Below are 57,671 nucleotides of genomic sequence, written 5' to 3'. Positions count from 1 at the left end.
CCTGACCGAATACAGCCGCTTCAGCCGCTATTTCAACCCGCAGTCGGAAGCAGCGTGCAGCCGTTATGTGGCCCTGGCCCGCGAACACGGCCTGGACCCGGCGCAGATGGCGTTGGCGTTCGTCACGCAGCAGCCGTTCGTGACCAGCAACATCATTGGTGCGACGAGCCTGGAGCAACTGGACAGCAACCTTGCCAGCGCTGACCTGAAACTGTCGAAAGAGGTGCTGGAGGGGATTGAGGCGATTCAGAAGGATCATCCTAATCCAGCACCTTGATTGATCTCTAGACCGCTATCGGGGGCAAGCCCCCTCCCACACTTAGCCGTGTGAACCCAGTAAAACGTGGGAGGGGGCTTGCCCCCGATGAGGCCCTCAGCCACACCATCGAAATCAAAGCGCCCGCGCAATAATCTCCTTCATGATCTCATTGGTCCCCGCATAAATCCGCTGCACCCGCGCATCCGCCCAGGCGCGGGCGATCGGGTATTCCCACATGAAGCCGTAGCCGCCGTGCAATTGCACACACTCGTCGAGCACCTTGCATTGCAGGTCCGTGGCCCAGTACTTGGCCATCGCGGCGGTGGGCACGTCGAGCTTGCCCTCCAGGTGCAACGCCAGGCATTTATCGACGAACACGCGGCCGATCTGGATCTCGGTGGCCATCTCCGCCAGTTTGAAGCGGGTGTTCTGGAAGTCGGCAATCGCCTTGCCGAAGGCCTTGCGCTCACGGGTGTAATCGAGGGTCCATTGCAGCGCCGCTTCGGCTGACGCCAGCGCGCCAATCGCCACGGTCAAGCGCTCCTGCGGCAGCTCCTGCATCAAGTAGGCGAAGCCCATGCCCGCCTGGCCCAGCAGGTTTTCCTTGGGCACACGGACATCCTGGAAGAACAGCTCCGAGGTGTCCTGAGCCTTCATGCCGACCTTTTCCAGGCGCTTGCCCTTGTCGAAGCCCGGCGTAGCGGCCTCCACCAGGAACAGGCTGGTGCCCTTGGCGCCGGCCTTGGGGTCGGTCTTGGCGACCACGATCACCAGATCGGCGAGAAAGCCGTTGGTGATGAAGGTCTTGGAGCCGTTGATCACATACTCATCGCCGTCCAGCACCGCCGTGGTCTTGACCCCTTGCAGGTCGGACCCGGCGCCCGGCTCGGTCATGGCGATGGCCGTGACCTTCTCGCCGGAGATCAATTGGGGCAGGTATTGGTGCTTCAGCGCTTCACTGCCGTAATGCAGGATGTACGGCGCGACAATGTCCGAATGCAGGGAGAAGCCGATGCCGGTCAGGCCCAGGCGGCTGATCTCTTCGATCACCACCGCGCTGTAGAGAAAGTCCGCGCCCAGGCCGCCGTACTCCTCCGGCAGATGGGAACACAACATCCCCGCCTCGCCGGCCTTGTTCCACAGCGCACGGTCGATATAGCCCTGCTTCTCCCATTGCGCATGGAACGGCGCAGCGTCTTTTTCAAGGAAGGTACGCACGCTCTGGCGGAAGAGTTCGTGTTCCGGGCTGAACAACGTTCTGGGGATCATGAGGTCACCTGCGTGGATTGTCGGACAAAGACGAACCACAGAGCCTATGCCGCGAAGGCGTCACAGGACACTGGACACATGCGACAAAAAATAAGACGATCCAGCCGTCTGGTGACCACTTTCCCCTATAAGAATAAATGAAATTATGTCTAACCAAATCTCCACGCCCTTGCGGCGCGTCAGCATTTTGGCCATTGATCGGGTGTTCGCTTCCACCCTCATGCAAGCCAAGGATTTCTTCCACCTCGCCAGCCTGCGTTACGGCAAACAACAAGGCCTGGGCCTGACTCCCGCGTTCGAAACGCGCCTGGTCAGCCCCGACGGGCAATCGGTGCGCAGCTTCAGTGATGTAATCATGCCGGTGGACGGCGGCCTGGAAGACGCCGACATCATCGTGTTGCCGGCCTTCTGGGATGACTTCGATACCCTGAGTACACGCTACCCGCAAGTGCTGCCGTGGCTGCGCGAACAGCACGCCCGCGGCGCAGTGCTCTGCGGCGAAGCGACCGGGGTGTTCTGGCTGGCCGAAGCCGGGCTGCTCGATGGCAAGGAGGCGACCACCTACTGGCGTTTCTTCACTGCCTTCAGCGAGCGCTTCCCCAAGGTCCAGCTCAACCAGGACAAGCACCTGACCGACGCCGACAACCTGTACTGCGCCGGCGGCACCACCTCGGCCTGCGACCTCTATATCTATCTGATCGAACGCTTCTGCGGCGCCAACATCGCCCAGGCCGTGGCCCGCGATATTCTTTACGAAGTGCAGCGCAACTATTCGCCGGGACGGATCGGTTTCGGCGGGCAGAAGCTGCACCAGGATGTGATCATCCTGCAGATCCAGCACTGGCTCGAAGAGCATTTCGCCGACAAGTTCCGCTTCGAGGACGTGGCCCGGGAGCACGGCATGAGCATCCGCAACTTCATGCGCCGCTTCCAGACCGCCACCGGCGACAAGCCGCTGCATTACCTGCAACGCTTGCGCATCGAGACGGCGAAAGGGCTGCTCTCGGGCAGCCGCAAGAGCATCAAGACCATCAGTTATGAGGTGGGCTACGACGATGCGAGCTTCTTTGCGCGGCTGTTCAGGCAGCACACCGAGCTGTCACCGAACCAGTACCGCCAGCAGTTCCAGCAAGCCGCATAAACAGGGCTGTACAGAGACAAAATGTGGGAGGGAGCTTGCTCCCGATAGCGGTGTATCAGTCAGTACATCTGGCACTGATACACCGCTATCGGGGGCAAGCCCCCTCCCACACTTTTTACTGTGTCGTGCTTAGGGTTTGTGCGCCCGCGACAGGAACTCGTGGGATTGCATCTCCAGCAGGCGGCTCAGGGTGCGCTGGAATTCGAAGTTCAAGCGACCGCCGGTGTAGAGATCCTTGAGCTCGACTTCCGCCGAGATGATCAACTTGACGTTGCGGTCGTAGAACTCGTCGACCATGTTGATAAAGCGGCGCGCGATGTCGTCGGTGCTGACGCTCATCTGCTCCACGCCACTGAGGATCACGGCGTGGAAGATCTTGCCCAGTTCGATGTAGTCGTTCTGGCTGCGCGGGCCGTCGCACAGTTCGCGGAAGTCGAACCAGGCCACGTCATCGCAGGTACGCAGCGCGATGATTTGGCGGTTTTCGATGATCAACTTGTCGTTTTCCACCGCATGGGTGCATTCCGGCGTGAGGGCGCGGAAGCTTTTGCGCAGGCTATCTTGCGCCGCGTCGTTGAGCGGAAAGTGGAACAACTCCGCTTGCTCCAGGTGCCGCAGGCGGTAATCGACGCCGCTGTCGACGTTGACGATCTCGGTGTTCTGCTTGATCAGCGCAATGGCCGGCAGGAAGCGCGCGCGTTGCAGGCCGTCCTTGTACAGGCCATCGGGCACGATGTTCGAGGTGGCGACCAGGGTCACGCCGTTCTTGAACAGCTCTTCCATCAGGGTGCCAAGGATCATGGCGTCGGTGATGTCGGAGACGAAGAACTCATCGAAGCAGATCACCCGCGCCTCTGCGGAGAACCGCTTGGCGATGATGGTCAACGGGTTTTTCTCGCCCGGCAGGGTTTTCATCTCTTCATGGACGCGCTTCATGAAGCGGTGGAAGTGCGTGCGGACCTTTTCCTTGAACGGCAGCGCTTCGAAGAAGGTGTCCACCAGGTAGGTCTTGCCGCGACCCACGCCGCCCCAGAAGTACAGGCCCTTGACCGGCGTGCGATCTTTCTTGCCAAACAGCTTGCCGAGCATCCCTGGCTTACTCTGCGAGGCCGCGACCAGGTCTTCGTACAGACGCTGCAAATGACGCACCGCCGTTTCCTGGGCCGCGTCATGGAAGAATTCAGGGCGTTTCAGATCAGCTTGATATCGTTCTAGGGGCGTCATAATTTCGTTAGCAAGGCAACAAAAACGGGCCGTCACTGTAACGACGGCCCCGGATAATGGCAATCAACCCTTGGTCGGGTTAATCCTCGAGGGGGGTCAGCGCGACGCGCAGGGCGGCGATGGCGGCATCGCGCGACGCGGTGTCGGCGAATGGCGCGCTGTCGGCAACCGCAGCGTCGTCCAGCCATACGCTGAAGCTCAGGGCTTCAGGGCGCACGTCCAGCGCGGCGCCGCTTTGCAATTGCTTGGTCACCGCACCAGCTGTTTTACCGTCGGCAAAGTTGCGCGACAACAGCAGTTGCTCGCCATCGGCCGCCAACAGGCGGAAGCGGAAGCTGCCGTCGTCTTCGCGGAAACTCACGAAGCGCGCGGCTTTCGCGGCCTTTTTCTTGGTGCTGACCGGCGCCGCGGCCTGGTTGACGAACGAACGCAGGCCAACGGCCTCACGCAGCTCGGCGAGGAACGGCGCGGCCACGGCGCGGGCTTTTTTGGCGCCGATCAGCAGCAGGTCTTCCATGTCCGCCGGGCGCGACATCAATTGGTGGTAACGCTCACGGGCTTCACCCAGTTGCCCGTCCAGCAGTTGGAACAGACGGTTCTTCGCCTCGCCCCAGCCCAGGCCTTGCAGCAACTCGGCGCGGAATTCCTGTTCCTGGGCCTTGCTGGCAAACGCCTGGTACAGGGTGAACAGGTGCGAATTGTCCGGGTCCTTGGCTTCGCCGGGCGCGCGGGAGTCGGTGACGATCCGCGAGATCGCGTCTTTCATGTCCTTGGCGCTGGTGAACAACGGGATGGTGTTGTCGTAGCTCTTCGACATCTTGCGACCGTCCAGGCCCGGCAAGGTGGCGACGCTTTCTTCGATCACCGCCTCGGGCAGGGTGAAGAACTCTTTACCGTTGCCGAACAGGTGGTTGAAGCGCTGGCCGATGTCGCGGGCCATTTCCACGTGCTGGATCTGGTCGCGCCCCACCGGCACCTTGTGCGCGTTGAACATCAAAATGTCCGCCGCCATCAGCACCGGGTAGCTGTACAGGCCCATGGTGATGCCCGCATCCGGGTCTTCGCCGTTTTCCACGTTCTTGTCCACCGACGCCTTGTAGGCGTGGGCGCGGTTGAGCAGGCCCTTGGCGGCGACGCAGGTCAGCAGCCAGGTCAGCTCGGGGATCTCGGGAATGTCAGACTGGCGATAGAACGTCACTCGGTTCACATCCAGGCCACCGGCCAGCCAGGTCGCGGCGATTTCCATACGCGAGCGCTGGATGCGCTGCGGGTCATCGCATTTGATCAGGGCGTGGTAGTCGGCCAGGAAGTAGAAGGAGTCGGCATTGGCGTCCTGACTGGCAAGGATCGCCGGGCGGATCGCACCGGCGTAGTTGCCCAGGTGCGGCGTGCCGGTGGTGGTGATGCCGGTGAGGATACGGGTACGAGTCGTCATGGGTAATCGCTTATCAGACTGCTATCAATTCGAGAGGCGCGGCAGCACCAGATCCTTGAGATCGGTGAGCTTGCCATGAAAAAAGTGTCCGCATTCTGCCACTTTCAGCAGCTCATGGGGGCGTTTCAGGGCGGCAGACCAGTCGTAGACGCATTGCGGGTCGACCACTTCGTCGGTTTCCGGCTGGATCAGGGTCAGCGGGCAGTTCTGCGGCAGCAGGTCGGCATCGCCCAGGCGCATCACCGCGGCGGCGACCATGAACAGGTGCGCGAGCTTTTCGCCCTTGGCTTCCAGACGACCGCCGAGGCTGGCGGCGACATAGCCACCAAACGAAAAACCGAGCAAGGTGATCGGCAGGTCGGGGTGTTTCTTGCGCAACCAGGTGGCGGCCGCTTCGGCATCGTCCACTTCGCCGCTGGCCATGTCATGGGTGCCGGCGCTGGCACCGACGCCACGGTAATTGAATCGCAAGGTGATCAAACCGGCATCGCGGGCGGTGCGTTGCAGGGTCGAAACAACTTTATTGAGCATGGTCCCACCCTGCACCGGGTTAGGGTGGCAGATCAGCGCCAGGCCACGTGGCGCGGGCTGATCCAGGTACAGGGCTTCCAATTGGCCTACCGGGCCATCGATCAAAACAGGGGTTTCACGCATGAGCAAGGAATGAACTCCGTGACCTCTCAAAGGGTCGACTCGTCTAGCTAAAAGTCTGTGCATGGCATCATTGCGAGCTTAATCGCGGTATACAGCGCAGGTCCGAGCCGTTAACGTAAAGCAAAGCCGTTTATAGAGGAAGGACTCGTGGAACACTCGCTCTTAGTTTGGTTGTTGCCGACTCTTGCCCTGGTTGCCGGTGTCGCCATTGGATTCCTGGTTGCTCGCTTGCTGCCGAATGCCGCGCCTAACCGCACGCAGCGTCAGTTGGATGACATTCAGGAACGTTTTGACAGTTATCAGAACGAGGTTGGTACCCACTTCAACAGCACCGCGACCCTGGTCAAGAAGCTCACCCAGAGCTACCAGGAAGTACAGGATCACCTCGCCGACGGCGCCAACCGCCTGGCGCTCGACGACATCACCCGTCAGCGCCTGCTGGCCGCGCTGCATTCCGATGCACCGCAAACCCCACGGGAACGCCTGACCCCGCCACGGGAAAACCAGGAGCCGCCACGGGACTATGCGCCAAAAACGCCGAACGCCCCTGGCATGCTGGATGAGCATTACGGCTTGAAGAAGTAAGTCTTTTCAGGCGCTGTAAAAAAGCCCGGCTGATCGATGATCAGCCGGGCTTTTTGTTGGGCCTCAATCTCCAGACCAGCGGGGATGCCATTGTGGGAGGGAGCTTGCTCCCGATAGCGGCGGATCAGTTGATATGTGGGCTGACTGACACACTGCTATCGGGAGCAAGCGCCCTCCCACACTGACCGAGTCCGGCCCTCAGGACACGGGTTGTTCTTGCAGGTGGCCGCTTTCGATCCGCACATGCCGCCCATGGAAGCGCTTGAGGCTGCTGCGATGGCCGACGCTGACGATGCTCAGCCCCGGCAGCTCATCGATCAACGCCTGGTACAACGTCGCCTCATCCTCTTCATCCATGGCCGATGTCGCTTCGTCCATGTACAGCCACTGCGGTGCGAACAACAACGCACGGGCAAAGGCCAGGCGCTGCTGCTCGCCGGGCGAGAGCATGCGCTGCCAGTGGTTGGCTTCGTCCAGCCGCGCGACCAGATGCGGCAAGCGGCAGGTTTCCAGGACCTGTGCATAACGTTCGTCCATGTACACGCCGTCGTCCTGTGGATAACTCAACGCGGCCTTCAACGTGCCAATCGGCAGATACGGCTTCTGCGGCAGGAACAGGTAACGCGCCGCTGGCAGGCGGATGCTGCCATGGCCCGCCGGCCACAGCTGGCCCATGGCACGCAGCAACGTACTTTTACCGCTGCCGGAACGCCCGCTGAGCATCAGGCGCTGGCCCGGCTCGACGACCATGTCGGCGCCGGCGAGCAAGTGGCGGCCATCGGCCAGGTCCATGCCAAGCTTCTCTACCACCAGGCGCTCGCCTTCCGGGCGCACGTCGATGGCGGCAGGGCGCTGCTCGTTATCGCTCATGGCCTGCTGGAAACTCAGCAGACGATCACTGGTGGCGCGCCAACTGGCCAGCTCCGTGTACGCGCCGATAAACCAGCTGAAGTTCTCCTGGACGTTGCCGAACGCCGAGTTGATTTGCATCAGCTCGCCCAGCTCGATCTTGCCGGTGAAGTAGCGCGGCGCGGCGACGATGAACGGGAAGATGATTGCGATCTGGCTGTAGCCGGCAGTGAAGAAAGTCAGGCGCTTGGACACTTTCATGATGTCCCAGAAGTTATGCCAGACCCGGCCGAAGCGTTGGCTCAAACGGCGATTTTCGTTGGGCTCGCCGTTGTACAAGGCAATGCTCTCGGCATTCTCGCGCACCCGGACCATCGAGAAGCGCAAATCCGCCTCGAAGCGTTGTTGTTGATTGTTCAGCCCGATCAAGCGACGTCCGATCAGATGCGTCAGCCAACTGCCCACGGCGGCATAGAGCAATGCACACCAGAACATGTAGCCGGGAATGGTGATACCGAACACTTCGATGCTGCCCGACACACCCCACAGGATGATCGAAAACGACACCAGGCTGACCACATTGCGCAGCAGGCCCAGGCCGAGGCTCAAGCTGCTGGAGGTGAAGTTATTGAGGTCTTCGGAGATCCGCTGGTCCGGGTTATCGGTATAACCGCCCTGCTCCAGCTGGTAGTAGTTTTTGTCGCTGAGCCAGCGTGCGAAGTGTTTTTCGGTCAACCAGGCCCGCCAGCGGATGGTCAGCATCTGGGTCAGGTACAAGCGATAAACCGCACCGAGGATGGCCACCGCAGCAATGCCGCCAAAATAGCCGATCAGTTGCCAGAAGGCCGCCGTGTCCTTATGTTCCAGGGCGTTGTAGAAATCCTTGTACCAGTGGTTGATCCACACGGAGATCGCGACGCTGAACAGCGACAAACCAATCACCGCCAACAACAGCAACCACGCCGTGCCCTTTTCTTCACTGCGCCAATAGGGCGTGATCATCGCCCAGGTTCGGCGAAAAAAGTGCCCACGCACCGCGTCGTTGACCGCGGAATACTCAGCGTTCTGATTCATCGTTCAGGCTCTGTAAGAAAATGTAACAGGCGTTTGAACCGATCATAGACGATCAGTTCAGGGTTCCGTCCAGCTTGAAGCAGATTGTTCAGACTTCGTTCAGCGCCATACCGGACGCTTTGCAGCTTGAAGAGTCAATCGAAAGAGTCAGGGCCTACCTCATAGAGTAAAAACACCCACCCAAAACAGGAACCTTCCCGCGACACAAAACCACATAGGTGACTATTGATACCACATTGAATTACTGGACGCTCTTATGCAGATTGCTCTCCCTCCCATTAATCTCCTCCACCTGCCAACTGAGCCTGCATTACCTTCCGACCGCAACGGTCATCAAGAAGCAAGCGCACATCCGCGCCATAGACGCTCAATAGATTCCTCCCCACCTAACAATCAAGAAGTGGTGCAGGAAGTCGTACCAAACACCAATTCTTCAAAGGGCGGATACGTCGAAGTCAATGTAAATCCTGATCCAAACAAAGGCATCGGGGTGGGTGAGAAAGCCCCTGAGCCCGTCAACTCTGATTCCAACATCAACGTCGACCCGGTTACACAGGAGATTTCCGGCGCCTTCAAAACAGTTAAAGAAGAAGCCTCTATTTTTCTGAAAAAAAAATTTGCCGAGATGGCGGCACAGGCAGCGACCCCAGCCGAAAAAGAAAAATGGAATATAGATCCCGACAACACCTACCTGGTTACGTATGACTACAACACCACCGGGGAAAAACCTTACCCCGCGAAAATCATCAAGCGAATCTCATTGACCGAGGCGCTCATTACCAATGCACAGGACACGCCAACGGGTGCAGGTTACCAAGTACCTTTCTACGCCGGAGGCCCTGAGGTCATCGTTAAACCCGAATTGGAGACACATACCCCTGGCGTCTTCAACTTCGGCAGTCGCTTCAACCCTTACACTGAAAAGGCGGACATCACCCATACCTACCAAGGTATTTACATAGAGTCCTCGGAAGAACCTGCTCCGGTTTACAACGGAGGAAACCAGAGCGCAATCACGCCCGATGAGTTCAAAAAACTGATCTGGAAGGCGGACTATCAAAAGCCCTACGATCAATTCCTGAATGAGTTCTGGAGCAACCACGAGAAGAAGTATCCATTGCTGGCCAAATCGTCGCTTGTCAAAGCCGCCATGAGCCAGCATCAAGAACAAAGCCTCAGTAAGGAAGGCCGTGATCTGGTCATGCGAGCTTCCGGGTTAGCAGGCAACCAGGCGTCGTGGCCGGACATCAAGCTTGAAGACTTACAAAAGAATCCACCAAAGGATCCCGACATTGAAGTTGGGATGCTGAAAGTCGGGAACTTTCAGTCTACCGACCTTATGTACATCACGGACAAAAAGGTCAGGTTTGATGCCAACGGTAAAAAACTCCCACCGCTCACGCTGTTGCATATACCGGGAAACTCTTCCCCCATTCACACCTTCAACGGCCAGACCGAAATGAAAGCATGGTTCGCCGAGCAAATGGCGGACCCCGTCAAACGCGAAGCGATGGCCGGGCACTTCCCGCTCAAAGACAAACCTAACGGCTATGCACAAGCAGGCATAGACGAGACGCTGGCCGGGCTCGGTACCTGGCCTGAAAAACGCGAAACTCCGGGGGGATTACTTTCCTATGATCATCGGGCTTTCAGCGGCTTCTGGGACCCACAAGACTTCATTAAGGCAGAACCCAGTCACTCGCCTTTCGATGAAATCACGACACGTCAGAAAGATCGCTCTTATTCGGATGCCGCGGTGGATATCACCAGTGACAGGGACGTCATCAAGAATAATATTATTTCCGGCTTGGAAAAGGCTGCAAAAGCAGCACTATTCCTGACTCCGCTGGCTTTTGTAATGCCTGAAGTGGCACTGACATTGGATGCATTCTATCTGGCCAGCGGGATAACCGAGGCAGGGATTGGCATTGACGACAAAGTACATGGCAAACCGACTGGCAACCAACGCATCATATTCGGTTTTTTCAACGCCGCGATCGCCGTGCTCCCACATATCGCGAAGACTGGCAAATCGGGGGAGGAAGCCGCCGCTAGCGAAATCAAACCTGGCGAGGAACCCAAACCGAACGAACTGAACCCTGAACATGAGCCGCCTGCTGAAATCGAAGCGGAAGGGGACGCTCCGACTGTCGAAGTCAAAATGGGCGGCCCGATGAAGAATCTGAAAATTGTTGGCAATGAAGTCCATACCTTTGAGGACACTTACAAAGCCGGAAGACGACTCAACATTGTTGCACATGGTTCTAAACCATATCGGCCCGGTACGTTCTTTGGCGAAGACTCAAAAGTTGTGATCGACGGAAAAGGTTACTCACCAAAAAAACTAATAGCCTTATTGAAAAGCAAAGGTATAGATCCAGAAACATATGACTCTGTACGGCTTATAGTTTGTCATTCAGGCGAAGGGCGTGGAAGCTCGTTCGCTGCAAAATTTCAAAAAGAGATCAATAAGCCCGTCAAGGCTTTTGAGGGAGGGGTGTTCACAAATTTTGGCTCAACCACACTGAAAAACTATCGAGACAAGTACGTCACTCAAATCATGGCGTCAAATCCAAAAATTACGCGTCAAGAGGCTGAGCGCATAGCTGAAGCGAAACTACAAGCCGACCATAATGACTATAGCGTTACAAAAATAAATAAAAACGACGGCCAACCGACCACCATCAATAGCGCTCCGCCGGGAGAGCCCCCAAAATATGAAGATTCTACAGTTGAATATAAACCCGTGTATTTCCCGCCCAAACAGCCATGAGCACTCTTTCTCAACCGAGTGAACATGGAAAACGTGTGCGATATGTATTGAAGGTCGCCAGCCCAAAAATACTCAGCCTTCCATACCTACCCGCAACACAGGATAAAATGCTGAAAACTCAAGTGTTCGAGGCTCAAGCACAGCACGATATCCCGCGTTCTGTTCCTAGGGTTCAGCGCCGTACCGGGCGCTTCTGCAGCTTGCGTTGCAGGGTACGCCGGTGCATGCCCAGCGCGCGGGCGGTGGCCGAGATATTGCCTTCATGCTCGGTCAGCACGCGCTGGATGTGTTCCCACTGCAGGCGGTCCACCGACATCGGGTTTTCCGGCACCAGGGTGTCGAGGTCGGCATGCTCGGAGAGCAAGGCGGCCAGCACGTCGTCGGCGTCCGCCGGTTTGCACAGGTAGTTGCAGGCGCCACGCTTGATGGCTTCGACAGCGGTGGCAATGCTGGAATAACCAGTGAGGATCACCACGCGCATTTCCGGATCGAGTTCGAGCAGCTTGGGCAGCAGCACCAGGCCGGAGTCGCCGTCCATTTTCAGGTCGAGCGCGGCGTAGTCCGGCAGGTCGGCCTGGGCGATGCTCAGGCCCTCTTCCGCGGAGCCCGCGGTGCTGACGCGGAAACCGCGACGGCTCATGGCACGCGCCATAACGCGGGTAAAGGTAGCGTCATCATCTACCAGCAACAGGTGCGGCAGTTCTTCGCCTTCGACTTGGATCTCATCACTCATCGATATCTCCTCGTGCGACACGGGGCAGGCGCAGCTCGGTGAGCGTGCCGCCTTCCTCATGACTATAGAGCTTCACTGAGCCGCCCGCGCGGGTCACGCTGGCCTTGCTCAAAAACAGGCCGAGGCCGAAGCCTTTGCCCTTGGTGGTAAAGAAAGGTTTGCCGATCTGCTCGGCAATAGCCAGCGGCACGCCTGCGCCGTGGTCACGAATGCTGATGGTGAGGTTTTCCGTGTCCCAGTCCAGCTGCACTTCCAGGCCTTCGGGGCAGGCATCGGCGGCATTGTTCAACAGGTTGAGCAGGGCCTGGGTCAGGTCCGGCGGCGGCGCCATGCGCGGCACGCTGCCCTGCCCCAGCAGGTGGAAACGGTAACTGGCTTCGGGGCGCATCAGGTGCCAGCGGTTCAGGGCTTCGTCGAGCCACTGGGTCACGTCCTGCATCTCCACCGCCAGGCGGCGGTTGGCTTCGGCGGCGCGCACCAGTTGCTGCAAGGTTTGCTTGCACTGCTTGACCTGTTCGCGCAGCACGCCGAGGTCTTCTTGCAGCGCCGGATCGTGGTGGTCCTGGGTCATTTCGTTGAGCAGCACGCTCATGGTCGCCAGGGGCGTACCCAGCTCATGGGCCGCACCGGCGGCCTGGGTCGCGACGGCCAGCAGTTGCTGGTCGCGCAGGCCTTCTTCGCGGCGGATGGCGCGCAATTCTTCCTGGCGGCGCAGTTCTTCGGCCATGCGCGCGGCAAAAAAGGTGATGACTGCGGCCGACAGCGCGAAGCTCAGCCACATCCCGTAGATCTGCAGGTTTTCCCGGGCGATGGGGAACGTCTGCAGCGGGTAGAACTGCGCCAGCAGCAAGGTGTACAGGGTCAGGGCAATGCCGGAGAGTATCACCGAGTAGCGCCACGGCAAGGTCACGGCCGCTATGGTCAAAGGCACCAGGTAATACGAAACGAACGGATTGGTGGAACCACCGGAGAAATACAGCAACACACTGTGGATAAACAGATCGCAGGCCAACTGCAGGGCGTATTCCAGCTCGGTCACCGGCCAGGTGGTGCGCAACCGGATGGCGGTAAACGCACACAACACGGTGGAAAAACCCAGGGTCACGCTCAGTTGCAGCCACGGCAGCGGCAGCAGGTCGAACCAATAGGCAAGCCCGACGGAACCGGCCTGCGCGGCCAATACCAAGGTGCGAATGAACGTCAGGCGCCAGAGGTTCTGGCGGGTGGCGGAAGTCAGTTTTACGGCGGCGAGCATGAGCTCTCCCGGTGAGCGCTGCAGGCGGATCGGCAGGAGTATAAACGAAGCCGACCGGCAGACACGGCGCGTGTGGCTCTTTGACGCAGGCGCGCTGAATGACCGTTCGTCGGCACTGCGACAACTTGTAGTGAATGTGTAAACCCGAAGAACCCGGCACCACCGTCTACAGTCATACCGATACGAACATTCCAAGGAGCTTCCATGTCCCGTTTCATTCGCAACGCAGCCGCTCTCACCCTCAGCGCCAGCACCCTGGCCAGCCTCCCGGCCGTCGCCGCCGATGAGTTGCATTACAACCAGATCGCCCTGCGCGCCGAAGTCAGCCAGGAAGTGGCCCGCGACAAGATGATCGTGACGCTCTATACCGAATCCCAGAACGCCGACCCCGCCAAGCTCGCCGCCGACATCACCACCACCATGAACCAGGCCCTGGGCCAGGCCCGCGAAGTCAAGGCCGTGACCCTGCGTCAGGGCAGCCGCAACAGCTACCCGATCTACGACAATAAGAATCAGAAGATCACCGGTTGGCGTGAACGCGCCGAACTGCGCCTGGAGAGCGCAGACTTCCCGGCGCTGTCCAAGCTCACCGGCGAGTTGCTCAACACCCTGAAAATGCAAAACATGGAATTCGCCATCGCTGACACCACGCGCAGGTCCAGCGAAGACGCCCTGCTCAAGGACGCGGTCAGCGCATTCAAGGCTCGCGCCCAACTCGCCACCGATGCGTTGGGCGGCAAGGGTTATAAGATCGTCAACCTGAACTTCAACACCAATGGTTATCCACAACCTTACGCACGCGGCGGGATGATGATGAAAGCCGCCATGATGGATTCGGCGCCGACGCCGGAAGTGGAAGCCGGTACCAGTCAGGTAAGCATGAGTGCCGATGGGGTGATCGAAGTCCTGCAATAAGCCTTTTGAAGCACACGAAAACGGCGCGGCCCCGAAGGGCTTGCGCCGTTTTTTTTGGACGGTCGATCAGCCATGGGAATGGAGCCGAGGCAGGCGTGACCTGAAGCAGACACAACCGCAGCCAACCGGCTCAAAGCAAGGGACGTGATGATGGTTCGAATCACTTTAACGTAGGATTTTTTCAGAATACTGCAAGCCTTTCTTTAATACAGACGTCTAGCCCGAGCCCCATGCAATGACGTGGAACTGTTCAGTCTTATATAACCACCTATTTTCATCATTCTCCCAACCTAGATTAAGAAGTTACGCAACAGCCCATAACAGAGGTCAATTTCACGTCTGACTTAATTTCCCGCCCGCCGATTAATCCGGGCTTAATTCGGGCATATGCGTTTCGAAAAACGAACAGTGTTTATGAACTTCACGCCTACATCGAGCCGATCATGAATATCAATCCGTTCCTCCAGCCACCCTCGTTAATCCCCCCACTCTCCGTACAAAGTCGTCACGCCAGGTCGATTAATGACTCATCCGCTCCACAAAAAAAATGGTCGGGAGAGGAGAGTGAGCCAGAGTCAAAAAAGACAGGGGTTGAACAAAAAACGATTGCAACCTCTTCCCCTGATCCGGAACTTGAGGCCCGCACGACCACCATTTATGGGTCAACCACCGTTTCCGCCCCCAACGCGAACTACACACTTACGCAACGAGAACAGCGTATCGACGGCTATGCCAATCGCGTAAATACGCAGATTGGCCAAATAGAAAACGGTAGCGAAGGTGAAAGAAATATCAAATTCCAGCGCGCGCGCCAGTTTATGGAACCCGCAGGATACTTTAGTGGTGGTTTATTATCCGCCGGCTACGACCCGCACGAAAAGTTCACGGTGACGTTCAGCTCTTATACAGGCAAGGGGAAACCCGAGACATTGACCAACACTCAAAAGCGCACTTACTTTGCGTGGGAAATTGCTGCGGGCTCTCTTGCGCACGATAAAGTCCAACGTGGCGGCCCGATCAACTTCCAAGAAATGGAAATCGCGTCAAGCGACCGGGGTAAAATCAATAATCTGGAATCCGTCGGCCAGACACTCCAAGATCATTGGGAAAATGAAATAGCCAGCTCGATGCGGGACGCTTCCGGCACCCTGGCAAAACGCTCCGGAAAAGCGGACGCCTATGTATTGAAGGGAACCTTGCAGAGCCTGTCCAACGACAGTGAAAGTTTTAAACTGTTAAGCCCCGAAGCTCAAACCGCCATCAAGCGCACGCTTGAGCAAAATGGACAAGTCATCGTCCCCAACATTTACGGCTACCCAATGGCGGGGTATGCATTTATTCCTTACACGCCCTACGACGGTAATTATGAGCACAGACCCAACAAGGGTGTGATGGTCGACTTGAAGAACGGTGCCGCCCACGAAATAAAAGGCGATGATGATTTCGCCAACTGGGCCAAAAGCAATCGTGAGAACTTGCAAAAAAGTTTCAATGCCCGCGACAGACAAGGCGGCATAGATGCACATTGGCCCAAGGCGGGGGAAGTACTCGATAACTTGATTGAGGGAAATCACGCCAACTACCCAGGTTATCAAAACCTCGTCAAGGATCAAGCCATACCAGTTCGCGAGGTATTTAATTACACGCGATCACGAGGTAGCGACTATCATTTGAAATATGGCAACCTCAATGACAGCATTGCTACCAGCTACCAAGACTTAAATGCCAAGAATGCGGTATGGAGTGACCAAACCCAAGTATTTGGCTCCTCACAACAAGGTTGGAAGGGTGCGAAAGATTTTTGGGGCAATACCTTCGGCTACGTTCCCGTCCTGGGCAACGTAGGTATTATTGCCTTCGGCATACATGACGGCATCTATGGCATGACGGCGCAGGATCGCGTTGGCGGCAATGCCGCGGCGGTTATATCCAGCCTGCAACTTGCACATGAACTTACACCGATCGGGATAGAAGCCGGGCTGGGCGAAAATACCGGCACCGCGGCTATCGGCCTGAATTACAACTGGCGATACAACGCAGCGACAAGCGATTTTGAGTTGGTGCGGGCCCCCGAACTTCCATCTACCGCAAATCAAGCTCCCGTTTCAATGGGAGGCGCGCCTGAAGTAAACGTAAATCCAGCGCCGCCTCCGTCAGCCTCCTTTCCGGGTATGCAAGAGGTGGAGTTTAACGGGAGAAAATACTTCGCCAGCAATACGCCGGACGCCGGGGATGGGGCGCATTACATACTGCGTGTTCAGCACCCAGAAGATCCGTCCAAGCTGGCCAATAGCGGCATTATTGCCAAGCCTGATGAGGCGGGCGTCTGGAAAAACAAAGGCGATGCGGGTCACCCACAGTTACCGCCGAGCGACGACGCTCAGAATGGAATTCCGCCAATCAACCGGTTGCGCCCCAGCCAGTCGGGGGACATCAGCAAATATGCGCTGCCCAATGGCGAGAAACTCATTGAGAACGCAGTGCCCAACACCAAAGGCATTTATCAGGCCGCCGACGAAAAACGCTGGTTCATCCGCTATGCCGACGATACGGGTTTGCAAAAAGTGTATGAGATCAGAAGTGATTTCAAACTCAGTGATAACTATGTCCAGATCATTGACCCCAATACCAGGAAGCCTGTATTGACCGTATATGCCAACGGTGACGGACAGTGGTCCACCGCCAGAGGCCAAGGTGGCTGGCCTTGGAATCGCGCCCCTTCGTCCCCTCCCACAGAGGCTGCCAAGATACCGCCAAAACTTTCGGATGGATTCGAAGCGTTGGGCGACCCCAAGACAAGTGGTGCCGATAAGTTTGACGAAGTCTTTAACTACAACAACGACACCACCTACCAACAATCCGTCAGCAATTATAAAGAAGGGGACGTACTTAAACGTAAACTCAATATTTCCTGGACCGTCGACGAAGACAACTTCGAAGTTTATTCCAGCGAAAAGTCGCAGCCTAATGAGTACAGCACAACGCCCTACTCGCCAAACTTCCTGAAGGACTTGAACCGCGACCATTACAGCGTAAGGATAAAACAACCAGACGGTTATACGACCGTGGAGCTGGATGCCTCAGGCAGCGCGGATGGTGAAACGCTGCGCCAGCGACTCAAGCAGTTCGAAGAGGCCATCCCCGACCCGCTCTTACGCTCGCGCATATCCGAAGTGGCTCATCAGGGCAGTGTCGCTCCCACATCGGTCGAGTTAAAAATGAACCAACTGCAAGAGCATGTCGGCTTCAAAGGCAAGGACACCCATTACATCATCACCTACGATCCAGAAACAAATACGGCCAAGGTTCAATTTGACGCGAAAATGACATTACTCGATCTGGATAAAGATGCGGCTGAAATTCCCAATATGGAGGTCAGCGCACAACGCACCTTCGAGATTGCTGAATCCAACGAACTGGACCCAGACGCAAATCCTTACGCCATCAATAAAAAGGCCCCCTTCACCCTGACCGCCTCGAGTATCGTCGAGGTGAAATAACACCGGCGACTTTCTGATAACACGTAACGGCGGTAACCTCGGTGACCGCCGTTTTTTCGTGCGCGCAGCTTTATATGCCTGCCACTTCAGGGGTCTCCATGGAAAGAACCATCTTCAAACCGCTGCTCCTCGCTGCCGGCCTGCTGGCCTTTATGCCCATGGCCCAGGCGGCCAGCACCCTGGTCTACTGCCCCGAAGCCAGCCCCGCCGGCTTCGACCCCAGCCAGTACACCAGCGGCACCGATTTCGATGCCTCCGCCGAAACCGTGTTCAACCGCCTGACCCAGTTCAAGCGCGGCGGCACCGAGGTCGAACCCGGGTTGGCGACCCGTTGGGAGGTCTCCAACGACGGTCTGACGTACACCTTCCATCTGCGTGACGGCGTCAAGTTCCACACCACCGATTTCTTCACGCCCACCCGCGACTTCAACGCCGATGACGTGTTGTTCACCTTCAACCGCCTGCTGGATGCCGACAGCCCGTTTCGCAAGGCCTACCCGTCCGAGTCGCCGTATTTCACCGACATGGGTTTGAACACCACGATCAAAAGCGTCGACAAACTGGACGAGCACACCGTGCGCTTCAGCCTGAACAACGTCGATGCCTCTTTCGTACAGAACCTGGCGATGAGTTTCGCCTCGGTGCAATCGGCCGAGTACGCCGCGCAACTGCTGAAGACCGGCAACGCCGCAGACATCAACCAAAAACCGGTGGGCACCGGGCCTTTCGTGTTCAAGCGTTACCAAAAGGACTCGCAGATTCGCTACGTCGCCAATAAACAGTATTGGAAACCCGAGGATGTGAAGCTCGACAACCTGGTGTTCGCGATCACCCCGGACGCCGCGTCGCGCCTGCAGAAACTCAAGGCCGGCGAATGCCAGGTCAGCGGTTACCCGCGCCCTGCCGACATCGAGGTGATGAAACAAGACCCCAACCTGCGCGTGTTGCAGCAAGCAGGGTTCAACCTGGGTTTTCTGGCCTACAACGTGACGCATCCGCCGCTGGATCAACTCAAGGTGCGCCAGGCCCTGGACATGGCCATCGATAAACCGGCGATCATCAAGGCCGTGTACCAGAGCGCCGGACAACTGGCGCAGAACGCCTTGCCTCCGGCGCAGTGGTCTTATGACCCGACGATCAAGGATGCCCCGTTCGACCCGGCCAAAGCGCGGGCGCTACTAAAAGAAGCAGGGGTTGCACCCGGTACGACCATCAACTTGTGGGCGATGACCGTACAACGCGCGTCCAATCCGAATGCGCGAATGTCGGCACAAATGATCCAACAGGATTGGGCCAACATCGGCATCAAGGCCAACATCGTCAGCTATGAGTGGGGCGAATACATCAAGCGCGCCAAGAATGGCGAGCACGATGCGATGATTTACGGCTGGACCGGCGACAACGGCGACCCGGATAACTGGCTCGGCGTGCTCTACAGCTGTGCCGCGGTGAAGGGCAGCAACTACGCCAAATGGTGTAACCCGGCCTACGACAAGCTGGTGCAACAGGCCAAGGTCAGCAGCGACCGCGAGCAGCGTATCAAGTGGTATCAGCAGGCACAAAAAATCCTTAAGGAACAAGTACCTATAACGCCTATTGCGAACTCGACGGTTTTCCAGCCACTTCGCAAGGAAGTGCGGGACTTCAAAATCAGCCCCTTTGGCCTGACGCCGTTCTACGGCGTGAGTCTCGATAAGTAACAGCAACGCCCCAATCGAGTGCATAACACGCCTCGGTTGGGCCTTTTTGGTGCTCGTGCGGCACCGAAAAAGCCCTCCAAATGTACACATTTATGTCGAAACTTTCATATTTGCGACATTCCTGTACGTTCGTACCACTCTTTCATCCTTGCAACCGTTCAGCATCTTGCAATGGGTATGGCCCCTGCATAAGTATCCGCAGGCCGACTCACGAGGTCGCCCTCACTACCAAAAATGACAACAAATCATGAGGCCAACATGCTTAAACACGCAGTCATTCCGTTACTTGTTAGCGCTGGCCTTATGGCCGCAGCGCCTTTCGCCCAAGCGGCGACTAACCTGGTGTTCTGCTCCGAAGGGAGCCCGGCCGGTTTTGATCCAGGCCAGTACACCACCGGAACAGACTTCGATGCTTCGGCCGAAACCATGTTCAACCGTCTGAGCCAGTTCGAACGTGGCGGCACCGCCGTCGTTCCTGGCCTGGCCACCAGCTGGGACGTGTCCCCGGATGGCCTGACGTACACCTTCCACCTGCGCGAAGGCGTCAAGTTCCACACCACCCCGTACTTCAAGCCCACTCGCGAGTTCTCGGCCGACGACGTACTGTTCACCTTCAACCGGATGATCAACAAAGACGATCCGTTCCGTAAGGCCTACCCCACCGAGTTCCCGTACTTCACGGACATGGGGATGGACACCAACATCAAGAACATCGAGAAAGTCGATGCCCACACCGTCAAGTTCACCCTTGGCACCGTGGACGCCGCCTTCATCCAGAACCTGGCGATGAGCTTCGCGTCGATCCAGTCGGCCGAGTACGCCGCGCAACTGCTGAAAAACGGCACGCCGCAGGACATCAACCAGAAACCTGTCGGCACCGGCCCGTTCGTGTTCAAGAGCTACCAGAAAGACTCGAACATTCGTTACACCGGCAACAAGGACTACTGGAAACCTGAAGACGTGAAGATCGACAACCTGATCTTCGCCATCACCACCGACCCGTCGGTGCGTATCCAGAAGCTCAAGAAAAACGAATGCCAGATCACCCTGTTCCCCCGTCCGGCCGACCTCAAGGCACTGGGCGACGACAAGGACTTGAAACTGCCGCACCAGGCCGGTTTCAACCTGGGCTACATCGCCTACAACGTCATGCCGGTGCTCAAGGGCCAGACCGCGCCTAACCCGCTGTCCGACCTGCGCGTGCGCCAGGCGCTGGACATGGCGGTGAACAAGCAGCAGATCATCGACTCTGTGTACCAGGGCGCGGGCCAATTGGCGGTCAACGCCATGCCGCCGACCCAGTGGTCCTACGACACCACCATCAAAGATGCCCCGCACGACGTGGCCAAAGCCAAGGAACTGCTCAAGGAAGCCGGGATCAAGGACGGCACCGAGATCACCCTGTGGGCCATGCCGGTCCAGCGTCCGTACAACCCGAACGCCAAGCTGATGGCCGAGATGCTGCAGAACGACTGGAAACAGATCGGCCTGAAGGTCAACATCGTCAGCTACGAATGGGGCGAGTACATCAAGCGTTCCAAAGGCGGCGAGAACCAGGCCATGATCATTGGCTGGAGCGGCGACAATGGGGACCCGGACAACTGGCTGAACGTACTGTTCGGCTGCGATTCGCTGGCCGGTAACAACTTCTCCAAATGGTGCGACAAGAAATTCGACGGCATCGTGAAAGAAGCCAAGGCCACTTCGGATGTGGCCAAACGCACCGAGCTGTATAAGCAGGCGCAACATATCCTCAAAGATGCAGTCCCGATGACACCTATCGCGCACTCGACGGTGTATCAACCCATGCGCAACACCGTACAGGACTTCAAGATCAGCCCGTTTGGCCTGAACTCCTTCTACGGCGTGAGCGTCAGCGGCAAGTAAGGACCAATCGCGGCGACGTTTCATAACGTCGCCGTTATTGCATCCGCCAGGCCAGTAGGAAACAGACCACATTCGCGCTCGCTGCCGTCCTACGGCAATGAACTTCGATTCGCGGCTCCGTTGCCTACAAGGTCAGTCAGATTTTGCGCATTTACTGCGAAGTCCTCGACCCCTAACGTCGTAGGACAGCAGAGGCTCCAATCTGATGGGCACTTGCTGTGCGTGGAATCAGTGATGTCCCCCTGGCCGTATGCCGGGGGGATTGCTCGCTGATGACAACTACAAACAAGGATCGGGATCGTCATGCGCCATACCACCGTTCTATCCGCAATTTTTGGTACCAGCCTGCTGGCTGTGGCCACGATGGGCCACGCCGCCGAAAAAAAGAGCCTGGTGTTTTGCTCTGAAGGCAGCCCGGCGGGCTTTGACACCGCGCAGTACACCACCGCCACCGACAACGATGCGGCCGAGCCGCTGTACAACCGCCTGGTTGAGTTTGAAAAGGGCGCGACCAGCGTCGTACCGGGGCTGGCAACCAAGTGGAATATTTCGCCAGATGGCCTGACCTACACCTTCCACCTGCGCGAAGGGGTGAAATTCCACAGCAATAAAGAGTTCAAGCCCACGCGGGACTTCAACGCCGACGACGTGTTGTTCACTTTCAACCGCATGCTTGACCCCGACCATCCGTTTCGTAAGGCCTACCCCACCGAGTTTCCATACTTCAACGGGATGAGCCTGAACAAGAACATCGCCAAGGTCGAGAAAACCGACCCGCACACCGTGGTGATGACACTGAACACGGTCGACGCGGCGTTCGTGCAAAATATCGCCATGAGCTTTGCCTCCATTCTGTCGGCCGAATACGCCGAGCAGTTGCTCAAGCAGGGCAAGCCCAGCGACATCAACCAGAAGCCGATCGGCACTGGCCCGTTCGTCTTCCAGCGCTACCAGAAAGACTCGCAGATCCGTTACGCCGGCAACAAACAGTACTGGGACCCGAGCCGGGTCAAGCTCGACCAGTTGATCTTCGCCATCAACACCGACGCGTCGGTGCGGGTGCAAAAGCTCAAGGCCGGCGAATGCCAGATCACCCTGCATCCGCGTCCGGCGGATGTCGACGCTCTCAAGGCCGACCCCAAGCTGCAACTGCTGACCAAGCCAGGTTTCAACCTCGGCTACATCGCCTACAACGTGCGCCACAAACCGTTCGACCAGCTCGAAGTGCGTCAGGCGCTGGACATGGCGGTGAACAAGCAGAGCATCCTCAACGCCGTGTACCAAGGCGCGGGGCAACTGGCGGTCAACGCCATGCCACCGACGCAGTGGTCTTACGACGACAGCATCAAAGACGCCGCCTACAACCCGGAAAAAGCCAAGGAACTGCTCAAGGCCGCCGGCGTGAAGGAAGGCACCGAGATCACCCTGTGGGCGATGCCGGTACAACGGCCGTACAACCCCAACGCCAAGCTGATGGCCGAGATGCTGCAGAACGACTGGGCCAAGATCGGCCTCAAGGTCAAGATCGTCAGCTACGAGTGGGGCGAGTACATCAAGCGCACCAAGAACGGTGAGCACGATATCAGCCTGATCGGCTGGACCGGCGACAACGGCGACCCGGACAACTGGTTGGGCACCCTCTACAGCTGCGACGCCATCGGCGGGAACAACTACTCCATGTGGTGCGACCCGGCATACGACAAGCTGATCAAGCAAGCCAAGGTCGTCACCGACCGCGAACAACGGACTGTTCTGTACAAACAGGCACAGCAACTGCTCAAAGCGCAGGTGCCGATCACACCCGTCGCCCACTCGACGGTCAACCAGCCGTTAAGCGCCAAAGTCGAAGGTTTCCAAGTGAGCCCCTTCGGCCGCAACGTGTTCTCGGGCGTCAGTATCACCCCATAAGAAAATAACCGGATTGCGGGGAGTGGATAACACTCTCCGGCAAACTTGCAGCCTTCTGTTGGGAAATTTCCTACAGCAAACGTTTGCAAATGCTTGAACGAGTTACACACCAATAGCCGGTTCGCCTAAAAGACCGGCATAAAAAAAGAGAACCAAAGGAGCTTCACCCATGAAACTGAGCAGCAAAGCGCTTCTGGCCCTGGCCATCAGCAGCATCACGGCGACCGCTTACGCGGAAACCCAGAGCCAGGACTTCGTTCCCACCACACTGGCCGGCACCAGCGCTCAAAGCGAAGCCAAGGGTTTTATCGAGGACTTCAGCCTGGGCGGCACCACGCGTAACTGGTACTCCCATGAAAGCAAGTACCGTGGGGGCACCTTCGAGTACAAGAAGCATGGCGAAACCCGCACCGACCGCAATCGTACCAACTGGGTACAGGGCACCATCCTCAACGCCAGCTCGGGTTTCACCCAGGGTACCGTGGGCGTCAAGACCGAATTGGCGGTCTACAACGCACTGGTCCTGGACCGCAGCAAGCGTGACATCAAGGGCGGCTCCAACCGTACCCTGGCCGACTCCAACGGCGATGCAGTCGACCAGTGGAGCAAACTGGGCCTGGCCAACGTGCAGTTCCGCGTCTCCAACACCACCCTGACCGCCGGTCGCCAGAACTTCAGCAGCGGCATCGTCGATACCATCGGCAACCGTGCGCTGCCTTCGAGCTTCGAAGGGGTGAGTTTCAACAGCGAAGAGTTCAGCAACCTGTCGTTCCAGGGCGGCGTGTTCGACCGCGTTTCGCCACGTACCGAACAGAGCCTGTCGAAATTCCGCAGTGAATACGGCAACGGCGCTGAAACCGACAAGGTGTCGACCCTGGGCCTGAACTACCAGCCGCTGAAAAGCCTGAAAACCAGCATCTTCGCCGCCAACGTCAAAGACTTCTGGAACCAGTACTACTTCGGCGCGACCCATGAACTGGGCGACAGCTCGGTATTGGGCCTGACCACCGGCCTGAACTACTACAAGACCGTCGACGAAGGCAAAAAGTTGATGGGCGAAATCGACAACGACACCTACTCGCTGTCGCTCGGCCTGACCCACCAGGCGCACAGTCTGACCTTCGCGTACCAGGCAGTGAACGGTAACGAGTACTTCGACTACCTGCACGAAACCAACGGCATCTACCTGGCCAACTCCCTGACCTCGGACTTCAACGGCCCGAACGAGAAGTCCTTCCAGATCGCCTACGCCATCAACATGGCCGAATACGGCGTGCCAGGCCTGAAGTTCAACGCTTACTCAGCGCGCGGCTGGGGCATCGACGGCACCCACTACACCGGCAACGGTGGTCGGGCCAAGTTCGCCTATGACGGCATCCAGAGCCAAGACGGCGAAAAACACCAGGAATACGGTGTAGGCGCCTCTTACGCAATCCAGAGCGGCCCACTCAAAGCCACGGGCATTCGTGCGACCTACGTTGAGCACCGTGGCAGTGAGTTCCAGTCCGACGGCAGCATCAAAGAGTTCCGTTTGGTCACCACCATCCCGTTCAACATCCTTTAATCAGCGCCAGGTAGACGGCGGGCTCAGGACGAGCCCGCCCTCTATGCTCGTCTGGTTCCATCGATTGCAGAGGGCTCCGAATGAACATGCTCCCGTTACAAGCTGCCATTGCCGCTGCGCTGTTGAGCGTGGCGGTCGGCATTTCGGCCAAACCGCTGGTGGTCTGCACCGAAGCCAGCCCGGAAGGTTTCGATCCGGTCCTGTACACCACGGCCGTCACCGCCGACGCCGCCGCCGAAACCCTGTTCAACCGTCTGGTGGACTTCAAGCCCGGCACCACCGAAGTGATCCCGGCGCTGGCCAAGGCCCTGCCGGAAATCAGCGCCGATGGCCTGACCTACACCTTCCACCTGCGTGACGACATCAAGTTCCACACCACCGACTATTTCAAACCCACGCGCAACCTGAACGCCGACGACGTGCTTTGGAGCTTCCAGCGCCAGCTGGACCCGAAACACCCGTGGCACACCAAGTCCAACGTGGGCTACCCGTACTTCGAAAGCATGGGCTTCAAGGAACTGCTCAAGAGCGTCGAGAAGACCGACGATCACACCGTGGTTTTCACCCTGACCCGTCCGGAAGCACCGTTCCTGGCCGACCTGGCCATGGCGTTTTCGTCGATCCACTCGGCCGAATATGCCGACCAGTTGCTCAAGTCCGGCAAGACCGATGACCTCAACGCCAAGCCGGTCGGCACCGGCCCGTTCATCTTCACCCGCTACGCCAAGGACGCCCAGGTGCGCTTCAAGGCCAACCCGGACTACTTCCGCGGCAAGCCGCCGGCCGACCCGCTGATCCTGGCGATCACCACCGACAACAACGTGCGCCTGCAGAAGCTCAAGGCCAACGAATGCCAGATCGCGCTGTATCCGAAGCCCGACGACATCCCGAGCATCAAGAAAGACCCGAACCTGAAAGTCGATGAACTGGCGGCCATGACCACCAGCTACACTGCCTTGAACACCACCCACAAATACATGAGCGACGCACGGGTGCGTCACGCGATCAACATCGCGTTCGACAAGGCCGGCTACACTGAGGCCCTGTACGGCAAAGGCAACGCAGTTGTCGGCACCGGTCCGTATCCGCCGACGTTGCTGGGTTTCAACAACACGTTGAAAAACCCGCCACGCGACCTCGACAAGGCCCGCGCCCTGCTCAAGGAAGCCGGCGTGCCGGAGGGCACCGAGTTCACCCTGTTCACCCGTAACGGCGGCGGCCCGACCAACCCCAACCCGATGCTCGGCGCCCAGCGCATGCAAGCGGACCTGGCCCAGATCGGCCTGAAGGTCAACATCAAGGTGATGGAGTGGGGCGAGATGCTCAAACGCGCCAAAGCGGGCGAGCACGACATGGTCTCTGCAGGTTGGGCCGGCGATAACGGTGACCCGGACAACTTCCTCACCCCGAACCTGAGTTGCGATGCGGCCAAGAACGGCGAAAACTACGCCCGTTGGTGTAATAAAGAATTTCAGGACCTGATCGACAAGGCGCGCGCCATCGCTGAACCCACCCAGCGCGCTGCACTCTATGAACAAGCACTGGACGTCTTTGACAAGGATCAACCGTGGATCCCCATGGCTTATCCGAAAATGTTCACCGCCATGCGCAAAAACGTCGAGGGTTATACCCAAAGCCCACTGACGACCAATAACTTCGCCACCACCCAGGTGAAGTAAATAAGAAAAAACGCTCGGCACCGTCGACGTTGACGGTGCCGGACCTGCCTAACCGGCTGATTGAGGTACACCACAAGATGTTTAGTTTTATTGCCCGCCGATTGGGGTTATTGATCCCCACCTTCTTCGGCATCACGTTGCTGACGTTTGCGTTGATCCGCATGATTCCAGGCGACCCCGTAGAAGTCATGATGGGCGAACGCCGGGTCGACCCCGAGATGCACGCACAGGCAATGGAACGCCTTGGCCTTAACAAGCCGTTGTATGCGCAGTACCTGGACTACATCGGCAAGCTGGCCCAAGGCGACCTTGGCGAATCCCTGCGCACGCGCACCAGCGTGTGGACCGAGTTCACCGCACTCTTCCCGGCGACCCTGGAGCTGTCCATGGCCGCCCTGTTGTTCGCCGGTATCCTGGGCCTGTTGGCGGGGGTGATCGCGGCCTTGAAGCGAGGATCGCTGTTCGACCACGGGGTGATGGGCATCTCCCTCGCGGGCTATTCGATGCCGATCTTCTGGTGGGGCCTGATCCTGATCATGTTCTTCTCGGTGAGCCTGGGCTGGACCCCGGTTTCCGGGCGTATCGACCTGCTCTACGACATCGAGCCACGCACCGGCTTCATGCTGATCGACACCCTGCTGGCCAACGAGCCTGATGCGTTCTGGGACGCCCTGCACCACCTGATCCTGCCGGCCATCGTGCTCGGCACCATCCCGCTGGCGGTGATTGCGCGGATGACCCGTTCGTCGATGCTCGAAGTGTTGCGCGAAGACTACATCCGCACCGCCAAGGCCAAAGGCCTGTCGCCGGCGCGCGTGGTGTTCATCCATGGCCTGCGGAATGCGCTGATCCCGGTGCTCACCGTGGTCGGCCTGCAAGTCGGCACCCTGCTGGCTGGTGCGGTATTGACCGAAACCATCTTCTCGTGGCCCGGCATCGGCAAATGGCTGATCGAAGCCATTGGCGCACGGGACTACCCGGTGGTGCAAAACGGCATCCTGCTGATCGCCTGCCTGGTGATCCTGGTGAACTTCGTGGTGGATGTCCTCTACGGCTTCGCCAACCCACGCATCCGTCACCAGCGCTGAGATCATGACCATGACCACACCTACTCCAGTGTCAGCAGTCGATCAGAGCCTGCTGTACCCGTCGCCGTACAAAGAATTCTGGCAAGCCTTCTCCAAGAACAAAGGCGCGGTTGCCGGCCTGCTGTTCATGTTGCTGATCGTGTTCTGCGCGCTGTTCGCCCCGTGGGTGGCGCCGCATAACCCCAGCGAGCAATACCGCGACTTCCTGCTGACCCCGCCGTCGTGGCTGGAAGGCGGGCAGATCCAGTTCCTGCTCGGCACCGACGAACTCGGCCGTGACTTGCTCTCGCGCTTGATCCAGGGCTCGCGCCTGTCGCTGCTGATCGGCTTGTCGTCGGTGGTGATGTCGCTGATTCCGGGCATCCTGCTCGGGCTGTTCGCCGGGTTCTTCCCGCGCCTGCTCGGCCCGACCATCATGCGCCTGATGGACATCATGCTGGCCCTGCCATCACTGCTGCTGGCCGTCGCCATTGTCGCGATCCTCGGCCCTGGCCTGATCAACACCGTGATCGCCATCGCCATCGTCTCGCTGCCGTCCTACGTGCGTCTGACCCGCGCTGCGGTGATGGGCGAACTCAACCGCGACTACGTGACCGCCGCCCGCCTCGCCGGTGCCGGCCTGCCGCGCCTGATGTTCATCACCGTGCTGCCCAACTGCATGGCGCCGCTGATCGTGCAGGCGACCTTGAGTTTCTCTTCGGCGATCCTCGATGCCGCCGCGCTGGGCTTCCTCGGCCTGGGCGTGCAACCGCCAACGCCGGAATGGGGCACCATGCTGGCTTCGGCCCGTGACTACATCGAACGCGCCTGGTGGGTCGTGAGCCTGCCGGGTCTGACCATTTTGCTCAGCGTGCTGGCAATCAACCTGATGGGCGACGGCCTGCGCGACGCGCTGGACCCGAAACTCAAGAACGCCGCCTGAGGAGATTCCCATGTCACTGTTAGAAATCAAGAATCTCAACGTGCGCTTCGGCGACAAGACCGCCGTGCCGGTGGTCGATGGCCTCGACATCAGCGTCGACAAAGGCGAAGTCCTGGCGATCGTGGGAGAGTCGGGCTCGGGTAAATCCGTGACCATGATGGCGCTGATGGGCCTGATCGAACACCCCGGCATCGTCACCGCCGACGCCCTGAACTTCGACGGCAAGGACATGCTCAAGCTGAGCAACCGCCAGCGTCGGCAGATCGTCGGCAAAGACCTGGCGATGGTGTTCCAGGACCCGATGACCGCGCTGAACCCCAGTTACACCGTGGGTTTCCAGATCGAAGAAGTGCTGCGCCTGCACCTGAAGATGTCCAGCAAGCAAGCACGCAAGCGTGCCATCGAACTGCTGGAAAAAGTCGAGATCCCCGGCGCCGCCAGCCGGATGGATGCCTACCCGCACCAACTGTCCGGCGGTATGAGCCAACGCGTGGCCATCGCCATGGCGATTGCCGGCGAGCCGAAGCTGCTGATCGCCGACGAACCGACCACCGCCTTGGACGTGACCATCCAGGCCCAGATCATGGACCTGCTGCTGGCCCTGCAGAAAGAGCAGAACATGGGCCTGGTGCTGATCACCCACGACCTCGCGGTCGTCGCGGAAACCGCCCAGCGCGTGTGTGTGATGTATGCCGGCCAAGCCGTGGAAGTCGGCCAGGTGCCGCAACTGTTCGACATTCCGGCGCATCCCTACAGCGAAGCACTGCTCAAGGCGATTCCGGAACACAGCCTCGGTGCCGCGCGCCTGGCCACGCTGCCCGGCATCGTGCCCGGCCGTTATGACCGCCCGCAAGGCTGCCTGTTGTCGCCGCGTTGCCCCTACGTGCAAGACAGCTGCCGCCAGACCCGCCCGGGCCTGGACCCTAAATCGAACAGCCTCGCGCGCTGCTTCTACCCCTTGAACCAGGAGGTGGCGTAATGGCCGTCGTTCTTACCGCCCGCGACCTGACCCGTCACTACGAAGTGTCCCGAGGCCTGTTCAAGGGCCACGCCACCGTGCGCGCCCTCAATGGGGTGTCCTTCGAACTGGAAGCCGGCAAGACCCTCGCCGTGGTGGGCGAGTCGGGCTGCGGCAAATCCACCCTGGCCCGTGCGCTGACGCTGATTGAAGAGCCATCCTCGGGCTCGTTGAAAATCGCCGGCCAGGAAGTCGCCGGCGCCGACAAGGCGCAGCGCAAGCAATTGCGCAAAGACGTGCAGATGGTGTTCCAGAGCCCGTATGCCTCGTTGAACCCGCGGCAGAAAGTCGGCGATCAACTGGCTGAACCGCTGCTGATCAACACCCACCTGTCCGCCGCCGAACGCCGCGAAAAGGTCCAGGCGATGATGAAGCAGGTGGGCCTGCGCCCTGAGCACTATCAGCGCTACCCGCATATGTTCTCCGGCGGCCAGCGCCAACGGATCGCCCTGGCCCGGGCGATGATGCTGCAACCAAAAGTGCTGGTGGCGGATGAGCCGACCTCGGCACTGGACGTGTCGATCCAGGCCCAGGTGCTCAACCTGTTCATGGACCTGCAGCAGGAATTCAACACCGCCTACGTGTTCATTTCCCACAACCTTGCGGTGGTGCAACACGTCGCCGACGACGTGATGGTGATGTACCTCGGGCGCCCGGTGGAAGTCGGCCCCAAGGGCGACATCTACGCGCGCCCCCTGCACCCGTACACCCAGGCGCTGCTGTCGGCCACACCGACCATCCACCCGGACCCGAACAAGCCGAAGATCAAGATCGTCGGCGAACTGCCCAACCCGCTGAACCCGCCGTCCGGCTGCGCTTTCCACAAGCGCTGCCCGTATGCGACGGCGCGGTGCAGCAGCGAGGAGCCGCAGTTGCGGGCGTTGGATAACCGCCAGGTGGCTTGCCACTATGCGGAGCAGTTCGTCGCCTGAAACGAGCGTCGCGCTGCCCTGTGGGGGGCGCGGTGACACAGCGTTCTACAGCCCTTCCCGTCAGGTTGCGCATCAGCCTGGCGGGAGGGGCTTTTTTTGCAGGGTCTACGTCTGGCTATCGCCTTCATCATCCGGGTTGTCATCGCCCGGCTCGTCGGTGGTGGAGTCGTCATCGCCCTTGCTGCCGCCCTGGTCCTCGTCGCCGGGCTCCGCTTCAGACTTGGCCAGTTGCAGGCCCTTGGCCTGCCCACTCTGCAGCGCAGACACCGCCGCCCCGCTCTGCACCGGGTTATGTGCCCAGGCCGTCGACATTCCCAATGACAACAGCACCAGCACCTTCAGTAACAGCACGACTCGTTGAACAATACTCATGGTTGATCCCCTCCAGTCAGTAGGTGAATCCCGCACGACCGCTGTTTAGCGCCGCCAGCGTTGAAGCTAGTCCCGATGCCGGGTTCTCGCCAATCCCCACATCGGGTGGAGATCAAAAAATGTGGGAGAGCAAGTCGAACCGTCGCACCGCCCCTCCCACCTTTGGTTTTGCAGCGCCCATGAAAAAGGGCGAAGCCATGACAGCTTCGCCCTCTTGTTCACCGCTCAGAGCTTAATGGTGCTCGCGGGTCGCACGGAATTTCACGTCCGGCCAACGCTCTTCCATCAGCGCCAGGTTGACCCGGGTCGGCGCCAGGTAGGTCAGGTGACCGCCGCCGTCGACCGCAAGGTTTTCCACGGCTTTGTTGGAGAACTCTTCCAACTTCTTCTTATCGCTGCACTCGATCCAGCGCGCGGAGTACACAGTGATCGGCTCGTAGGAGCATTCGACCTTGTATTCCTCTTTCAGGCGACTGGCGACCACATCGAACTGCAGCACACCGACGGCGCCGAGGATGATGTCGTTGCTGCGCTCGGGGAAGAACACCTGGGTCGCGCCCTCTTCCGCCAGTTGCTGCAAGCCTTGGCGCAGTTGCTTGGATTTCAGCGGGTCGCGCAGACGCACGCGGCGGAACAGTTCCGGGGCGAAGTGCGGGATGCCGGTGAAGCCCAGCGTTTCGCCTTCGGTGAAGGTGTCGCCGATCTGGATGGTGCCGTGGTTGTGCAAGCCGATGATGTCGCCGGCGTAGGCTTCTTCGAGCTGTTCACGCTCGGAGGAGAAGAACGTCAGGGCATCGCCGATTCGCACGTCCTTGCCGGTGCGAACGTGGCGCATCTTCATGCCTTTTTCGTATCTGCCGGAGCAGATTCGCATAAAGGCGATACGGTCGCGGTGTTTGGGGTCCATGTTCGCCTGGATCTTGAACACGAAGCCCGAGAATTTCTCCTCCACCGGCTCCACGGTGCGCTCGTTGGCGACCCGGGCCAGCGGGCGCGGGGCCCAGTCCACCACGGCGTCGAGCACGTGGTCGACACCGAAGTTGCCCAATGCGGTACCGAAGAACACCGGGGTCAGTTGGCCGTCGAGGAATTCCTGCTGGTTGAACTCGTGGCAGGCGCCCTGCACCAGTTCCAGCTGGTCGACGAAGCGGTCGTACTCATCGCCCAAGTGGGCGCGGGCTTCGTCGGAGTCGAGCTTCTCGATGATTTTCACATCGGTGCGTTCGTGACCGTGGCCGGCGGTGTAGACAATGATGTAGTCGTCGGCCAGGTGGTACACGCCCTTGAAGTCGCGGTAGCAACCGATCGGCCAGGTGATCGGCGCCGCCTTGATCTTCAGCACCGCTTCGATTTCGTCGAGCAGCTCGATCGGATCGCGGATGTCGCGGTCGAGTTTGTTGATAAAGCTGACGATCGGCGTGTCGCGCAGGCGGCAGACGTCCATCAACGCAATCGTGCGTGGCTCGACGCCCTTACCGCCGTCGAGGACCATCAAGGCCGAGTCCACCGCGGTCAGGGTGCGGTAGGTGTCTTCGGAGAAGTCTTCGTGGCCCGGGGTGTCGAGCAGGTTGATCATGTGATCGCGATACGGGAACTGCATGACCGACGTGGTAATGGAAATACCCCGTTGTTTTTCCATTTCCATCCAGTCGGAGGTGGCATGGCGGTCGGATTTGCGGGATTTCACCGTGCCGGCCACTGCGATCGCCTTGCCCATCAGCAAGAGCTTCTCGGTGATGGTGGTTTTACCGGCATCGGGGTGGGAAATAATGGCGAAAGTGCGGCGTTTCGCGACTTCGGCGGCCTGGTGGGTCATGGGAAATCGCCTGGCAGGTGAGTCAAAAAAGGGCGGCGAGTATAGCGCAAACCCAGGGTGCCGGACCACCGTTCACCCGGTTGGGGGTGGCTAAATACTGCCAAGTATGGAACCTTTTAAAAGGTAGAGACGTCCACTCCCCTGCAACCGCACTCGAAACAGGGGCTGAAAAATCAGCAAGTTAGCCTGACGAGGCTGCGCTCATGGCTTGACCTCATGCCGCTTTTGCCGGCATGGGCGAGCTGCTTTTCGCGACCACATTCAACGGCAGCCAGCAGTGGCATGCCACGCAGGAATGTGTTCGCCGACAGAAGAAAAAAGGAGTCCGCCTGTGGCTATTCGCTATGGCAAAGGGCTGATAGGAGGAGCGGTTGTCGTCGCTCTCCTGGCCCTGCTGATCCACTGGATCGGCATCAACACCATCGAACTGTACCGCGACGATTTGTTGTTTTACCTGCAAGCTCACCTGATTCTCGTCCTAGTCTCCATGCTGGCCGCCCTGATTGTGGGCCTCCCCGCCGGTATCCTGCTCAGCCGCCCGAACATGGTCGGGCGCGCCGAACGCTTCATGCAGATCTTCAACATCGGCAACACCGTCCCTCCCCTGGCCGTACTGGCCATCGCCCTCGGCGTCCTCGGCATCGGCAGCGGCCCGGCGATCTTCGCGCTGTTCCTCGCTTCATTGCTGCCCATCGTGCGCAACACCTACGAAGGTCTGAAAAACGTCCAGGGCTCGCTGAAAGAAGCCGCCACCGGCATCGGCATGACCCCGCGCCAGGTGCTGTTTCGCGTCGAATTGCCGAACGCCGTGCCGATCATCATCGGCGGCGTGCGCGTGGCCCTGGCGATCAACGTCGGCACCGCGCCGCTGGCGTTCCTGATCGGCGCCAACAGCCTGGGCAGCCTGATCTTCCCCGGCATCGCCCTGAACAATCAGCCGCAATTGCTGCTCGGCGCCGCGTGTACCGCGCTGTTGGCCCTGCTGCTCGACGGTCTGGTGACCATGGGCAGCCGCCTCTGGCTGGAACGCGGAGTGCGTGCGTCTTAAGGCTCGGCAAAGGAATTCACATGAAAAAACTGACATTGATATTGAGCTGCGTCCTGCTGTTTGCAGGGGTTGCGCAAGCCGCTGAAAAACCGGTCATCCGCATCGGCGCACGGGTGTTCACTGAACAGACCCTGCTCGCCGAAATCACTTCCCAGTACCTGCGCACCAAGGGTTACGACACCCGCGTGACCGGCGGCCTGGGCAGCAACCTGGCGCGCAGTGCCCAGGAAAGCGGGCAACTGGACCTGATCTGGGAATACACCGGCGTGTCGCTGGTGGCCTACAACCATGTGGACGAGAAGCTCGACAGCGAACAGTCCTACGCTCGGGTGAAAGAACTCGACGCGAAAAAAGGCCTGGTCTGGCTTTCGCCATCGAAATTCAGCAACACCTACGCGCTGGCATTGCCTGAGAACGTGGCCCAGGAATTCCCGCAGATCAACACGATCAGCGATCTGACCCAAGCCCTCGCGGAAAAAACCAAGGCCACGCGCCTGGTGGCCCTGGACACCGAGTTCGCCAACCGTTCCGACGGCATGGGCGGCATGGTCAAGCTCTACGACATGAACCTGACCCGCAAAAACACCCGGCAGATGGACGCCGGGCTGGTCTACACCGCGTTGCGTAACGGCCAGGTGTTTGCCGGCCTGGTCTACACCACCGACGGTCGCCTGAATGCCTTCAAATTGAAGCTGCTCGAAGACGACAAGCACTACTTCCCGGACTACACCGCCGCGCCGGTGGTGCGTCAGGTTTATCTCGACGCCCATCCTGAACTGGCCGCCGATCTGAAGCCGCTGGCTGCCCTGTTCGACGACGCAACCATGCGCCAGCTGAACGCGCGGGTCGACGTCGACCATGAAAGCCCGTCCGCCGTCGCCGCCGACTTCCTGCGCCAGCATCCACTCAACTAAGAGGAGAAGACATGGAATTTTTAAACGCCTTTTCCCATCTTGATTGGGCCCAAGTCCTGCACCTGACCTGGCAGCACATCACCCTGGTCGGCATTGCCGTGATCCTCGCGATTGTCGTCGGCGTACCCCTCGGCGTGCTGATGACCCGCTTCCCGAGCCTGGCCGGCCCGCTGCAAGCCAGCGCCACCGTGCTGCTGACCGTGCCGTCCATCGCCCTGTTTGGCCTGCTGCTGCCGTTCTACTCCAAATTCGGCCAGGGCCTGGGGCCAATGCCGGCGATCACCGCCGTGTTCCTCTACTCCCTGCTGCCGATCATGCGTAACACCTACCTGGCCCTGACCGGCGTGGAGCCGGGCATCCGCGAAGCCGCCAAAGGCATCGGCATGACCTTCGGCCAGCGCCTGCGCATGGTCGAACTGCCCATCGCCGTACCGGTGATCCTCGCCGGTGTACGCACCGCCGTGGTGATGAACATCGGCGTGATGACCATCGCCGCCACCATCGGTGCCGGCGGCCTGGGTGTACTTATTCTGGCTTCCATCAGCCGCAGCGACATGTCGATGCTGATCGTCGGCGCCGTGCTGGTCAGTCTCCTGGCCATCTTCGCCGACCTGCTTCTGCAATGGCTGCAACGCTCGCTGACTCCAAAAGGACTGCTCAAATGATCGAACTTCAACACCTGACCAAGACTTTCCAAAGCAACGGCAAGACTGTCTCCGCCGTGAACGACGTAAGCCTGACCGTCAACGAAGGCGAGATTTGCGTATTCCTCGGCCCCTCGGGCTGCGGCAAGAGCACCACGCTGAAAATGATCAACCGCCTGATCAAGCCCACCTCGGGCAAGATCCTGATCAACGGCGAAGACACCACCGACCTCGACGAAGTGACCCTGCGTCGCAACATCGGCTACGTGATCCAGCAGATCGGCCTGTTCCCGAACATGACCATCGAGGAAAACATCGTGGTCGTGCCCAAGTTGCTGGGCTGGGACAAGCAGAAATGCCACGACCGCGCCCGCGAGTTGATGAGCATGATCAAGCTCGAGCCCAAGCAGTACCTGCACCGCTACCCGCGTGAGCTGTCCGGTGGCCAGCAACAGCGCATCGGCGTGATCCGGGCGCTGGCGGCGGATGCACCGTTGCTGCTGATGGATGAGCCGTTCGGCGCGGTCGACCCGATCAACCGCGAGATGATCCAGAACGAGTTCTTCGAAATGCAGCGCGCGCTGAACAAGACCGTGATCATGGTCAGCCACGACATCGACGAAGCCATCAAGCTGGGCGACAAGATCGCCATCTTCCGCGCTGGCAAACTGCTGCAGATCGACCACCCGGACACCCTGCTGGCGCACCCGGCGGATGAGTTCGTCAGCAACTTCGTCGGCCAGGACAGCACCCTCAAGCGTCTGCTGCTGGTAAAAGCCGAAGACGCGGCAGACAACGCCCCGTCGGTCAGCCCGGAAACCCCGGTGGCCGATGCCCTGGAGCTGATGGACGAACTCGACCGCCGCTATGTGGTGGTCACCTGCGCCGACAACAAGGCGCTGGGCTATGTGCGCCGTCGCGACCTGCACCGTCAGACCGGCACTTGCGGTCAATACCTGCGCGAATTCAACGCCACGGCCGCGTATGACGAGCACTTGCGCATCCTGTTGTCGCGCATGTACGAGTTCAACCGTTCGTGGTTGCCGGTGATGGACGCCGAGCGGGTGTTTTTGGGTGAAGTGACCCAGGAATCGATTGCCGAGTACCTGAGCTCCGGCAAGTCGCGCGGGGGCAAGACCAGTATCGTTTCGCCCGCCGAGACCGCCCTGGCCTGATCTGACACAACACGCTTAAAACTGTGAGAGGGGGCTTGCCCCCGATGGCGGTGTATCAGTCAATATATTCATGACTGACACACTGCCATCGGGGGCAAGCCCCCTCCCACATTTGGTCCGTGGTGTGTCAGGGAAATCCCCCTGATTATCCGCCTGCGGGGAACATCAATCCGTCACACCGGTCGGTTACATAAGTAGCTGCACCCGGTCCCGCGACGAACGCGTGCAAAAACGCGACATTTTTAGTTGATCTCAAGCCCCTCACGCCCTAAAGTTCGCGCCGAACGTCCATGCTGGAAACGATCCATCCGGCTCAAGTACTGACGACGAGACAGCAAGGCCAAGGGAAGCTTATCCCATGGCCTTTTTGCTTTCGGCGACATGCCTTGGGAAGTAGGCGAACCAAAGTGGGGATACGGAGGACGTTCATTTGCACCCATTGATCAATTTAGTTTGCCCTTAGGAGTTCCCAGCATGTCGATCAACGTCGAAGATTATTTCGCGCGCGCCACTTTTGACAAAATGAAGGCGTTCGCCGACAAGCAAGAAACCCCGTTCGTGGTGATCGACACCGCGATGATCAGCCAGGCCTACGATGACCTGCGCGCCGGTTTCGAATTCGCCAAAATCTATTACGCAGTCAAGGCCAACCCGGCCGTCGAGATCATCGACCTGTTGAAAGACAAGGGGTCGAGCTTCGACATCGCCTCGATCTACGAGCTGGACAAGGTCATGGCCCGCGGCGTCAGCCCCGACCGTATCAGCTACGGCAACACCATCAAGAAATCCAAGGACATCCGCTACTTCTACGAGAAGGGCGTGCGCCTGTTCTCCACCGACTCCGAAGCCGACCTGCGCAACATCGCCAAGGCCGCGCCGGGCTCGAAAATCTATGTGCGTATCCTCACCGAAGGCTCGACCACGGCTGACTGGCCTCTGTCGCGCAAATTCGGCTGCCAGACCGACATGGCCATGGACCTGCTGATCCTCGCCCGCGACCTGGGCCTGGTGCCGTATGGCCTCTCGTTCCACGTCGGCTCGCAACAGCGCGACATCAGCGTGTGGGACGCGGCGATCGCCAAGGTCAAAGTGATCTTCGAGCGCCTGAAGGAAGAAGACGGCATCCACCTCAAGCTGATCAACATGGGCGGCGGCTTCCCGGCCAACTACATCACCCGCACCAACAGCCTGGAAACCTATGCCGAAGAAATCATCCGCTTCCTCAAGGAAGACTTCGGCGACGACCTGCCGGAAATCATCCTGGAACCGGGCCGTTCGTTGATCGCCAACGCCGGCATCCTGGTCAGCGAAGTGGTGCTGGTGGCACGTAAATCGCGCACCGCCGTCGAGCGCTGGGTGTACACGGACGTGGGCAAGTTCTCCGGCCTGATCGAAACCATGGACGAAGCCATCAAGTTCCCGATCTGGACCGAGAAGAAAGGCGAGATGGAAGAAGTGGTGATCGCCGGTCCTACCTGCGACAGCGCCGACATCATGTACGAAAACTACAAGTACGGCCTGCCGTTGAACCTGGCGATCGGTGATCGGTTGTACTGGTTGTCGACCGGTGCGTACACCACCAGCTACAGCGCGGTTGAGTTCAATGGCTTTCCGCCATTGAAGTCGTATTACGTGTAAGACGGCGGCGAACAAAAAACCCATGACCTGTCATGGGTTTTTTTTATCGCTCAGAAACAGGTCATGGCATGTTGCTCATAGGCATCGGCCATCGCCCGAATCCGCGGATCATTCGCCTGCGCCAGCGCCTTGTGCGCCACCCGCAAAAACTTCAGATTGCCGCCTGCCAGCGCCTTGCGCAACCACGCCAGCGCCGCCTCGATCTGGCCGCTGTCGGCCAGCACCGCCGCGTAACTGAACTGCCCACGGAAATCCCCGGCTTCGGCTGAGCGTCGATACCACGCCACGGCAGCGTCCGGATCCCTCGGGCAAAACCGGCCCTCTTCCAGATAGCGCCCCAACAGGTTCATCGACTTGGCGTGGCCCTGCTCCGCCGCCTGGCGATAGCACCTCAGCGCGTGCGCCTGGTCCTCGGCGACACCGCGACCGGTGGCCAGCAGGTTGGCGTAGTTGTATTGCCCCCAATCCAACCCGGCTTCGGCCGCCAGCCGATAGTCCCGCGCCGCCGCCGCTTCGTCGGCGACGCAGCCCCAGCCATGCTCGCGGCAACGCCCCAGCATATTGCGCGCCATCAGGTGCCCGCCCTGCGCCGCGATCTGGAACCAGCGCAGTGCCAGCGCTTCATCGCGCTCGATGCCGCGCCCTTCCAGCAGGATCTGCCCGAGCAAGGCCTGGGCATCCGCCACGCCCTCCCTGGCCGCGATCAGGATCGCCTGGGCCGCGCGCACTGGCGAGTCGTCGAGCATGCGCTGCAACTGCTCGACGTTGAGCACTTCTTCACGGCGCAATAAAAAGCCCATGCTCAGACCTCGACCCAGCGACGCAACAGGTTGTGGTAAGTGCCGGTGAGCTGGATCAACGCCGGGTGGTCCGGGACCGCCGCGGTCAGTTGCTGGATCGCACCGTCCATCTCGAACAGCAGGGTGCGCTGGCTGTCTTCGCGCACCAGGCTTTGGGTCCAGAAAAACGAGGCGTAGCGCGCACCACGGGTCACGGCGTTGACTTTATGCAGGCTGGAGCCGGGGTACAGCACCATATCGCCGGCGGGCAGCTTGACCCGTTGCACGCCGAAGGTGTCCTGGATCTCCAGTTCGCCGCCGTCATAGTCCTCCGGATCGCTGAAGAACAGCGTGGACGACAGATCGGTACGCACCCGCTCCTGGCTGCCCTTGGGCTGGCGCACGGCATTGTCGATATGAAAGTCGAAACTGCCCCCGGCCGTGTAGCAGTTGAGCAGCGGCGGGAAGACTTTGTGCGGTAACGCCGCCGACATAAACAACGGGTTTTGCCACAACCGCTCCAGCATCGCCGTACCGATTTCCTTGGCCAGCGGGTGGCCTTCGGGCAATTGCAGGTTGTGCTTGGCCTTGGCGGACTGGTGCCCGGCGGTGATTCTACCGTCGGCCCAGTCGGCGGTTTCCAGGGCTTGGCGAATGCGCTGCACTTCCTCACGAGAGAACAGGCCGGGAATATGCAGCAACATGAGCACTACCTGAGAGCGGAAAGACGTTAATGGTATTGATTCTTATCCTCTCTGTAAAACCCGAAGACGAACGAGATCGTAAAAACCGTAAGGAAAAAGTGTAAAGAATGTAAATTAGCTACGAATAGCAATAAGTCGCAATTGATACAAAGTCTTGTTCAGCCTATATTCCGCGGCCTCACATCCTTGGGGAAAGGACACGTCATGTCGCGCACTTGCATAAAAACACCTGCCAGTTCACCACGCCTGCTGGCTTCGGCCATCGGCGTTGCACTCGGCGCCAGCTCTGTCGCCCATCTGGCGCAAGCGGCCGACGACACCGAACAGAAAGGCCAGCGCAACAGCATCTCCCTGGGCGCCACCAGCATCACCGGGGAAGCACAGGACGCCACCTCCTATCAGGTCGAAAAAGCCTCTTCGCAAAAGTACACTGCGCCGCTGGTGGACACGCCGCGCTCGGTCACCGTGGTGCCCCAGCAAGTGCTCAAGGACACCGCCGCCACCTCGTTGCAGGATGCCTTGCGCACCGTGCCCGGCATTACCTTCGGCGCCGGTGAAGGCGGCAACCCCCAGGGCGACCGTCCGTTCATCCGCGGTTTTGACGCCCAGGGCGACACCTACCTGGACGGCGTGCGCGATACCGGCGGCCAGAGCCGTGAGATCTTCGACATCGAATCGATCGAAGTCAGCAAAGGCCCGAACTCTTCGTTCGGCGGGCGTGGCTCGGCCGGCGGCAGCCTCAACCTGGTGAGCAAGACACCCCAGGCGCGCGACTTCACCAACGGCGGCTTCACCTACGGCTCCGACCAGACCCGCCGCTACGTGCTCGACGTCAACCGCCAATTCCTCGACGACAGCGCCGCGTTCCGCCTGAACCTGATGAGCCACGAACAAAACGTCGCCGGCCGCGACGCGGTGAATTACGACCGCTGGGGCGTGGCGCCGTCGCTGACCTTTGGCCTGGGCACGCCGACCCGCGTCAACGTCAGCTACTACCACATGGAAAGCGACGACCTGCCGGATTCGGGGATCCCCTACGGTTACGGCTCCGCGACCGCCACCGCCCACGTACACGACAAACCCAACGACGGCGGCGACAGCAATAACTTCTACGGCCTGAAGAGTCGCGACTTCCGCAAGACCCGCGCCGATATCAGCACGGTCTCCGTCGAACACGACCTGAACGACAACATGACGCTGAAAAACACCCTGCGCCATGGCAACACCGGCCAGGACTATATCCTCACGCAACCGGACGACAGCAAACTCAACGTCAACAAGTTCGGTACTGTGTGGCGCCGCGCCAACAGCCGCGTGTCGACCACCGAGACCACCACCAACCAGACCGATCTGTTCGGCAACTTCCACGCGCTGGGTTTCAAGCACACCTACTCCACCGGCCTCGAGTTCACCGGCGAAGAAACCCGTGTCAGCAGCTACACCATCAGCCCCAACGCCAACCCGGTCTGCACCGTGGCCAAAGGCAGCCTGGGCGGCCAATGCACCTCGCTGAGCAACCCGAACCCGGACGACGCCTGGACCGGCAGCATCGCGCGCAACTACAACGGCACCAACACCAAAGCCACCAGCCGCGGCGCCTACGTGTTCGACACCATCGAACTGGACCCGAAATGGCTGCTGAACGTCGGCCTGCGCTACGACACCTTCGACACCGAGGCCAACACCAACGCCACCGCCGGGCGCACCAAGATCAAAGACGACAGCCAGTTCTTCAACTGGCAGGCCGGCCTGGTCTGGAAGCCGGTGGAGAACGCCAGCATCTATGCGTCCTACGCCACCTCGGCCACGCCGGCCGGTGGTCTGGTCGGTGAAGGCTCCGACGGCAACCCACTGTCCGCCGGCGCCGCCACCAGCGACCTGCAACCGGAAGAAACCGTCAACTACGAGCTGGGCACCAAGTGGGATCTGTTCCACGACCGCCTTTCGCTGACGGCTGCCGTGTTCCGCACCGAGAAGAAGAACACGCGCATTCTGGTGGATGCCCTGACCTACGAGAACGCCGGTGAATCCCGCGTCGATGGCCTCGAACTCTCGGCCAGCGGCAAACTCACGGATCAATGGCAAGTGTTCGCCGGCTACAGCTACCTCGACAGTGAGCTGGTCAAATCCGGACGCAACGGGCGCAACGGGGTGCTCAGCGCCGGCTCCAGCGAGGGCAACCAAATGCCCAATACGCCGAAGAACACCTTCAGCCTGTGGACCACCTACGACATCACGTCGAAGCTGACCATCGGCGGCGGTGCGTTCTATGTCGACGAGGTCTACGGCGATGCCGGCAACACCGTGTATGTACCGTCCTACACGCGCTACGACGCCATGGCCAGCTACAAGCTGACCAAGAACGTCGACCTGCAACTGAACGTGCAGAACCTGACCGACAAAACCTACTACGACAAGGCCTTCTCGACCCACTTCGCCAACCAGGCGGCCGGGCGCACCGCGCTGTTGACCACCAGCTTCCACTTCTAAACGGTCAACCCGCAGCCAACAGCCCCACGCATCGATGCGTGGGGCTTTTGCGTGTTAAACAACAAAGTTTCTCGACAACCCACGGCATAATGCGCGCCGTGATACAGATATCCAGATGAGCGAGGCGGTCCGACGTGTTGAAGAAAACCCTGTTCCAGTTGCACTGGTTCTTCGGCATCACTGCCGGGCTGGTGCTGGCCTTGATGGGGATCACCGGGGCGGCGGTGTCGTTCCAGGATGAAATACTGCGCGCGCTCAACCCCAGCGTGCTGAGCGTGGCAAAACGCGACGCCGGGGTACTGCCGCCCGCCGAACTGGTGCGCAAGCTCGAAGCCAGCGAAGGCAAGCGCGTGTCGATGCTGTGGGTGGAAACCGACAGCGGCACCGCCGCACGCGTGTTCTTCACCCCGCCGCCGGGTGAACGGCGCGGCCAGATGCGTTACTTCGACCCCTACACCGGCGACTACATGGGTGACGCCGTCGGCCAGGACGTGTTCGGGTTTCTCCTGCAACTGCACCGCTTCCTGGCCATGGGCGACACCGGCCGGCAAATCACCGGGGCCTGCACGCTGATCCTGCTGTTCTTCTGCCTGTCCGGCCTGTACCTGCGCTGGCCGCGCCAGGTGGCGAACTGGCGCGTGTGGCTGACCCTGGACTGGCGCAAAAAAGGTCGCAGCTTCAATTGGGACTTGCACTCGGTGTTCGGCACCTGGTGCCTGTTGTTCTATCTGTTGGCAGCGCTGACCGGCCTGTCGTGGTCCTACGAATGGTACAACCAGGGCCTGAACAAGCTGCTGTCGGACGCCCCGCAGAACGAACGAATGCGCAAACGCGGCCCACCGCCCGCGGGCCCGACGCCGGAAGCCAACTACGCGGCGATCTGGAGCAGCATCTACAGCAGCGCCGGCCCCGACTTGAGTGCCTACAACATCCGCATGCCGGCAGTCGCCGGGCAGCCGGCCACGGTGTTTTACCTGCTGAAAAACTCGCCCCACGACCGCGCGCTGAACCAGATCAACCTGGACCCGGCCACCGGCGCGGTGAAATCCCACGAGCGCTACGCCAGCAAGAGCCTCAAGGCTCAATTGCTGACCAGCCTCTACGCGCTGCACACCGGCAGTTACTTCGGCCTGGTGGGGCGGATCATCCTCACCATCAGCGCGCTGTGCATGCCGTTGTTCTTCATCACCGGCTGGCTGCTGTACCTCGACCGTCGACGTAAAAAACGCCAGGTACGCGATGCCCGCGAGCGCCTCAGCGCCAATTACAGCCATGCGCCGGCCTGGCTGATCGGCTTCGCCAGCCAGAGCGGTTTTGCCGAACAACTGGCCTGGCAGACCGCCGGGCAACTGCAGGCCGCGGGCTTGCCAGTGAACGTGCAGCCGCTGGGCAGCGTCAGCCAGGACCAACTGCGCCAATCAGAAAATGCGCTGTTCGTGGTCAGCACCTTCGGCGACGGCGAAGCTCCCGACAGCGCCCGTGGCTTCGAGCGCAGCGTGCTCGGGCAGGACCTGTCCCTCAAAGGCTTGAACTACTCGGTACTGGCCCTCGGCGATCGCCAGTACCAGCACTTCTGCGGCTTTGCGCGGCGCCTGCACTTCTGGCTGACCAACCAGGGCGGCACCCCGTTGTTCGCCCCCGTGGAAGTCGACAGCGGCGACACCCATGCCCTGCAGCACTGGCAACAACAGCTGGGGCAACTCACCGGGCACGCACCGACAGCGGCGTGGCCGAGCGCACAGTATGAAAACTGCAGCTTGAAGCAGCGCACCTTGCTCAACCCTGGCAGTGTCGGTTCGGCTGTGTACCTGCTGGAGCTGAGCGTGCCGTCAGGGCAACGCTGGACGGCCGGCGACCTGGTGGAAATCCTGCCGCGCAACGGCAGCCGGGCCATCGCGCAGTTCCTCGGGGGCCTGGGCCTGGCCGGCAGCGAGAGCGTACTGATCGACGGCCTGGCGCACACCCTCGACCAGGCTCTGGCCACCCGCCAACTGCCGGACAACCGCGCCCATCTGGTGGGCCTGCATGCCCAGGCGCTGGTGAACGCGCTGGCGCCCCTGGGCATGCGCGAATACTCCATCGCCTCGATTCCCAGCGACGGCGTGCTGGAGTTGATCGTGCGCCAGGAACGTCATCCGGACGGCACACTCGGCCTTGGCTCGGGCTGGCTGACCGAACACGCGGCCCTCGGCTCGAGCATCAGCCTGCGCCTGCGCCGCAACAGTGGTTTCCACCTGCCGGACGCGCCTGCGCCGTTGATCCTGCTGGGCAACGGCACTGGCCTCGCCGGTTTGCGCAGCTTGCTCAAGGCACGCATTGCCGACGGCCAGCAGCGCAACTGGCTGTTGTTCGGCGAACGCACTATCGCCCACGACTACCTGTGCCAGGACGAACTGCAAGGCTGGCTGGCCAGCGGTGACCTGGCGCTGCTGGACCTGGCGTTTTCCCGCGACCAGGAGGAAAAGATCTACGTGCAGGATCGCCTGCGCGAATCGGCGGACGTGTTGCGTCGATGGCTGGCAGACGGCGCGGGGATTTACGTGTGCGGCAGTTTGCAGGGGATGGCCGCAGGGGTGGATCAGGTGCTGCATGAGGTGCTGGGCAGTGAGGCGGTGGAGCGCTTGATCGAACAGGGCCGCTATCGCCGCGATGTCTACTGAGATCCTCTAACCACTGAAGAACTTATGTGGGAGGGGGCTTGCCCCCGATGGCGGTGGATCAGTCAACTCATGGGTTACTGACACACCGCTATCGGGGGCAAGCCCCCTCCCACAGTTTTTGACTGTATTCCAAGTCAGTTTTTGATTGTATTCCAAGTCAGTTTTTGACTGCACTCCAATCAGTTTTTGACTGCACCCTCAATCAGACCGGTTGCAGCTTTTGCTCGAACACTGAAACCCCATCCAGATCACGCAGCATCACCGTCAACTCCGCCGTCTGCCCATCGATCTGCACTTCGCCGAAAAACTGGAACCCGGCAAACGGCGAGGTGTTCTGCGCCGGCGGTGCTTTCTCGAACACCACCTGCGGACCAAAGGTTTTATCCAGCGGATTGGGCCCGAAGCTCCCCGCATTCAACGGCCCCGCGACAAACTCCCAGAACGGCTCGAAGTCCTGGAACGCCGCCCGATCCGGGTGGTAGTGATGCGCCGCGCAGTAATGCACATCCGCCGTCAACCACACATGGTTGCGCACCTGCTGCGCGCGCAGAAACCCGAGCAGCTCGGCGATTTCCAACTCGCGCCCTTGCGCCGGGCCGGGGTCGTTGTTGGCGATCGCTTCCCAGCGCGGCACGCCCGGGCTGACTTCGCCGTCGGGCACGCCGAGGCCGATCGGCATGTCGGCGGCGATCACCTTCCATTGGGCCTGGGACGCCTTGAGTTCGCGCTTGAGCCAGTCCAGTTGCTCTCGGCCGAGGAAGGGTTTGGCGCCGCCCAGGTTGTCATCGTTGGGCCCGCGATAGCTGCGCATGTCGAGCACGAACACATCCAGCAGCGGGCCGTAACTGAGCTTGCGATAAATCCGCCCGCCGCCGTCGGCGCTTTGCCGACGCATGGGTGAATATTCCAGCCAGGCCTGACGCGCATGGCCGACCAGGGTGTTGATATCCTTGGTCTGGTAACGCTCATCGAGCTGCTTGCTCGGCGACCAGTTGTTCACCACTTCGTGGTCGTCCCACTGCCAGATCTGCGGCACTTCGGCGTTAAAGCGCCGCACGTTTTCATCCAGCAGGTTGTAGCGGTAATTACCGCGATACTCATCAAGGGTTTCAGCGACTTTGCTCTTGGCCTCGGTGGTGATGTTGCGCCAGATGCGCCCGCCTTCGGTGGTCAGTTGCGCCGGCACCGGGCCGTCGGCGTAGATGGTGTCGCCGCTGTGGATAAAAAAGTCCGGCAGGCGCAGGCGCATGGCTTCGTAGATCCGCATGCCACCGATGTCCGGGTTGATGCCGAAGCCTTGGCCGACGGTGTCGCCGCTCCACACAAAGCGAATATCGCGACGCTGTTGCGGCACGCTGCGCAGGTGGCCGAACCAGGGCTCGCTGGCGACGCCGGTCTGGGCGTCTTCGAAATGCACGCGGTAGAAAATCGCCTGGTCGGCGGGCAGGCCGGTGAGTTCGACGCGGGCGGTAAAGTCGCTGCGGTTGTCGGCCAGCGGCGAGACGAATCGACGTGGGTTGCTGAACACACTGCGGGTGTCCCATTCCACCACCATCCGCGCCGGGCGGTCGCTGCGGCTCCAGATCATCGCACGGTCGCCGAGCAGGTCGCCGGACTGCACGCCATCGGTGAGTTGCGGCCGGTCCTTCACCGACGCAATCACCGCCGGCGCCAGCCCCGGCAGCAACAGGCCCGCGCCGACGGCTTGCATCACGCGGCGACGGCCGAGATCGAAATGGCTCATGCAGATGCCCTCTTGAGTATCAAAAGGGCAACTAGAACACGCAGGGATGAAGCCGATATGACACCGCCTTCAAAGCCTCGCAGATCTTAATGTGGGAGGGGGCTTGCCCCCGATGGCGGTGGGTCAGTCCATTCATGGGTGACTGACACATCGCCATCGGGGGCAAGCCCCCTCCCACATTTTCCACAGCGTCAGGCTTGGGCGGGTGTGACCGCCAGTTCCACCGCTTCCGGGCGTTTGATCAGCGCATACACCAACCCCGTCAACACGCTACCGGCGGCAATCGCCAGCAAGTACAGCAGCGCATGGTTCATCGCATTCGGGATCACCAGCACAAACAGGCCGCCATGGGGCGCCGCCAGTTTGCAGCCGAAGTACATCGACAGCGCGCCGGTCAACGCGCCACCGGCGATGCTGGCCGGGATCACTCGCAGCGGGTCCTTGGCGGCAAACGGGATCGCGCCTTCGGAGATAAAGCACAGGCCCAGAATCATCGCGGCCTTGCCGGCCTCGCGTTCGGTCTGGGCAAACTTGCGCCGGGCCAGGAAGGTCGCGATGCCCATGCCGATCGGCGGCACCATGCCGGCCGCCATGGTTGCCGCCATCGGCGCACCGCTGGACGCCGCCAGCAAGCCGACAGAGAACGCATACGCGGCCTTGTTGATCGGCCCGCCCAGGTCAACGCACATCATGCCGCCGAGCAGGATGCCGAGCAGCACGGCATTGGTGGTGCCCATCGTGCTGAGGAAGTCGGTCAGCCCGGTGAGCAGCCGCGCCACCGGCGGGCCTACCAGATAGATCATCGCCAGGCCTGTGAACAGGCTCGCCAGCAACGGGATGATCAGGATCGGCTTGAGCGGCTCCAGGCTTTGCGGCAGGCGCACCGCGCCGGTGATCAGCTTGACGCAGTAACCGGCGAGGAAACCGGCAATAATCCCGCCGATAAAGCCCGCGCCCAACGTCCCGGCCAGCAAGCCGCCGATCATGCCGGGGGCCAGGCCGGGGCGGTCGGCAATCGAATAGGCGATATAGCCCGCGAGCAGCGGCACCATGAGCATGAAGGCCTGGTCGCCGACGGTTTTCAGCGCCGCCGCCAGGGTGCCTTTTTCTTCGAAGGCATGGATGCCGAACACGAACGACAAGGCGATCAACAGACCGCCCGCCACCACCATCGGCAACATGAACGACACGCCGGTCAGCAGGTGTTTGTAGACCCCGGTTTTTTCCGACTTGGCCACCGCCCCGCTCGCCGCGCTTTCCACGGTGCCTTCGGCCAGGGCCTTGTGGAGGGTCGCTTCGGCTTGCTTGAGGGCGATGCCGGTGCCGCAGCGGTAGATCTTCTTGCCGGCGAAGCGCTCGGTGGCGACTTCGATATCCGCCGCCAGCAGCACCACATCCGCCTCGGCAATCGCTTGCGGGCTCAACGGCGTGCGCGCGCCGACCGAACCCTGGGTTTCCACCTGCAAGTCATAGCCCAGGCGCTTGGCGGTCTGCTGCAATGCTTCGGCGGCCATGAAGGTGTGGGCCACGCCGGTCGGGCAGGCGGTGATCGCGACAATACGCGGGGCTTGCTTGGCCGCCACCGGGGCTTCGCTGGCGACATACACCTGAGCCTCTTCGGCGCCGCGCCGCAATACCGCCTCGACGCCCTGCAAGGCCTGCGCCTGGGTGCTCTGATACACACGCTTGCCGACAAACCGCTGCATATCCAGCGGCGTGCTGCTGACCAGCAACACCCACTCGGCAGCATCGAGCGTGGCCTGGGACAACTGGCGTTCCGGGCGCTGCACGTCTACCACTTCGACGCTGGTGCTCCAGCCCTGACGCTGCGCGGCGGCGTCGAGCAAACGGGCGCACAGCACACTGGTGACCATGCCGTTCGGGCAGGCGGTAACAATGGCTAAATTCATCACAAACCCTCTTATTGTTCTGTCAGCGGGCGCACATGGACGCCGCTTTCGAGACGCGCCAATTGCGCATCATCGCTGATGCCAAACCCGATCTGCGTGACAGCCATCGCGGCAATCGCCGTGGCGCGGCGCAAGGTGGTCTCGGGTAGATCGAAACCGAGCAAACCGTGGAGCATCCCGGCCAGCAGCGAATCGCCGGCGCCGACCGTACTCGCGACGCTGACTTTCGGCGGCGTGGCATGCAGCGCCGTGCCGGGGCTGAACCAGTTGACGCCGTCGGCACCGTGGGAAATCACCACATGCTCGATGCCGCTCGCATGCAAACGCGCGGCGGCCTGGGCCTGTTGGTCGACGGAGTCGGTCGGGCAGTCCAGCGCTTCGGCAAGTTCTTCGGTATTGGGCTTGATCAACCACGGGCCGGCCTGCAACCCGGCGCGCAGGGCAGCGCCGCTGGTGTCCAGGGCGACTTTCAAGCCGAGGTCTTTCAGCAGCGCCAATAAGCCCTGGAACCACTGCGGGCTGACACCGCACGGCAAGCTGCCGGCGACCACCACCGCATCGTGCCCCGGGGCGATCAGCGTGAGTTGGTTGAGCAACGCCTGCTGCGCCTGCTCGCTGACCAGCGGCCCCGGCGCATTGATGTCGGTGACGCGGCCATCCTGTTCGGCGATCTTGATATTGCTGCGGGTCTCGCCGGGCACGCGGATGAACGCATCGGCAAACCCACGGCGCGCGATCAGCGCGTCAAAGGCCTGGGGGTTGTCCGCGCCGAGAAAACCGCCGACGGTGACCTGATGGCCGAGGTCGGCCAGCACCTGGGCGACGTTCACGCCCTTGCCGGCTGCGTGGGTCAGCATCGTCTCGCTGCGATTGACTTCACCGGGTTCCAGGCGCGCCAGGCGTACCGTGAGGTCCAACGCCGGGTTCAGCGTCAGGGTCAAAATCCTTGCCATCTACACGGCCTCCACAAGGGCTCGCACTTCAGCGGGCGAACCCACCGCGAGTGCTTGTTGCGCCAGGCCCTGGGCCTCGCTCAGACTGAATTCTCGCACCCGCGCCTTCACCTCGGGAATGCTACGGGCCGACACGCTCAACTCATCCACGCCGAGGCCGATCAGCACCGGCACCGCCAGCGGGTCGGCGGCCAGCTCACCGCACACACCGACCCATTTGCCATGGGCATGGGCGGCCCGCACGGTGATGTCGATCAGTTGCAACACGGCGGGGTGCAGGCCATCGGCCTGGGCCGATAGTGTCGGGTGGCCACGGTCGATGGCCAGGGTGTACTGGGTCAGGTCGTTGGTGCCGACGCTGAAGAAGTCGACTTCCTTGGCCAGCACCGGCGCGAGCAACGCGGCGGACGGCACTTCGATCATGATCCCCAGTTGCAGGTCGGCCACCGGGATTTCCAGGCGCAGGCGCTCGGTCATGTCCCGCGCTGCGCGCCACTCATCGACGCTGCCGACCATGGGGAACATGATGCGCAGCGGCCGGTTATCCGCCGAGCGTAGCAATGCGCGCAATTGCGCTTCCATGATCTGCGGGCGTTGCAGCGTAAGGCGAATGCCGCGCACGCCGAGGAAGGGGTTTTCTTCCTCGGCGATCGGCCAATACGGCAGCGGTTTGTCGCCGCCCACATCCAGGGTACGGACCACCAACGGGCGACCGCCGAGGCCATCGAGCACGCGGCGGTATTCAGCTTCCTGGGTGGCTTCGTCCGGCGCTTGGGGGTGGGCCATGAAAATCAGTTCGGTGCGCAGCAGGCCAATGCCTTCGGCGCCCTGCTCCACCGCGCTCGCCACGCCGGCGCTTTCGCCGATGTTGGCGAACACTTCCACGGCGTGCCCATCCCGGGTCAGGGCCGGCTGATGGCGCTGCGCCGAGGCGGCTTGCAGGCGTTGTTCACGGGTGTCGCGTTCGACGCTGGCGCGTTGCAGGGTCGCGGCGTCGGCGTCGACATGCAGGCGGCCGCGCTGACCGTCGAGCAGCAACGGCGTACCGGCGGCCAGCAGCAACACGGCCGGGCCGGCGCCCACCAAGGCGGGGATGCCCAGGGCGCGGGCGACGATGGCGCTGTGGGCGGTGGCGCCGCCACGGGCGGTGAGAATGCCGGCGACGCGGGCCGGGTCGAGGCGCGCCACATCCGACGGGCCGACTTCGTCCATCACCAGGATGTAGGGTTCGTTCGGTTCCTGGACGGTTTCGACACCGCACAACTGCGCCAGCACACGGCGACCGATGTCGCGCAGGTCGGCGGCGCGCTCGGCGAGCAAGGCGTCCTGCAACGATTCCTGCTGCTTGGCGGCGGCTTCGATCACGCTCATCCAGGCGGCTTCGGCGCTTTCACCCTGCTTGAGGCGGGTGTCGACGTCGTCGGTCAGTTCCGGGTCGTCGAGCATTTCCTGGTGGGTGATGAAAATCTCGCGGATCGCCTTGGCCTGGCTGCGTTCGATCAGGCCCTGGATATCGCCGCGCACATCGGCCAGTGAGGCGTGCAGGCGTTGGCGCTCGATGGCCGAGGACTCGCCACGCAACGGATAGTCGAACGGTTGCAGCACCTGGATATGCGCCGGGCCGATGGCGATGCCCGGTGCGGCGGCGATGGCCTGGATCTGGCTGCCGGCCAGGGGCGCGCTGAGTGTCGGTTCGAGCACCACGGCGGCGGCTTGTGCACTCGCGACAGGCAGCGGCTCGACCTCTTCGCCAAGCCCCTCTTGTACCGCGGCCAGCAAGGCGGGCAGCGCATCGTCGGCAATCGTCGGCTCTGCGACAAACTCCAGCACCTGGCCACGCCGGGCGCCGAGGCTGAGCAGCTTGCTCAGGCTTTTCACCGACACGGCGCCCACCGCACCATCGACGATGCGTACACGAATATCGCCGTCAAAACTTTTCGCCAGTTGCGCGAGGATCTTCGCCGGCCGCGCGTGCAGGCCATGGGCATTGGCCAGGGCGATGCGTGCGCTGGGCCAGTCGGGTGGCAGCTCGCCGCCCAATACTTCAAGCACCGCACGGCTGCTGGTGGCGCGGCCCAGTTCCTGGCCACGCCCTTCAATCAACAGCGCACACAGGCGTTCGAGCAAGGTCTGGTGCGCCTCGCCGAGGCTGGCCAGGCAGAACAGACCATTGAGGGGCTGGCCGAGGTAACGCATGGGTTTGTCCGGGGTGACAAACGCCAGCCCCGGGCGCTTGACGGTCTGCTCGCTGTGCAACCACCACAGGCCATCGCCCAGGGGCAGCGCATCGACCTGCTGCAACACGGCGGCAAAGCCATTGCTCACACAATCGGCCTGGCGCAGCAGGCGGGCACCGCGCCACACCAGCTCTTCAAAATCATCGGCGGACACACCGAGCCCGATCATTTGCGCGTCCAATGCCAGTTCCTGCGGCGCGCCCTGCAACAGTTTCAGCAGGGCCTCGGCGGAAGCGGCGCGGCGCAGTGCCTGGCCCAGGTCGGTTTCCCCGAGGGCGCGGGTCAGCAATTGCAGCAGGCGCAGGTGTTCGTCGGATTTGGCGGCAATGCCGATGGCCAGGTAGACGATCTGGCCATCGCCCCAGTCCACCCCTTCGGGGAACTGCAGCAGGCGCACGCCGGTGGAAAATACCTGATCGCGGGTTTCGGGGGTGCCGTGAGGGATCGCGATGCCTTGACCGAGAAAGGTCGAACCTTGGGCTTCACGGGCTTGCAAGCCGCTGAGATAACCCTCGGCGACCAGGCCGTCGGCCACCAGTTTGTCAGCGAGCAGGTGCAAGGCAGCAGATTTATCCACAGCCGTCTGGCCCATGGAAATCTGCTCTATGGTGAGCTCAAGCATGCCGTTCTCCTAGTTAGTGCGTCGGGCGCACTAGGTATTGTTTTGAATAAATCAGTCTAAAGTCGTTCATGAACAAACTGACTGAGCAGTCGGTTGGCAGTAGCCACTCAGTAGCGAACATCGCAAAAATACGCCTGCTGAAACGTTTAATCTAGAATTCGTGGCAGATTACGCGTTAATTGCGCATCCTTGAAGACCCACTCGGCACTTGAGCTGAGACATTGGTCGTCTGCAGTAATCGGTTACGATTGGACAAAATGTCGGGGCAAGCTCCAGAAAACAAGGAAATCCCGGTTTGAAACTCAGTGATATCGCCCGTCTCGCCGGTGTGTCCGTGACCACCGCCAGCTATGTCATCAATGGCAAAGCCGAACAACAACGCATCAGCAGCGCAACCGTCGAGCGCGTGCGTGCGGTGGTCCAAGCCCATGGTTTCACGCCCAACCCCCAGGCTGCGGGACTGCGCAGCCGGCATACGCGCACCTTGGGTTTCATCCTGCCAGACCTGGAAAACCCCAGTTACGCACGAATTGCCAAGTTGTTGGAACAGGGCGCGCGCGCGCGCGGCTATCAATTGCTGATCGCCAGCTCCGACGATGACGCCGACAGCGAGCGCCAGTTGCTGCAACTGTTCCGCGCCCGACGCTGCGACGCGCTGTTCGTTGCCAGCTGCCTGCCGGCCAGCGACGACAGTTATCGCGAGCTGCAAGCCAAGGGTTTGCCGGTCATCGCCATCGACCGGGAGATGGACCCCGCGCAGTTCTGCTCGGTGGTCAGCGACGACCGCCAGGCCTGCCAGCAACTGACCAGCAGCCTGCTGCAACCGCTACCCAAGCAGATCGCACTGATCGGCGCGCGGCCCGAGCTGAGCATCAGCCAGGCGCGCGCCGCCGGTTTCCGTGAAGCGCTGCAAGGGTTTGGCGGTGAAGTGATCGTCGAACACGGCGAGGCGTTCAGCCGCGACTGCGGCCGGCAACTGATGGAGCAATTACTGCAGCGCCTGGGGCATTTGCCTGACGCGCTGGTGACCACGTCCTACGTGCTGCTGCAAGGCGTGTTCGACGCACTGCATGACTTCCCGCTCAAGACGCGGCCGCTGCGCCTGGGCACCTTCGGTGATACCCAACTGCTGGATTTCCTGCCGCTGCCAGTGAATGCCATGGCCCAGCAACATCAACTGATCGCCGACACCGCGCTGCGCCTGGCCCTGGCTGCAATTGAAGAACAACAGTATCAACCCGGCGTAAACGCCATCGGCCGCACCTTCAAGCAGCGCATTCACGAGGTTTGAGCGTGGAGCTGATCGACACCCACACCCACCTGGACTTCCCGGACTTCGACAGCGATCGCCGGCAAGTCCTCGCGCACAGCCGCCAACTCGGCGTACAGCGCATGGTGGTGTTGGGGGTGTATCAGCAAAATTGGCAACGACTGTGGGATCTGGTGCAAGACGATGAAGGTTTGTTCGCAGCCTTCGGCCTGCACCCGGTGTACCTCGACGAGCATCGCCCCGCCGACCTGACGGCCCTGGGCGACTGGCTGACCCGCCTGCGGGGCCATCGGCAATTGTGCGCGGTGGGTGAGATCGGCCTGGATTACTTCCTCGAACACCTCGATCGCGAACGCCAGCAACACCTGTTCGAAGCCCAACTCAAGATGGCCGTGGATTTCCAACTGCCGGCCCTGCTGCATGTGCGCCGCAGCCATGCCGCCGTGATCGCCACCCTCAAGCGCATCCGCCTGCCACGGGGCGGCATCATCCACGCCTTCGCCGGCAGCCGCGAAGAGGCGCGCGAGTACATCAAGCTGGGGTTCAAACTGGGCCTGGGCGGCGCGGCCACCTGGCCACAGGCGCTGCGCATGCACAAAGTACTCGCGCAACTGCCCCTGGACGCCGTGGTACTGGAAACCGATGCACCGGACATGGCCCCCGCCATGCATCCCGGCCAGCGCAACAGCCCGGAACACCTGCCCGAGATCTGCGCCGCGTTGGCCGAGCGCATGGGCCTGAGCCCGTTATCGCTGGCGCAGGCGAGCACACGCAACGCGTGCGAGCTGTTCAATTGGTAGCGGGCTGACGGCCTGCAGGTCCAGGGTCATGCGTTGCCGATGACGGGCAAAACGCAGCACCAGGCAGTGGATCAGCACCGTCACCAGTGAAAGGTTGAGCTGCTCGATCACACTGAGTAACCCCACCCACTCCGCCACCAGTGCCACCAGCAAGGTCACGCAGGTCAGGATGATCATGCTCGGGCGAACCAGCGCCCACTGGTCCAGCGCACGAAATTGACGCTGCTGTTTGCGACCCCGCAACTGCAGGCCCGACTGGCAATACACGCACTCGAACGGCTCGTCGATGGCAATCGCGTTCAACTGCCAAGGCTTGAGTTCAAACGTCATGTCGCATCGGGCACAGCGCCCTCTGATACCGAATGCAGCAATCATCGCCGTGCCTCTTTGGGACTGTGACCAGGTGAAACAAATTTTCACCTATTCACGCCGCCAGAAAAGATACGCCGCAAAATTAAGACAATCACCACAACCACAAAGGACAAATCCTACTAACCAGGCCCTACACCCGAAATGCGCCGATCAGTTGCTTCAGCTCGATCACCTGCTGCGACAACTGCCGGCTGGCCGCTTCGGTCTGGTACGCACCGTCGGCCGCATGCTCTCCGGCGCGGTTGATTTCGACGATGTTGCGGTCGATGTCGTGGGCGACCGCGGTTTGCTGCTCGACGGCGGCGGCAATCTGCTGGTTCTGATCCACGATCATGCCGACGGCACCGAGAATATTTTCCAGGGCCTGCTGGACCTTTTCCGACTGGCCCACGGTGCCTTCAGCCATGGCATGGCTGGTGCCCATGGCCTTGACTGCCGCGCCGACACCGCTGTGCAATCGGCTGATCATCTGCTCGATCTCTTCAGTGGAGTGCTGGGTGCGCCGGGCCAGGGTCCGCACTTCATCGGCCACCACCGCAAAGCCGCGGCCCTGCTCCCCGGCGCGGGCTGCTTCGATCGCGGCGTTGAGCGCCAGCAGGTTGGTTTGCTCGGCGATGCTCTTGATCACTTCCAGCACACTGCTGATGGATTGGCTGTCGGTGGCCAGTTGATTGATCACGCGTACCGACTCATCGATCTCCGATGCCAACCGCGCAATGCTGCCTTGCTGGGACTGCACCAGGCCACGGCCGCTGACGGTTTCATCGTTGACGCTATGGGCGCTGCTCACCGCCGCCGCCGCGCTGCGTGCCACTTCCTGGGCGGTGGAGGACATCTGGTTCATGGCCGTCGCCACCTGTTCGATCTGGCTGCGCTGCCCGGAGACCGCCTGGTTACTGCGGGCCGAGACCGCCTCGACCTGGCCGGCCTGCAACTCAACCTGGCTGACGGTGTGCCCGACGCGCTCGATCAGGTCGTGGATCTTGGCCACGGTGCCATTGAACACTTGGCCCAGGTCGCCCAACTCGTCGCGGCTGCGGGCGACAAACGTGACGGTCATATCGCCCGCCGCCACCTTGTCCATCATCGCCCCCAAGCGCCGCAACGTGGTGCGCGTCGAGGCATAGAAACCGGCGTACAGATAAAAGATCAGCAAAAACACCGCCGCCAGGGCCGACACCAGTACGACCATGTGCGTGCGGTTTTGCGTCAGCCGTTGCTCCAACTGTTGTCCGAGGAAACCCAGGGTGGCCTCATTGAGTTGGTAGGTCTGGGCCATCAGTTGACTCACGTCGTCGTAGAAGCCCTGCCACGGTGCGTCGAGGGTTTCGGCCATCACCACCTGCTCTTCAAACAGTTCACTGCCTTGCTTGAGGCTCGCGTTGCTGGCCTTGGCCAGGCTGTCGAGCGCTGTGTGGGCGGCTTTGCTGGAGCCCAGGGCGTCCTGCAGCTTCAAGCCGTATTCGGCCTGGAGTTTTTCCAACTGCTGCAACAACTCATCGAAGCGCGTGCTGGAGGAGGAGTTGAGAAAACCCTGGCCGAGGGAGTACGCGCCCATTGCCCGCCCTTCGCCCAACGTCTGGGTGACTTGCGGCGTGACGCCGGTGATCAGTTCGCTGAGCTGGCGCAGATCACTCTGGGGGTCGCGGCTCAAGCCGGATTGGCTGGCGATGATCTGGCTGAGCATCTGCGCCTTGTTCAGCAGTTTGCCGATCAGCGCACTTTTGCTCTGTAGCGATGACTCCTGTTGCTGGGCCTTGAAGGCGCCAACCAGCTCGTCGCGCTTGGCGTCGAATACGGCGACTTGCTCGGGGTCGGTGGCCATCGCGCTCAGGCCTTGCAGGCGCGCCAGCACACTCTGCTCCAGGGTGTTGATCGCGCCCTCCAGATCGCCCGCCTTGCCGGATTGGCCGAGGGTCGCGTTGATCTGCACCTGGTTGTTGAGGGTTTCCAGGTCACGGCGCAAGGCCAGGCTGCTGCCGAGCAAATCCAGGCTTTGCAGTTCGATGCGGGTGCCCTGGAATTCACGCCAGGAATCGCGCACCAGGAAATAGTTGGTCGCCAGCATCGGCAACAGGAACAACACGCTGATCAAACTGAACTTCATGCCGAAGCTCAGGCGGTTCATCAGCGCGACGGCGGGATAGAGCAAGCTCTTCACAGGTGAACTCCCTTCCTATTATTTTTATTTGAGGCGCAGGGCGGCGGCAGATAGCCACTATTTGGCGCTCTACTTGTATAGCTCAAATCGCAAGGGAGTTTTGTAACGTAAAGTTAACGCGCTGTGGGAGCAGGCTTGCTCCCACAGGGATTGAGCGTGACCGCTAGGGCAACACGGTCCAGATGGCGAAACCGGCATACCACAGCACCGCCGCGCGCAGCAGCAGTTCCCACAGGCGATCCAGGCTGTTGATGCCGTCGGCCCCCACCACCGGCGGCGGGATTTCGGCGGCCACCAGGCCGACTTTGTCCATCAGTTGCGCGGCACTGATGTCCCAGCTCAACAGCTCGTGGAGCATCACTCGGCTGACCGCGACAAAGTTGCCCACCAAGGCGAAGCTCGCCGCCAGCAAGCGCACCGGCAACCAGTCAAAGGCATGCCGCAGTTGCGCGGCACGCTCGGCCACCAGAGGGTTCTGACTGTGTTCGCTGGCCAGCGCCAGCAGGCGATAGGCCAGGGCTGCGACCGGGCCCAACAGGAAATACCAGAAGATCACCGCAAAGAAGCTCTGATAGGCCTGCCACAGGAGATACCCCTGGACACGCTCCAGCAACTGCTCGCCACTGTCGGCAGCGACCTTCAGGTCACGCTCGGCCACATGCTCGGCGGCCTGCAGGTCGCCGCGCCGCCAGGCATCGCGGAACGGGCCAAGCCCGGCCAGCAGATCACCGCGCCCCAGGCTGTAGATCAGCACCAGCAAATGCACCGGCAGCGCCAACAGGCCGTAGGCCACCGGTTCCAGCACCAGCAGCAACAACGCCAGCACGGCCACCGGCAGCAACACCAGCAGCGCCAGAATCAACCAGGGCTGTTCGCCCAGGCGCGGGCTCGATTCCAATCTGGCCAGTTCGCGCAGCCATCTGCCGTCGCGCTGCAACTTTTGGCGCAAGGCCGAGAATTTCTCGATCCAGACCGCCAGCACCAACATCAGGAAACTC

The 57,671-nt window shown here is 60.7% G+C and carries 43 protein-coding genes and 1 pseudogene (3 of these 44 cut by a window edge); 24 read left to right on the top strand and 20 right to left on the bottom strand.

Annotation, left to right across the window (positions count from 1 at the left end; translation table 11 throughout):
• Window positions 1–277, top strand: the end of a protein-coding gene (locus tag INT12_RS07470) for an NADP(H)-dependent aldo-keto reductase (protein WP_046484718.1). Its footprint begins 764 nt before the window's first position; the window shows 277 of its 1,041 coding nt (coding positions 765–1,041); the start codon falls outside the window, past its left edge; its stop codon occupies window positions 275–277.
• Between the two features lie 114 nt (window positions 278–391).
• On the opposite strand, the gene INT12_RS07465 is transcribed toward INT12_RS07470, so the two are convergent.
• Complete coding sequence (locus INT12_RS07465; protein WP_017845424.1) at window positions 392–1,528, bottom strand: acyl-CoA dehydrogenase family protein; 1,137 nt, start codon at window positions 1,526–1,528, stop codon at window positions 392–394.
• 220 nt (window positions 1,529–1,748) lie between these two features.
• Here INT12_RS07465 and INT12_RS07460 point away from each other — a divergent pair, with 220 nt between their 5' ends.
• On the top strand, window positions 1,749–2,669 hold the full coding sequence (locus tag INT12_RS07460) for a GlxA family transcriptional regulator (RefSeq protein ID WP_173677803.1): 921 nt from the start codon (window positions 1,749–1,751) through the stop codon (window positions 2,667–2,669).
• Between the two features lie 129 nt (window positions 2,670–2,798).
• Here INT12_RS07460 and zapE read toward each other — a convergent pair whose 3' ends face one another.
• From zapE to INT12_RS07445, 3 genes are all read right to left on the bottom strand, one after another.
• Window positions 2,799–3,893: a cell division protein ZapE gene (gene zapE, locus INT12_RS07455; RefSeq protein ID WP_026139826.1), complete on the bottom strand. Its 1,095-nt coding sequence runs from the start codon at window positions 3,891–3,893 to the stop codon at window positions 2,799–2,801.
• A 79-nt stretch (window positions 3,894–3,972) separates the two neighbouring features.
• Window positions 3,973–5,328 carry a tryptophan--tRNA ligase gene (locus tag INT12_RS07450; RefSeq protein WP_193040787.1) on the bottom strand — a complete coding sequence of 452 codons (1,356 nt, stop codon included), beginning with the start codon at window positions 5,326–5,328 and terminating at the stop codon, window positions 3,973–3,975.
• A 24-nt stretch (window positions 5,329–5,352) separates the two neighbouring features.
• A complete protein-coding gene (locus INT12_RS07445) occupies window positions 5,353–5,982 on the bottom strand; it encodes an alpha/beta hydrolase (RefSeq protein WP_026139827.1) in 630 nt (209 codons plus the stop codon).
• A gap of 147 nt (window positions 5,983–6,129) precedes the next feature.
• Between INT12_RS07445 and INT12_RS07440 the strand changes: the two genes are divergently transcribed.
• Entirely contained in the window at window positions 6,130–6,567 is a 438-nt protein-coding gene (locus INT12_RS07440) for a YhcB family protein (RefSeq protein WP_193058805.1), read from the top strand.
• A 198-nt stretch (window positions 6,568–6,765) separates the two neighbouring features.
• On the opposite strand, the gene INT12_RS07435 is transcribed toward INT12_RS07440, so the two are convergent.
• Window positions 6,766–8,490, bottom strand: coding sequence for an ABC transporter ATP-binding protein/permease (locus INT12_RS07435; RefSeq protein WP_017845429.1), 1,725 nt, complete (start codon window positions 8,488–8,490; stop codon window positions 6,766–6,768).
• Window positions 8,491–8,746: 256 nt separating this feature from the next.
• Here INT12_RS07435 and INT12_RS07430 point away from each other — a divergent pair, with 256 nt between their 5' ends.
• Window positions 8,747–11,263 carry a dermonecrotic toxin domain-containing protein gene (locus tag INT12_RS07430; RefSeq protein WP_226926041.1) on the top strand — a complete coding sequence of 839 codons (2,517 nt, stop codon included), beginning with the start codon at window positions 8,747–8,749 and terminating at the stop codon, window positions 11,261–11,263.
• Window positions 11,264–11,435: 172 nt separating this feature from the next.
• Here the strand turns inward: INT12_RS07430 and INT12_RS07425 are convergent, their stop codons facing one another.
• Entirely contained in the window at window positions 11,436–11,996 is a 561-nt protein-coding gene (locus tag INT12_RS07425; RefSeq protein WP_004372278.1) for a response regulator transcription factor, read from the bottom strand.
• Entirely contained in the window at window positions 11,989–13,251 is a 1,263-nt protein-coding gene (locus tag INT12_RS07420) for an ATP-binding protein (protein WP_017845431.1), read from the bottom strand. Before INT12_RS07420 ends, INT12_RS07425 begins: the two co-directional genes overlap by 8 nt.
• 204 nt (window positions 13,252–13,455) lie before the next feature.
• Here INT12_RS07420 and INT12_RS07415 point away from each other — a divergent pair, with 204 nt between their 5' ends.
• The 11 genes from INT12_RS07415 (at window position 13,456) to INT12_RS07365 (ending at window position 30,364) form a co-directional block, all read left to right on the top strand.
• Window positions 13,456–14,166, top strand: coding sequence for an SIMPL domain-containing protein (locus INT12_RS07415; protein ID WP_017845432.1), 711 nt, complete (start codon window positions 13,456–13,458; stop codon window positions 14,164–14,166).
• Between the two features lie 818 nt (window positions 14,167–14,984).
• Window positions 14,985–17,666, top strand: coding sequence for a hypothetical protein (locus INT12_RS07410; RefSeq protein ID WP_193058811.1), 2,682 nt, complete (start codon window positions 14,985–14,987; stop codon window positions 17,664–17,666).
• A 98-nt stretch (window positions 17,667–17,764) separates the two neighbouring features.
• Window positions 17,765–19,366, top strand: a complete 1,602-nt coding sequence (locus INT12_RS07405) for an ABC transporter substrate-binding protein (RefSeq protein WP_193058804.1) — start codon at window positions 17,765–17,767, stop codon at window positions 19,364–19,366.
• Window positions 19,367–19,624: 258 nt separating this feature from the next.
• Window positions 19,625–21,253: an ABC transporter substrate-binding protein gene (locus INT12_RS07400; protein WP_026139828.1), complete on the top strand. Its 1,629-nt coding sequence runs from the start codon at window positions 19,625–19,627 to the stop codon at window positions 21,251–21,253.
• Window positions 21,254–21,616: 363 nt separating this feature from the next.
• Window positions 21,617–23,161, top strand: a complete 1,545-nt coding sequence (locus INT12_RS07395) for an ABC transporter substrate-binding protein (protein WP_371918420.1) — start codon at window positions 21,617–21,619, stop codon at window positions 23,159–23,161.
• A 169-nt stretch (window positions 23,162–23,330) separates the two neighbouring features.
• The gene (locus INT12_RS07390; protein ID WP_017845437.1) at window positions 23,331–24,725 is read left to right on the top strand and encodes an OprD family outer membrane porin; all 1,395 of its coding nucleotides are present in this window, start codon (window positions 23,331–23,333) and stop codon (window positions 24,723–24,725) included.
• Between the two features lie 80 nt (window positions 24,726–24,805).
• Window positions 24,806–26,404: an ABC transporter substrate-binding protein gene (locus INT12_RS07385; protein WP_017845438.1), complete on the top strand. Its 1,599-nt coding sequence runs from the start codon at window positions 24,806–24,808 to the stop codon at window positions 26,402–26,404.
• A 77-nt stretch (window positions 26,405–26,481) separates the two neighbouring features.
• Window positions 26,482–27,492 carry an ABC transporter permease subunit gene (locus tag INT12_RS07380; RefSeq protein ID WP_017845439.1) on the top strand — a complete coding sequence of 337 codons (1,011 nt, stop codon included), beginning with the start codon at window positions 26,482–26,484 and terminating at the stop codon, window positions 27,490–27,492.
• Between the two features lie 10 nt (window positions 27,493–27,502).
• Complete coding sequence (locus INT12_RS07375; RefSeq protein WP_026139829.1) at window positions 27,503–28,414, top strand: ABC transporter permease subunit; 912 nt, start codon at window positions 27,503–27,505, stop codon at window positions 28,412–28,414.
• A gap of 10 nt (window positions 28,415–28,424) precedes the next feature.
• Window positions 28,425–29,393, top strand: coding sequence for an ABC transporter ATP-binding protein (locus INT12_RS07370; RefSeq protein ID WP_102617145.1), 969 nt, complete (start codon window positions 28,425–28,427; stop codon window positions 29,391–29,393).
• The gene (locus INT12_RS07365; RefSeq protein WP_017845442.1) at window positions 29,393–30,364 is read left to right on the top strand and encodes a peptide ABC transporter ATP-binding protein; all 972 of its coding nucleotides are present in this window, start codon (window positions 29,393–29,395) and stop codon (window positions 30,362–30,364) included. The genes INT12_RS07370 and INT12_RS07365 overlap by 1 nt, the downstream gene beginning before the upstream one ends.
• Before the next feature lie 105 nt (window positions 30,365–30,469).
• On the opposite strand, the gene INT12_RS07360 is transcribed toward INT12_RS07365, so the two are convergent.
• The gene (locus INT12_RS07360) at window positions 30,470–30,736 is read right to left on the bottom strand and encodes a hypothetical protein (RefSeq protein WP_046488130.1); all 267 of its coding nucleotides are present in this window, start codon (window positions 30,734–30,736) and stop codon (window positions 30,470–30,472) included.
• Window positions 30,737–30,968: 232 nt separating this feature from the next.
• Window positions 30,969–32,552 (bottom strand): peptide chain release factor 3, encoded by a 1,584-nt coding sequence (locus INT12_RS07355; protein ID WP_017845444.1) that lies wholly within the window; start codon window positions 32,550–32,552, stop codon window positions 30,969–30,971.
• 331 nt (window positions 32,553–32,883) lie between these two features.
• Between INT12_RS07355 and INT12_RS07350 the strand changes: the two genes are divergently transcribed.
• The 5 genes from INT12_RS07350 to INT12_RS07330 all read left to right on the top strand — a co-directional run bounded on the left by INT12_RS07350 (window position 32,884) and on the right by INT12_RS07330 (window position 37,971).
• Window positions 32,884–33,600 carry an ABC transporter permease gene (locus tag INT12_RS07350; protein WP_046384714.1) on the top strand — a complete coding sequence of 239 codons (717 nt, stop codon included), beginning with the start codon at window positions 32,884–32,886 and terminating at the stop codon, window positions 33,598–33,600.
• 20 nt (window positions 33,601–33,620) lie between these two features.
• Window positions 33,621–34,514, top strand: coding sequence for a glycine betaine ABC transporter substrate-binding protein (locus tag INT12_RS07345; protein WP_193040431.1), 894 nt, complete (start codon window positions 33,621–33,623; stop codon window positions 34,512–34,514).
• Window positions 34,515–34,525: 11 nt separating this feature from the next.
• Entirely contained in the window at window positions 34,526–35,179 is a 654-nt protein-coding gene (locus INT12_RS07340; protein WP_017845447.1) for an ABC transporter permease, read from the top strand.
• Window positions 35,176–36,333, top strand: a complete 1,158-nt coding sequence (locus INT12_RS07335) for a betaine/proline/choline family ABC transporter ATP-binding protein (RefSeq protein WP_017845448.1) — start codon at window positions 35,176–35,178, stop codon at window positions 36,331–36,333. The genes INT12_RS07340 and INT12_RS07335 overlap by 4 nt, the downstream gene beginning before the upstream one ends.
• A gap of 474 nt (window positions 36,334–36,807) precedes the next feature.
• Window positions 36,808–37,971, top strand: coding sequence for a type III PLP-dependent enzyme (locus INT12_RS07330; protein WP_017845449.1), 1,164 nt, complete (start codon window positions 36,808–36,810; stop codon window positions 37,969–37,971).
• A 50-nt stretch (window positions 37,972–38,021) separates the two neighbouring features.
• Here the strand turns inward: INT12_RS07330 and INT12_RS07325 are convergent, their stop codons facing one another.
• Both INT12_RS07325 and INT12_RS07320 read right to left on the bottom strand, forming a co-directional pair.
• Window positions 38,022–38,771 carry a tetratricopeptide repeat protein gene (locus INT12_RS07325; RefSeq protein WP_057005150.1) on the bottom strand — a complete coding sequence of 250 codons (750 nt, stop codon included), beginning with the start codon at window positions 38,769–38,771 and terminating at the stop codon, window positions 38,022–38,024.
• Between the two features lie 2 nt (window positions 38,772–38,773).
• Window positions 38,774–39,454, bottom strand: a complete 681-nt coding sequence (locus INT12_RS07320; protein WP_017845451.1) for a Fe2+-dependent dioxygenase — start codon at window positions 39,452–39,454, stop codon at window positions 38,774–38,776.
• Between the two features lie 204 nt (window positions 39,455–39,658).
• Between INT12_RS07320 and INT12_RS07315 the strand changes: the two genes are divergently transcribed.
• Together INT12_RS07315 and INT12_RS07310 are read left to right on the top strand one after the other, a co-directional pair.
• The gene (locus tag INT12_RS07315) at window positions 39,659–41,944 is read left to right on the top strand and encodes a TonB-dependent receptor (RefSeq protein WP_017845452.1); all 2,286 of its coding nucleotides are present in this window, start codon (window positions 39,659–39,661) and stop codon (window positions 41,942–41,944) included.
• A gap of 134 nt (window positions 41,945–42,078) precedes the next feature.
• Window positions 42,079–44,604, top strand: coding sequence for a PepSY domain-containing protein (locus INT12_RS07310; RefSeq protein ID WP_193040430.1), 2,526 nt, complete (start codon window positions 42,079–42,081; stop codon window positions 44,602–44,604).
• 202 nt (window positions 44,605–44,806) lie between these two features.
• Here the strand turns inward: INT12_RS07310 and INT12_RS07305 are convergent, their stop codons facing one another.
• The 4 genes from INT12_RS07305 to ptsP form a co-directional block, all read right to left on the bottom strand.
• Entirely contained in the window at window positions 44,807–46,348 is a 1,542-nt protein-coding gene (locus INT12_RS07305) for an alkaline phosphatase D family protein (RefSeq protein ID WP_046384719.1), read from the bottom strand.
• 191 nt (window positions 46,349–46,539) lie between these two features.
• Window positions 46,540–48,258 (bottom strand): PTS fructose-like transporter subunit IIB, encoded by a 1,719-nt coding sequence (locus INT12_RS07300; protein ID WP_193058803.1) that lies wholly within the window; start codon window positions 48,256–48,258, stop codon window positions 46,540–46,542.
• 11 nt (window positions 48,259–48,269) lie between these two features.
• The gene (pfkB, locus tag INT12_RS07295; protein ID WP_046488116.1) at window positions 48,270–49,211 is read right to left on the bottom strand and encodes a 1-phosphofructokinase; all 942 of its coding nucleotides are present in this window, start codon (window positions 49,209–49,211) and stop codon (window positions 48,270–48,272) included.
• Window positions 49,212–52,070 (bottom strand): phosphoenolpyruvate--protein phosphotransferase, encoded by a 2,859-nt coding sequence (gene ptsP / locus INT12_RS07290; RefSeq protein ID WP_193058802.1) that lies wholly within the window; start codon window positions 52,068–52,070, stop codon window positions 49,212–49,214.
• Between the two features lie 295 nt (window positions 52,071–52,365).
• On the opposite strand from ptsP, the gene cra reads away from it, so the two are divergent.
• Entirely contained in the window at window positions 52,366–53,361 is a 996-nt protein-coding gene (gene cra / locus INT12_RS07285) for a catabolite repressor/activator (RefSeq protein ID WP_017845458.1), read from the top strand.
• A gap of 2 nt (window positions 53,362–53,363) precedes the next feature.
• Window positions 53,364–54,140: a TatD family hydrolase gene (locus INT12_RS07280; protein WP_046488111.1), complete on the top strand. Its 777-nt coding sequence runs from the start codon at window positions 53,364–53,366 to the stop codon at window positions 54,138–54,140.
• Here the strand turns inward: INT12_RS07280 and INT12_RS07275 are convergent.
• Window positions 54,087–54,515, bottom strand: coding sequence for a hypothetical protein (locus INT12_RS07275; RefSeq protein WP_046488108.1), 429 nt, complete (start codon window positions 54,513–54,515; stop codon window positions 54,087–54,089). The genes INT12_RS07280 and INT12_RS07275 overlap by 54 nt on opposite strands.
• 127 nt (window positions 54,516–54,642) lie before the next feature.
• Entirely contained in the window at window positions 54,643–55,347 is a 705-nt protein-coding gene (locus INT12_RS31885; RefSeq protein WP_370737529.1) for a methyl-accepting chemotaxis protein, read from the bottom strand.
• Window positions 55,348–55,500: 153 nt separating this feature from the next.
• A pseudogene (locus tag INT12_RS31880) lies at window positions 55,501–55,704 on the bottom strand (HAMP domain-containing protein); the annotation flags it as partial.
• A 1,132-nt stretch (window positions 55,705–56,836) separates the two neighbouring features.
• A protein-coding gene (gene ampE / locus INT12_RS07265) for a regulatory signaling modulator protein AmpE (protein ID WP_193040663.1) crosses the window boundary here: on the bottom strand, window positions 56,837–57,671 show its 3' portion. 2 nt of this gene lie beyond the right edge of the window; the window shows 835 of its 837 coding nt (coding positions 3–837); only part of the start codon is in view: it crosses the right edge, with 1 base visible at window position 57,671; its stop codon occupies window positions 56,837–56,839.
• On the bottom strand, window positions 57,670–57,671 hold a 2-nt sliver of the coding sequence (gene ampD / locus INT12_RS07260) for a 1,6-anhydro-N-acetylmuramyl-L-alanine amidase AmpD (protein ID WP_017845463.1). Its footprint extends 562 nt past the window's final position; only 2 of the gene's 564 nt are visible here; the start codon falls outside the window, past its right edge; only part of the stop codon is in view: it crosses the right edge, with 2 bases visible at window positions 57,670–57,671. Before ampD ends, ampE begins: the two co-directional genes overlap by 4 nt.

The sequence above is a fragment of the Pseudomonas sp. K8 genome, assembly GCF_014889455.1.
In the GTDB taxonomy this organism is placed as follows: Bacteria; Pseudomonadota; Gammaproteobacteria; order Pseudomonadales; family Pseudomonadaceae; genus Aquipseudomonas; species Aquipseudomonas veronii.
The sequence above is the reverse complement of the archived record's forward strand: the minus strand, read 5'-3'. Positions and strand labels throughout refer to the sequence as shown.

What these genes read in the sequence shown, in the direction of transcription:
- INT12_RS07370 (WP_102617145.1), top strand. Translation starts at nt 28,425, where the DNA reads ATGTCACTGTTAGAAATCAAGAATCTCAACGTGCGCTTCGGCGACAAG.
- INT12_RS07320 (WP_017845451.1), bottom strand. Translation starts at nt 39,454, where the DNA reads ATGTTGCTGCATATTCCCGGCCTGTTCTCTCGTGAGGAAGTGCAGCGC.
- INT12_RS07355 (WP_017845444.1), bottom strand. Translation starts at nt 32,552, where the DNA reads ATGACCCACCAGGCCGCCGAAGTCGCGAAACGCCGCACTTTCGCCATT.
- INT12_RS07460 (WP_173677803.1), top strand. Translation starts at nt 1,749, where the DNA reads ATGCAAGCCAAGGATTTCTTCCACCTCGCCAGCCTGCGTTACGGCAAA.
- INT12_RS07390 (WP_017845437.1), top strand. Translation starts at nt 23,331, where the DNA reads ATGAAACTGAGCAGCAAAGCGCTTCTGGCCCTGGCCATCAGCAGCATC.
- INT12_RS07375 (WP_026139829.1), top strand. Translation starts at nt 27,503, where the DNA reads ATGACCACACCTACTCCAGTGTCAGCAGTCGATCAGAGCCTGCTGTAC.
- INT12_RS07305 (WP_046384719.1), bottom strand. Translation starts at nt 46,348, where the DNA reads ATGAGCCATTTCGATCTCGGCCGTCGCCGCGTGATGCAAGCCGTCGGC.
- INT12_RS07300 (WP_193058803.1), bottom strand. Translation starts at nt 48,258, where the DNA reads ATGAATTTAGCCATTGTTACCGCCTGCCCGAACGGCATGGTCACCAGT.
- INT12_RS07400 (WP_026139828.1), top strand. Translation starts at nt 19,625, where the DNA reads ATGCTTAAACACGCAGTCATTCCGTTACTTGTTAGCGCTGGCCTTATG.
- INT12_RS07450 (WP_193040787.1), bottom strand. Translation starts at nt 5,328, where the DNA reads ATGACGACTCGTACCCGTATCCTCACCGGCATCACCACCACCGGCACG.
- INT12_RS07420 (WP_017845431.1), bottom strand. Translation starts at nt 13,251, where the DNA reads ATGCTCGCCGCCGTAAAACTGACTTCCGCCACCCGCCAGAACCTCTGG.
- INT12_RS07380 (WP_017845439.1), top strand. Translation starts at nt 26,482, where the DNA reads ATGTTTAGTTTTATTGCCCGCCGATTGGGGTTATTGATCCCCACCTTC.
- INT12_RS07465 (WP_017845424.1), bottom strand. Translation starts at nt 1,528, where the DNA reads ATGATCCCCAGAACGTTGTTCAGCCCGGAACACGAACTCTTCCGCCAG.
- INT12_RS07365 (WP_017845442.1), top strand. Translation starts at nt 29,393, where the DNA reads ATGGCCGTCGTTCTTACCGCCCGCGACCTGACCCGTCACTACGAAGTG.
- INT12_RS07325 (WP_057005150.1), bottom strand. Translation starts at nt 38,771, where the DNA reads ATGGGCTTTTTATTGCGCCGTGAAGAAGTGCTCAACGTCGAGCAGTTG.
- INT12_RS07345 (WP_193040431.1), top strand. Translation starts at nt 33,621, where the DNA reads ATGAAAAAACTGACATTGATATTGAGCTGCGTCCTGCTGTTTGCAGGG.
- zapE (WP_026139826.1), bottom strand. Translation starts at nt 3,893, where the DNA reads ATGACGCCCCTAGAACGATATCAAGCTGATCTGAAACGCCCTGAATTC.
- ptsP (WP_193058802.1), bottom strand. Translation starts at nt 52,070, where the DNA reads ATGCTTGAGCTCACCATAGAGCAGATTTCCATGGGCCAGACGGCTGTG.
- INT12_RS07275 (WP_046488108.1), bottom strand. Translation starts at nt 54,515, where the DNA reads ATGATTGCTGCATTCGGTATCAGAGGGCGCTGTGCCCGATGCGACATG.
- INT12_RS07330 (WP_017845449.1), top strand. Translation starts at nt 36,808, where the DNA reads ATGTCGATCAACGTCGAAGATTATTTCGCGCGCGCCACTTTTGACAAA.
- INT12_RS07340 (WP_017845447.1), top strand. Translation starts at nt 34,526, where the DNA reads ATGGAATTTTTAAACGCCTTTTCCCATCTTGATTGGGCCCAAGTCCTG.
- INT12_RS07445 (WP_026139827.1), bottom strand. Translation starts at nt 5,982, where the DNA reads ATGCGTGAAACCCCTGTTTTGATCGATGGCCCGGTAGGCCAATTGGAA.
- INT12_RS07405 (WP_193058804.1), top strand. Translation starts at nt 17,765, where the DNA reads ATGGAAAGAACCATCTTCAAACCGCTGCTCCTCGCTGCCGGCCTGCTG.
- INT12_RS31885 (WP_370737529.1), bottom strand. Translation starts at nt 55,347, where the DNA reads ATGTCCTCCACCGCCCAGGAAGTGGCACGCAGCGCGGCGGCGGCGGTG.
- INT12_RS07395 (WP_371918420.1), top strand. Translation starts at nt 21,617, where the DNA reads ATGGGCCACGCCGCCGAAAAAAAGAGCCTGGTGTTTTGCTCTGAAGGC.
- INT12_RS07430 (WP_226926041.1), top strand. Translation starts at nt 8,747, where the DNA reads ATGCAGATTGCTCTCCCTCCCATTAATCTCCTCCACCTGCCAACTGAG.
- INT12_RS07410 (WP_193058811.1), top strand. Translation starts at nt 14,985, where the DNA reads ATGGAACCCGCAGGATACTTTAGTGGTGGTTTATTATCCGCCGGCTAC.
- pfkB (WP_046488116.1), bottom strand. Translation starts at nt 49,211, where the DNA reads ATGGCAAGGATTTTGACCCTGACGCTGAACCCGGCGTTGGACCTCACG.
- INT12_RS07415 (WP_017845432.1), top strand. Translation starts at nt 13,456, where the DNA reads ATGTCCCGTTTCATTCGCAACGCAGCCGCTCTCACCCTCAGCGCCAGC.
- INT12_RS07315 (WP_017845452.1), top strand. Translation starts at nt 39,659, where the DNA reads ATGTCGCGCACTTGCATAAAAACACCTGCCAGTTCACCACGCCTGCTG.
- INT12_RS07385 (WP_017845438.1), top strand. Translation starts at nt 24,806, where the DNA reads ATGAACATGCTCCCGTTACAAGCTGCCATTGCCGCTGCGCTGTTGAGC.
- INT12_RS07435 (WP_017845429.1), bottom strand. Translation starts at nt 8,490, where the DNA reads ATGAATCAGAACGCTGAGTATTCCGCGGTCAACGACGCGGTGCGTGGG.
- INT12_RS07425 (WP_004372278.1), bottom strand. Translation starts at nt 11,996, where the DNA reads ATGAGTGATGAGATCCAAGTCGAAGGCGAAGAACTGCCGCACCTGTTG.
- INT12_RS07335 (WP_017845448.1), top strand. Translation starts at nt 35,176, where the DNA reads ATGATCGAACTTCAACACCTGACCAAGACTTTCCAAAGCAACGGCAAG.
- INT12_RS07360 (WP_046488130.1), bottom strand. Translation starts at nt 30,736, where the DNA reads ATGAGTATTGTTCAACGAGTCGTGCTGTTACTGAAGGTGCTGGTGCTG.